Source organism: Dorea sp. D27 (assembly GCF_001185345.1).
GTDB lineage: Bacteria > Bacillota > Clostridia > Lachnospirales > Lachnospiraceae > Extibacter.
Window position 1 is genome coordinate 136,372 of sequence record NZ_KQ236743.1, and the last position, 57,671, is coordinate 194,042.

Below are 57,671 nucleotides of genomic sequence, written 5' to 3' on the forward strand. Positions count from 1 at the left end.
AGTTGAAATCCTTGGCGAAATGGAATTATAATGAGGAAGAGCCGGTATCAGGTACAGGGCTGTTATATGAGATAACATCCCTTGCCTGACTCCGGCTCTTCTTCCAGCAACGGCGTGCACGCCTCGCTGCAAACGTTTAACTGCGATAATATACACCGTACTAATTTGTATGTGTTGTATACACTAAGCTTGCTACCATTTTCCATCTAGCTGACGCAGCCAGCGTTCATCCGCTGGCCAGTAACGTCACACGGCCGCTCACGCCCTTGTTAGTAAAGTAGATAGCGGACGGGGAGCCGGGTGGGAGATGCGCAGGTGTAAGCGGGAGAGGCGGAGAATCCTTTCCGTAGCCCTTATCCTGCGTGATGCAAGCCGCTATCGGCGCGCATTCCGGAGGGTTAGGGATACGTGAAATAGTCGGAGCCTCGTACGCATCGAAGCATCTGCCACCCGGCTCCCCGCCCGCCGCCTAATTTACTTAAACTTACATTTTCTTCCGGTGCACGATGTAGGACTGTACCATCAGATACCCCGGATAGATAAGGCAGAATACCGGAAGCAGGAAGTTTGCCGGAAAACCAAGCTTTTCCAGATAACCGTCTACCAGTATGAAGATGACGATGAGAGGCAGTACATAAGAGATATATCCCCTTGTCCAGCTGGGCAGCTTAAGCCCTTTTCCGCTGTTGACTTCTTCGCTGTATTTCTTCCAGCCCCATCCGTATCGGTAGGTGCAGAACAGGAGGTACAGCAGCGATCCAAGCGGAAGCAGCGTGTTGGAAACGATGAAGTCCTCAAGGTCCTGCACGGTGCTTCCTGCGCCGAATGGCTGGAATCCGCTCAAGAGGTTAAAACCAAGGGCGCATGGAAGGGAGAGCAGTATGACGGCGACCGCATTTACGGCAACCGCCTTTTTTCGGCTCCAGCCAAAATCCATAGCAAATGCCACGATATTTTCAAACACTGCGATAATCGTAGTCAGAGCGGCAAAAGCCATGAATGCAAAGAACAGGGAGCCCCAGACTCTTCCGCCGGCCATTTCGTTAAAGGTGGCGGGAAGGGTGACGAAGATAAGTCCCGGTCCGCTGCCTGCGTCGATGTCATATGTAAAACATGCGGGAAAGATAATCAGCCCTGAAAACAGGGCGACTAAAGTATCCAGAACGACTACGTTCAGACTTTCTGATACGAGGGAATGGTCCTTCCCGATATAACTTCCGAATATAGCCAGCGCACCGATGCCGAGGCTCAGTGTGAAAAATGCCTGGCCAAGTGCGGCGAAGATAATCTCGCCGAGGGAATAGTTCTCAAGAGCTCTTCCAAAATCAGGAATGAGGTAAAAGGCAAGCCCTTCCTTTGCTCCGCTCAGAAGAAAGCTGTGTACGACAAGTACGAGCATGACGGCAAACAATGCACCCATCATATACTTGGATATTTTTTCTACTCCGTTTTTGAGACCCTTGGAACAGATGAAGAACCCGATGACGGTTACGACGAGCATCCATAGAACCTGCTGTGAAGGGCTGGCAAGAAAACCGGAGAAGGCCGAATTGATCTGCTCCGCGTTTTTGCCGCTCAGTGAGCCGGCAGCGGTCTTGAAGAAATAAGCGAGCATCCACCCGCCGACTGTCGTATAGAACATCATCAGCATATAGTTTCCGACCAGGGGGACCAACTTGACGAGATGCCATTTCGTGCCCTCTGGTTCCAGTACCTCAAAAGATCTGGCGGCGGATTTCTGTGCGGCCCGTCCGACGGAATACTCCATCGTCATAATCGGAAGCCCTAGAAGAATCAGAAATACAAGATAAATCAGTACGAAAGCAGCACCCCCGTACTGCCCGGTAATATACGGGAACCGCCACACGTTGCCAAGCCCTACCGCACAGCCGGCGCTGATCAGCAGGAAGCCGAGACGTGATGAAAATTTTTCTCGTGTGTTCATTTTGCTACACTCCTTATAAAATAACATGCTGCCCTCGGGAAAACATACAGACCGAGGGTACTTCCCCTATTTTACTAAATAGAGTGACGACGTGTCAATCATCAAATGCTTGTTGACAAACACAGCAATAGCGGATATGATAATTACACTCGTCAAGTAATTCTATCAGACAACGAATCAGTTCGTCATCATACGGGGACTCCCCGTCCATGGGAGCAATCATCCCATATTTTCCTTCAACCACTAAGAAAAGGAGAATGCTTATGAAACACGTAGCCAGACAATGGAGGCTGTTGGCGTCCGGTTTATTTTTGATGCTAATCTTTCGCGCCCTTCCGGGGCTGGAAGAGGCGGAGGCGCGGGCTGCGTCCGTCTCTCTCGTACAGGGGGAGGCAGTCTATTACCAGGGCTATTCGACACATTACTATTATATAGACGGTGTCCTTGGATACTGCCTCGAGCCGGGCAAGACACCGCCGTCCGATGGAAGCTATGATTCACAGGTCATCGATAACAGCGAGCTTCTGAGCAAAGCGATGTATTACGTCTACGGAGGTCCGGGCTATGAGACCCATATGAAGCCTGCGCTTCCAGAAGCATGGAGGTCCGAAGCGAACGTCTACTGTCTGTCCCACTGTGTCCTGTCATATGTATATGACAACTTAAGCGGGGACAGTGATGCATTTATCGGATTGAATGAAGAGATGAAGAACCAGGTAATACAGTGTGCTGCATGGATCAGAGCATGGCCTGCCATACCGGCTCCCGATATCTCGTTCTCCGGAACGGAGTTCAAAAGCTGGTTTGACAGAGAAGGAAAGCAGCAGAGGACAGATGAGATAACGTGTATCGGTGATGCGGACAACAGTATTACGATTCCGCTTCCGGAGGGGGTGTGGCTTGTCAATGCCACCAAAGGGACTAAGAAGTCCGGAAAGGTCCAGGTGATGGGGGGCGACCGTTTCTATTTGTCTGCCGATGCCGGAACGCTTAACGGAGAACGGTATGAGAGCGGAGCGCTGTATGGCAGCCGCCGGCAGGCGTGGCGGACCTTAGTAATCAGGCCTGGAAGCAATGGACAGAATATCGGCGGCGGAAGCCTGATAACGGTCGAGACAGCACCTGCTTCTCTGGCAGTGACGTGGCTTCCAAGGCCGGAGCTTGACACGGATAAGCAGGCGGATAAGACTGGAAAGTCCTATAAACTGGGGGATATTGTCACCTATACGATAGAAGTGACACAGCGCATTCAGGGTGCGGTTGCCAAAAATGTCGTCATTTCAGACACGATACTGACCGAGGGGGTCAAGCTTCAGAAAAATTCTGTCGTCTTGCTGGACGCTCAACAACGGGCCGTATCGGACGCAATGATTACAGTAGAAGGGAATACTTATACAATCCGTTCGGGCGAGTCGCTGGAATTTCTCCAGAGCGTCGAACGCGGAGAGAAGTTCTTTGTGGAATACCAGATAGCCATTACCGATGCGTCCGTCATTGGGAGGGAGATAGAGAATGAAGTGATTGTGAGGGCGGACAATGCCGACGAGGTGAGGGACCGTGAGATTGTCAAAGTGGAGGAGCCTGAGACGCCGAAGGAACCCGAAGAGCCGGAAGAGGTGCCCAAAGAAGAGGAACCCGAAATAGAGGAACCCGAAGAAGAACCCGCGCCAAAACCGGCAGTAAAAGCAGAGGCGGTCAAGACGGGGGATGAAGAAAATTTGATGGTTCTTATCTTATTGCTCATTCTTTCTTGCACCGCAATCACCGCCTGTGGTAAAATAGCTCGTAAGACTAAGTAGATGAAGGAGGCGTCATAAGATATGGGAATGACGATGACACAGAAGATTCTCGCGGCACATGCGGGGCTTGACCATGTAGAAGCGGGCCAGCTGATTGAAGCGAAGCTCGACGTAGTTATGGCTAACGACATTACAGGGCCGATGGCGGTGCCTGTATTTAACCAGATGGCGGATAAAGTATTTGATAAGGAGAAGGTAGTCCTAGTACCGGATCATTTTACGCCGAACAAGGATATCAAATCCGCGGAAAATTCCAAGTCCATCCGTGAATTTGCAAAGAATCAGGGGCTGACCCATTATTATGAAGTGGGACAGATGGGAATTGAACATGCAATCCTGCCGGAGAAGGGCATAACTGTCGCGGGGGAATGCATCATCGGAGCGGATTCCCACACATGTACATACGGAGCGCTCGGAGCATTTTCCACCGGTGTCGGTACTACAGACATCGCGACGGGGATGGCGACAGGAGAGCTGTGGTTTAAAGTCCCCTCTGCCATTAAGTTCGTGCTGACCGGAACGCCTTCCCGGTATGTGAGCGGTAAGGATATCATCATCCATATTATCGGAAGGATTGGCGTGGACGGCGCCCTGTACAAATCCATGGAATTTACGGGGGACGGCATCCAAAGCCTTACGATGGACGACCGCTTTACGATGGCGAACATGGCTATCGAGGCCGGAGCGAAGAATGGAATCTTTATCGTCGATGAGCGCGCCAAAGCATATATGAAAGAACACTCTGGAAAGAGCTACACGATATATGAAGCGGATGAAGATGCAGCCTATGATGAGGTCGTAGAAGTCGATCTCGCCAAGGTCCGTCCTACGGTGGCATTCCCGCATCTCCCCGGCAATGCGAAGACGATAGATGAGATTGAGGCCATGGAGCCGATCAGGATAGACCAGGTAGTCATCGGTTCCTGTACGAACGGCCGTATGGAAGATATGAGAAGAGCGGCTGCGGTATTAGAGGGGCAGAAAGTACACCCGGATGTGCGTGTGATGATTATACCTGCCACGCAGAAGATATATAAGCAATGTATCAGGGAAGGGCTGGTTGATATCTTCATCGATGCCGGCTGCGCTTTCAATACGCCGAGCTGCGGTCCGTGCATGGGCGGGCACATGGGTGTGCTGGCGGCAGGCGAGAAGTGTGTTTCCACGACAAACCGTAACTTCGTAGGCAGAATGGGGCACGTGGATTCCCTGATCTACCTTGCCTCCCCTGAAGTGGCTGCGGCAAGTGCCATAGCGGGGTATATTGCGAATCCAGAGAAAGCAGGTGACAGATAATGAGAGCATCAGGACATGTATTTAAATATGGAGATAACGTTGATACAGACGTAATTATTCCGGCACGGTATCTGAATTCCTTCGACGGAAAAGAGCTGGCCGCTCATGCCATGGTTGATATCGACCCGGAATTTGCCGGTAAGGTCAGGCCCGGAGATATGATTGTCGCTAAGAAGAATTTCGGCTGCGGATCTTCCAGGGAACACGCGCCGCTCTGTCTGAAAGAGGCAGGGGTAAGCTGCGTGATTGCAGAGACATTTGCACGTATCTTCTACCGGAATGCGATTAACATCGGACTGCCTATCATCGAATGCCCGGAGGCCGCTCAGGGGATAGAGGCAGGTGATGAAGTGGAAGTGGACTTTGACAGTGGAATAATATACGACAAGACAAAAGGATTAAGCTTTCAGGGACAGCCGTTCCCGGAATTCATGCAGAAGCTTATCGCGGCCGGAGGGCTCGTGAATTATACGAACGGTAAGAAGAAATAGTGAGGATTATCTGGTATGGGAAATGAGAGAGGAAATGGGGCGGCGCTGCTGCCGATAGGAGTATTTCTGGTAATATTCCTCGGTGCGGGTATCGTGACGGGAGACTTTTATGCAATGCCTGCCATAGTAGCATTCTTAATAGCGCTTTTTATAGCTTTTATACAGAACAGAGGACTGAGCTTTCAGGAGAAGATCAGGGTAATATCAAAGGGAGTGGGGGATGAGAACATCATTACGATGAGTCTAATCTTCCTGTGCGCCGGCGGGTTTTCCGGCGCTGTGACAGCAGCCGGCGGGGTGGAGAGCACAGTCAACTTCGGCTTATCTATCCTGCCTGCCAAGATTGCAGTCGTGGGCCTGTTTGTCATCGGATGTTTCATCTCAGTTTCTATGGGGACATCGATGGGAACGATAGCGGCACTTGCGCCGATAGCAGTAGGAATCAGCGAGAAGACAGGATTTTCCCTGGCGGTCTGCATCGGAGCGGTCGTGTGCGGCGCCATGTTCGGGGACAACCTGTCCATGATATCGGATACGACCATCGCGGCGGTCAAGACGCAGGGATGTGAGATGAAGGACAAGTTCCGGGAGAACTTCCTCATCGTACTTCCGGCAGCCATCATCACAATTATCATCTTCCTTGTCATTACATGGAACGGTAACGCCAGCGTGGCCGCGGGCAGCTATAACATCCTGCGCGTCATCCCGTATATACTTGTGCTCGTAGGGGCACTGATCGGCATCAACGTATTTGTGGTCCTGATTGGCGGGACTGTCGTGTCACTCGTCGTAGGGGTAGCCACCGGCAGCCTCGCGGCAGGTGAGATGTTCACAGCCGTCGGCAGTGGGGTGACAGGCATGTATGATATCACGGTCATCTCCATCGTCGTGGCCTGCATCGTGTCTCTTGTGAAAGAGTTCGGCGGCATCCAGTTCATTTTAAATCTGATCAAGCGGAGCATCAGAGGACAGCGGGGAGGAGAGGCCGGTATCGCCGGACTGTCCCTTCTTGTCGATATGTGTACGGCGAACAATACGGTAGCCATCGTCATGGCCGGTCCTATCGCAAAAGATATCAGCGAAGAGTTTGACATATCGCCGAGACGGTCCGCGTCTCTGCTGGATATATTTACGTCCGTAGGACAAGGGCTGATTCCTTACGGGGCACAGCTGCTCTCGGCGGCAAGCCTTACAGGGCTGACACCATTTAACATAATGCCATATTTGTTTTATCCGATATTGATGGCAATCAGTGCAATTCTTTTTATTGCATTCAGGAAAGCAGATTGAAAGGATGGAAAAGATGAATCTACATTATAAGAGCACAAGAAATTCCAACTTGAAGGCCACGGCATCAGAGGCCGTGCTGAAAGGTCTTGCACCGGATGGCGGACTGTTCGTGCCGGAGCGCATCCCGAAGCTGGACATCTCGCTGGACAGGCTCAAAAGCATGAGCTATCAGGAGACGGCATACGAGGTGATGAAGCTGTTTCTGACTGATTTCACGGAGGAGGAGCTAAAGACCTGTATCGGCAGGGCATATGACAGCAAGTTTGACACGGAGGAAATTGCTCCGCTTGCGAAAGTGGGTGATACGTATTATCTGGAACTATTCCACGGCTCTACGATAGCATTCAAGGATATGGCCCTGTCCATACTTCCACAACTGATGACTACATCTGCGAAGAAGAATAATGTAGAGAATGAAATCGTTATACTGGCGGCTACGTCTGGTGATACAGGGAAGGCGGCTATGGCTGGTTTTGCGGATGTGGAGGGTACGAGGATCATCGTGTTCTACCCGAAGAACGGCGTGAGCAAGGTGCAGGAGCTTCAGATGGTCACGCAGAAGGGAAATAATGTAGATGTGGTGGCGATACATGGGAATTTTGACAATGCCCAGAGCGGCGTGAAAGCGATGTTTGAAAATGCGGAGCTGGCACATAAGCTGGCAGGTAACGGATACCAGTTTTCCTCCGCCAATTCCATCAACATCGGCCGGCTTGTCCCGCAGGTCGTATATTATGTCTATGCTTATGCGAAGCTGCTCGGGGAAGAGGAGCTGTCCGGGGGAGAGAAGATGAATGTTGTCGTTCCGACCGGCAATTTCGGTAATATATTGGCAGCGTATTATGCGAAACAGATGGGTGTGCCGATTAACAGGCTCATCTGCGCGTCGAATGAGAATAAGGTACTGTTCGACTTCTTCCGCACGGGAACGTACGACAGGAACAGGGCATTCGTGCTCACGACATCCCCGTCTATGGATATTCTGATTTCGAGCAATCTGGAGCGTCTCATCTACCTTGTCACCGGTGAGGATTCCGGCCGGACTTCCAGATTTATGGAAGAACTGAGGGACGGAGGAAGTTATGCGCTTACGGAAGAGATGAGGGAAAGATTGAAAGACTTTGAGGCCGGATACGCGACAGAAGCACAGACGGCAGATCAGATCAGACGCATCTATGAATCCACCGGATATGTACTGGACACGCATACGGCCGTAGCCTCATATGTATGTGACGAGTACAGGAAGAAGTCAGGGGACTGCAGCAAGTGCCTCGTGGTCTCAACGGCCAGCCCTTATAAGTTTGCTAAGAGTGTCATGACCTCCATCGACAGCACGTATGAAGCAGAAGAGGATTTCCTCCTGCTGGACAAGCTGGAAGAAGTGTCAGGGGTGGAGATGCCCCGGGCAATTGCAGACATTCTTCATGCAGACGTGCTGCATAGGACAGAGTGTGATGCGGATAAGATGGAAGATACGGTAAAAGAGATATTAAATATACGATAATTGAGGTGTGACAGATGTTGAATGGAATATTTGGAATATTTGGACTTGGATGTGGATTATACTGTCTGTATGCGTACTTTATGATGAGAACGAAAAAAGAGATCAATACGACGATTCTGCTGCCGAAGGAAGCGAGGTTCAAAAAATGCAAAGATGTGGATGCCTACTGCAGAGAGATGTCCCCTCCGCTGCTGACGCTCGGGATAATCGTAACCGCATACGGCGGGCTGGACTTATACAATACTTACATGGGCGGCATAGGTATTTTGTTCCTCATAATGTTTGCCCTCGTGTGGGTGGCGCTCATCTGGTTTTTTGTGGCTGTCCGAAAGTGCAATAAGAAATATTTTGGTGTGTAGATGCAGAAAATGCAGGATTAAAAACTGAATCCTGCATTTTTTGTAATTATTCATACAATACATACAACAATTATGAAATAAATGAATGATAAAAAACAAAAACTTTCGTGAAAACATTGTTAAAGTCTTGACTTTTCTTCTGAAAAATGAGATAATGAATCAAATTTGGAATTTTAAGGAGGAAAAGAGACATGGCAACAAAAGCATATTATCCGATTAGTGAAATTGGTGCCGGAAAAACTGGTTTTTCCAAAACACGTTCTATCATTGAAGCAGCATTTTATGGAAATAATGTTGTTCCGGTTAACACATTAAAAGAGGCATATAACCTGGCTAAGAACTCACCGGGAACGATTGTTACAGATATGCCTGTATATAGGGGAGAAGAATTTGGTCTTGACAGCGATGCCAGAGTATTGTTATTCAACGACGGTGCAGTGACAGGTCGTTATGCAGGCGCACGCCGCATAAAAGGAGAACCTGGAGTGGATGCGGCCAAGCTTGACAAGGTGACGATGGATGCGGTATATGAATCACGTTGGAAGACAATGTACCATGCAACCGTTTATGTAGGTCTTGATACGGAATTCATGGTGAAAGCACATCTTCTTATTCCAGAGGGAGAAGAAAACATCATGTACAACTGGATGCTGAACTTCCAGTACATGGCTGACGAATATGTAAAGATGTACAAGAATTCCAAACCGGTAGGCGACGGCAAAGAGCCAGATATCTATATTTTCTCCGACCCGCAGTGGTTTCCGCAGGACCGTCCCGATGTTGATTACAGCTGCCTGAGCGATCCTCTTACTCTCTGCTATTTTGACACCGCTGAGAACTGTGCGTGTATTCTTGGTATGAGATACTTCGGTGAGCACAAGAAAGGTACGCTTACGATGGCATGGGCGATTGCCAACAGAAACGGCTATGCTTCCTGCCACGGCGGACAAAAAGAGTATACGCTTCCTGACGGTTCCAAATATGTTGCATCTGTATTCGGTCTTTCCGGATCAGGCAAGTCTACTCTCACACATGCAAAACACGACGGCAAGTATCCGATTACGGTTCTCCATGACGACGCATTCATCATCAATACAGACACATGTGCTTCCGTAGCGTTAGAGCCGACATACTTTGACAAGACGGCGGATTACCCGACCGGCTGCGATGACAACAAGTACTTATTATCTGCGCAGAACTGTTCCGCAACATTGGACGAAGATGGGAAGATCCAGCTCGTGACAGAGGATATCAGAAACGGTAACGGACGCGCCATCAAGTCTAAATTGTGGTCACCAAACCGTGTGGATAAGATTGACGCACCTGTGAATGCTATCTTCTGGATTATGAAAGACCCGACGATTCCGCCGGTAGTTAAGTTAAAAGGCTCCGCGCTTGCCTCTGTCATGGGAGCGACGCTTGCGACCAAGACTTCTACTGCAGAACGTGTTGCCGCAGGAACTGATTTGAATGCGCTCCGTATCGTTCCTTATGCTAACCCATTCAGAACATATCCTCTTGTTAATGATTACGAGAAGTTCAAAAAGCTTGTAGAAGAGAAGGATGTAGACTGCTATATTGTCAATACCGGTGATTTTATGGGCAAGAAGGTACAGCCGAAAGATACACTTGGCATCTTGGAAGCAATCGTGGAGAGAAAAGCTGACTTCAAACAGTGGGGACCATTCGAAGATATTGAAATCATGGAGTGGGAAGGCTTTATTCCTAACCTGGATGACGCGGACTATAAAGCTCAGCTCAAAAATGCAATGATGAACCGTGTCAATGCAGTAGAGAAGTTCGCAACAGCAAAAGACGGATATGATAAGCTGCCGGATGAGGCGCTCGCCGCACTCAACAAACTGGTAGAAGAATTAGCATAATCAGCTTCATATAGTTGTAAAAATGTGCCAGCTGTCATAGCTGGCACATTTTTGTTGAAAAACGAGAGATAATAGAGTATAATGATTTTAGGAAAACCTGGGATGCACGACAACTCCTGTAATTTTGAACCTACAAAACTTTAAACGGGACTCTTATATCTCTGAAATATGCCAGGCCCCCGATTACGCAGGGGAAGGCAGAAAAACAGATGCGGACACCCACCTGGCTGCGGCTAGGAGTCAAAATACAGGAACCGGCATTTTGGGGATCTTACAAAAGATAAAGGGCAGTCGTATATAATACGGCTGTCTTTTTATTGTATCATAGGAAACTTCGTTCCCTATGACACAAAACCCTCCGGGGGATGCGCACTCGCTTTCGCGGAAGAAATCATTCCAAAGGTCGGATGCGCTCGGCGCGGAGAGTCCGCAAGCGGGCTCTTTGTTCCATATATAGAAGATGATTTTTATGGCATTCCGGTCTATTTTATGGATGCTGTCATAAATATAGAAAAAAACGGGTGGACAAGAGGTACATAGTGTGAGACGAAGAAGAAAAGAAAAATATCTGTATTATGGGCTGGCGATTCTCGTCACCCTGTTTATCATAGTCGGCCTTGTGTCGGCATTGAAAGGCACAGGCAAGATAAAAGGCCTGGACAGGACGGGAACAGAAAAGGGGACCGGCGAAGCAGAAAGCAAACCGGAGGAAAAGAACACGGCTATAGACAACCCGGATATCCGTGTCCTCATCATGGACAACGGATACAGCAACATCGTACATCCTAGTGTCACCATATCGTCCGCAAAAGGGCTGACGCTCACATGTGGTGAAGAAAAAGAAGATTGGGACAAATCAGACAGTCTGACGATAGCACCGGACGATGCCAGGTTCGGGAAGGGGAATATCCGTATACAGGCAAAAGAAGGGAATGTCACGCTGTCCAGTATCAAGAGAGGATACGGAACGCCTTCCTACAGCGGAATCATAGAGCTTCGGACTACGGCGGAAGGTATCGTCATCATAAATGAGCTGCCTGTTGAGACATATCTGTGCGGTGTCGTGCCGAGCGAGATGCCGGCCTCATATGAGCTGGAAGCGCTGAAGGTCCAGGCGGTATGCGCAAGGAGCTATGCATACCGTCAGATGGCGGACTATGGATACCCAGAATACGAGGCGCATGTGAATGACAGTACGGACTATCAGGTGTATGGCAATTCTGAGGAACAGGAGTCTACATCCAGGGCCGTCGCAGAGACGGCAGGACAGGTCGTAAGGTATCAGGGCGAAGTCGTGACTACATACTATTATTCTACCTCCTGCGGAAAGACGACGTCCATGGAAGCCTGGGGAACCGCACCAAACGACAGCAACGGATATTTGCAAAGCGTGGACGTGTCGGACGGAGATGCGGATTATGAAAAAGAGCTTCCATGGTACAGATGGGAGGCAGCAGTTCCGGTACAGACGCTGTCCAATCTGGTCGGTCTGAATACCGGTACGGACGTAGGGACGCTTTCCAGCGTGGAAGTGACGAAGAAAGGTCCCGGAGACGTGGCCCTGCAGATCAAAGCGACCGGGAGTAAGGGAAGCGTTACTGTCGACACGGAAAATAAAATCCGCAGAGCCCTTGGAGGAAAAGGGTATCAGATAACGAAGCAGGACGGGACGGTCATAGACAGCAGTGCACTGCTGCCAAGCGCTTTTTTCACCATCGAGAAGACCGCGGACGCATTTGTCATCAAAGGAGGAGGATTTGGCCACGGTATCGGGATGAGCCAGAATGGCGCAAACGAGATGGCAAAGCAAGGCAAGGATTACAAGGAGATCTTGACCTTATTTTTCCACGATGTCACGATAGAATGACAGACGGCTACTCCCGGAAGGTAAGCGACGTGTCTGTCATCGTATCGATGATGGCAAGGGATTCCAGATGGATGCCTTTCTGCCGGATAATCTGTCCGCCCTGCTGGAACCCTTTTTCTATAACGATGCCGGCGCCCTCTAAGGTTGCGCCGGCTTCTTCTATTATGTCAAGAAGTCCCATGAGTGCGCAGCCATTTGCAAGGAAATCATCAATAACGAGAACATGGTCGTCAGCATCCAGGAATTTCCTGGAAAGGATGACATCATATACTTTTTTGTGAGTAAAAGATTCCACCTTCGTGTGGTATACTTCACCGTCTATGTTAATACTTTGTGCTTTTTTGGCAAATACTACTGGTACATGGAAATACTGGGCCGCTATGCAGGCGATGCCGATGCCAGACGCCTCGATGGTCAGAATCTTCGTAATCTTGTCACTTGGAAATCTACGTCGGAATTCCTTCCCTATCTCGTTGATTAGGCCAATATCCATTCTGTGGTTGAGAAAGCCGTCTACCTTTAGTACATTTCCTGGCTTTACCGTTCCGTCTTTCAGGATTCGTTCTTTTAAAAGCTGCATGATTATACCTTCCTTACCGTATTCTATGTATACACCATATACTAACGTATCGCCTTTCGTTTTTCAATAGACAAAGATGGAAAAATCGGGTAAAATAAAAGGAACGCAGTAGGAGAGAGCTATGAAGAGTTATAAAAGATTATATAAAAAGGGAATAGAGATATCGCAGGAAATAACGGATGATCATGTGGGGGCATATGCGGCGCAGTCTGCCTTCTTTTTTATGCTGTGCCTCATACCTATCATACTGCTTTTGATTACCATGGTCCAATATACGCCGGTGACGAAAGCAGATGTGATGACTGCGGTAATACAAGTATTTCCGTCATCGGTGGATTCTCTGATTACATCCATAGTGAACCAGGTGTACAATCAGTCGACGGGAATCATCCCTGTTACGGTAGTTGTGGCTTTATGGTCGGCAGGAAAAGGCGTTCTCGCCATGACGGGCGGTCTGAATTGTGTGTATAACTGCCGTGAGACAAGAAATTATATCTTCCTGCGTATCCGCGCGACCCTATATACGGTAATGTTCATCCTCGTCATCATCTTCCTGCTCGTACTGTCCGTATTCGGCAATACGCTCAACATCTTTATCGCTGAGCATGTCCCGATACTGTCCAGGCTCGCCGACTGGCTCATCCGGATGCGTGTATACATTACGCCGGTCGTCCTGATGGTTTTCTCGCTTCTCATATATAAGTTTCTGCCAAACCGGAAGGACTCGTTAAAGAAGCAGATACCTGGCGCTATCTTTGCCGCTATCGGATGGATGATCGTATCGTGGATATTTTCCGTGTATGTAGACCTGTTCAAAGGATTTTCGGATATGTACGGAAGCCTCACGACGATAGTGCTTATCATGCTCTGGATGTATTTCTGCATGTATAGCATCCTGCTCGGCGGCGAGGTTAACATACTCATGTATGATAAGATACTGACCGGTACATCCCGGAAGAAAGCAAATTCTTAAAGTTTAAGCCTTGACATACGTATTTGTTGTGTTAGAATATATTAGTATAAATTGACAAAAGCTATGACCGTGTCAGTAGAGACCCATCTTCCATTAGAGAGAGGAAACCACCGGGCTGAAAGTTTCCTTTGGTTCAGATGGCAATCGAATTTCCCGCGCGAGCTGCATCTTTGAAGTACCGCATATTTTAGTAGGAGATGCCGTATGTGCACGTTACGCAATTGAGTGCCCGCCCGTACCGGCGGGAATCAGGGTGGTACCGCGAGCTATGACCTCGTCCCTTTTGGGACGGGGATTTTTTTATTTACATAAGAGACGCAGTCGCCTATGTGAATAGAGACCCTCTGGGGGATACGCAATCTATTTGAATAAAAGGAGAGAAGAGATGAAAGAGAAATTACAAAGCATCAAAGAGGAAGCGCTGAAAGCTATTGAATCAGCTGATGTACCTGAAAAGCTGAATGATGTGCGTGTAAGATTCCTTGGCAAGAAAGGAGAGCTTACCGCAGTCCTGAAAGGAATGAAAGATGTCGCGCCGGAGGATAGGCCGAAAGTAGGGCAGCTTGTAAATGAGACGAGAGCGGCTATCGAGGAAGTGATGGAAGACACCCGCAGGAAGATGGAAAGAGCTATCCGTGAAGAGAAGATGAAGCAGGAAGTAATCGACGTCACGCTGCCCTCCAAAAAGAATATGGTCGGGCACCGCCACCCGAATACGATTGCTCTGGAAGAGGTAGAGCAGATATTCGTAGGTATGGGATATGAAGTCGTGGAAGGGCCGGAAGTTGAATATGACCTGTACAATTTTGAAAAGCTGAATATTCCGGCTGACCATCCGGCAAAGGATGAGCAGGATACGTTCTATATTAATAAAGACATCGTACTACGTACCCAGACATCGCCGGTACAGGCCCGTGTCATGGAGCAGGGAAAACTTCCTATCCGTATGATAGCGCCAGGACGGGTATTCCGTTCTGACGAGGTGGATGCGACTCATTCACCTTCCTTCCACCAGGTAGAAGGGCTTGTCATCGATAAGAATATCTCTTTTGCAGACTTGAAGGGGACGCTTGAAGTATTTGCCAAGGAACTGTTCGGTCCGGAGACTAAGACAAAGTTCCGCCCGCATCATTTCCCATTCACGGAGCCAAGTGCGGAAGTAGACGTGTCCTGTTTCAAATGCGGTGGGAAGGGCTGCAGATTCTGTAAAGGCTCCGGCTGGATAGAGATTCTTGGCTGTGGTGCGGTTCACCCTCATGTACTTGAGATGTGTGGTATCGACCCGAAGGAATACAGCGGTTTTGCATTTGGCATGGGCCTGGAGCGTATCGCGCTGCTGAAATATGAGATAGATGACATGAGGCTGCTGTACGAAAATGATATAAGATTTTTGAAACAGTTCTAAGGCTGAAAGGAGATAAAAATGAATACATCATTATCATGGATTAAAGCGTATGTGCCTGGTCTTGAGGCAGAGGCGCAGGAATATACGGATGCGATGACATTATCCGGGACAAAAGTAGAGGGATTTGAAGAACTGGATGCTGACCTGGATAAGATTATCGTAGGCCAGATTGACAAAATTAAAGGACATCCGGATGCCGATAAGCTCATCATCTGTCAGGTGAATATCGGAGACGGGTCTGTACAGATCGTTACCGGTGCGGATAATGTGCATGAGGGAGACAAGATACCTGTCGTGCTTGCAGGCGGGCGCGTAGCAGGCGGCCATGAGCCCGGCACCCGTGTGGCGGGCGGTATTAAGATTAAGAAAGGGAAGCTGCGCGGCGTGGAGAGCGACGGCATGATGTGTTCCATCGAGGAGCTGGGCTCCAGCCGCGATATGTACCCGGAGGCGCCGGAAGAAGGCATCTATATCTTCCCTGACGAAGTGGAAGTGGGAGCAGATGCCGTGGAAGCGCTCGGTCTGCATGACGTCGTATTTGAATATGAGGTGACTTCCAACAGAGTGGACTGCTACAGCGTCATAGGGATAGCGAGAGAGGCGGCGGCTACGTTCGGTAAAGAGTTCGTACCGCCTGCAGTCGGACAGACGGGTAATGAAGAAGATGCCGGTGACTATATCAAAGTAACGGTAGAGAATACGGACCTTTGCCCGAGATACTGCGCAAGGGTAGTCAAAAACATAAAGGTCGGACCCTCTCCGGAATGGATGCAGAGAAGACTTGCATCTGTAGGAATCCGTCCTATCAACAATCTCGTTGATATTACGAACTATGTCATGGAAGAGTACGGGCAGCCGATGCACGCCTATGATCTGGACACGATTGAAGGGAAAGAAATTATCGTGCGCACGGCAGAAGCCGGCGAAAAATTCGTAACCTTAGATGGACAGGAACGCCTGATGGATGAGTCTGTCCTCATGATATGCGACGGGCAGAAATCTATCGGTATCGCCGGAATCATGGGGGGCGAGAATTCTATGATTACCGATGACGTCAAGACGATGCTGTTCGAGGCTGCGTGCTTTGACGGGACGAATATACGTAGATCCAGCAAGAAGGTGGGGCTGCGCACCGACGCGTCAGGCAAGTTTGAAAAGGGGCTTGACCCGAACAACGCACAGGCGGCCATAGACCGGGCATGCCAGCTTGTGGAAGAGCTGGGGGCCGGTGAGGTCGTCGGAGGCATCGTAGACGTATACGGAAAGAAGAAAGAACCGGTAAGGGTTCCGTTCGATGCGGATGCAATCAACAGCCTGCTCGGAACGGACATATCGAAAGAAGAGATGCTTGGGTATCTGGAACGGGTGGGCCTGAACTATGACGAATCCTCAGATGAGATTGTAGCTCCGACCTTCCGCCATGATATATTCTGCTTGGCGGACCTTGCGGAGGAAGTGGCGAGATTCTACGGCTATGACAATATACCGTCGACGCTTCCGAAAGGAGAGGCGACGACCGGAAAGCTGTCCTTTAAGCTGCGTGTGGAGGAAGTGGCGAGAAATATCGCGGAATTCTGCGGCTTCAGCCAGGGGATGACCTATTCATTTGAAAGCCCGAAGGTGTATGATAAGCTGATGATTCCGGCAGAATCTCCGCTCAGGAATGCCGTAGAGATTATGAATCCGCTAGGGGAAGATTACAGTATCATGCGTACGACCCCACTGAACGGCATGCTGGCTTCTCTGGCTACAAACTATAACCGGAGAAATAAAAATGTGAGGCTGTATGAACTCGGCAATATCTACCTGCCAAAATCTCTTCCGCTTACAGAGCTCCCACAGGAACGTATGCAATTTACACTTGGAATGTATGGGGACGGGGACTTCTTCAGCATGAAAGGCGTGGTGGAAGAATTCTTCGAGAAAGCGGGCCTGCACGAAAAAGAAACATATGACCCCGATGCAGGCAAGCCTTATCTTCATCCCGGACGCCAGGCCAATATCATATACGATGGAGCTGTCGTCGGCTATCTTGGAGAGGTTCATCCTGATGTGGCGGATACGTATGGTATCGGTGAGAAGGCATATGTAGCGGTCATCGATATGCCTGAGATAGTTGAGCGCGCTACATTTGACAGGAAGTATACGGGCATAGCCAGATTCCCGGCTGTGACACGCGACATCAGCATGGTCATGCCAAAAGACATCCTGGTCGGGCAGGTGGAAGAGACGATTGAGAAGAAAGGTGGGGCATACCTTGAGAGTTATGCACTTTTCGACCTCTATGAAGGAGCACAGATTAAATCTGGCTATAAGTCTGTCGCATATTCCATCGTATTTCGCGCTAAGGACCGGACGCTTAACGATGCAGATGTGACAGAGGCGATGGAACGTATCTTAAAGGCGCTGGAAGGCATGGGAATCGAGCTGCGTAAATAATTTCAGGAGGACGGAAGATGAATAGAAAGCAGATAGGCGGTCTTATATTAGCCGTCGTCCTGTTTATTGCAACAGGAGTTATCAGTGTTTTGACCAATGTAACAGCACAGAACCGCCTTGCAGATGTGGCAGGGCAGATTCTCACCGGTGGTTATGAGCTTGACGCTCCGGTCAAGGATTATGTAGCGGTCGTTAAAGTGGAAGGAACGATTCAGGAGCAGACCTCCCAGTCTTTGTTTGAGACTGAGGAAGGATATCAGCACACGACGACCATGGAGTATATCGACTACCTGATGAACGATTCTAACAATACCGGGATACTTCTCTATGTGGATTCTCCGGGCGGAACTGTGTATGAAAGTGAGGAGCTGTATCAGAAGCTGAATGAGTACAAAGATGCCACGGGACGTCCTATATGGGGCTACATGGCACATTATGCCGCCTCAGGCGGATACTACGTATCCATGGCAGCGGATAATATCTACGCGAATCCGAATACGGTAACAGGCTCTATCGGCGTAATCATGGCGGGATATGACATGACCGGGCTCTATGAAAAGCTTGGAATCCGGTACGTCAGCATAACGAGCGGTGCGAACAAGGATTCCAGCAAGCTGAACGACGAACAGGTAGCTATCTACCAGACCCAGGTCGATGAATCATATGGCAGGTTCGTGGACATCGTGGCCGACGGAAGAGGGATGTCACCGGATGAAGTGAAACAACTTGCGGACGGAAGGACCTATACCGCCAGGCAGGCAGAGGAAAACGGGCTCATAGATAACATATCCCTTTATGAGGATATGAAGGCAGATATGGGTAATGAACTCGGGACAGATGTATTCTATGAACTGAAGCCAAAGACTTCAACACTTGCGTCTCTCTTTTCAAGCGTAAAAGAGATTGTACCTAAGTCAGAGGCGCAGGTGCTGACAGAGACTGCCGGCGAGAAGGAAAATGGAGGGCTGATGTATTATGCAGAACAGCTACGATAATGGCCAGGCAGCCTGCGCCGGATTCTGGGTCAGGGCCGCAGCCTATGCGCTGGACAGCGTTATCGTCTTCCTCGGCCTTCTCATCGTACGTCTCATAATGAGCGGGGTCATGTCCATGACGGAAGGAACTGTCCTCGGCGGCGGCATCCTCTTCCAGTATACGTTAAAAGATATCGTGCTCTACATCGTGCAGGTGCTGTATTTCATCCTTTGTACTTATTTTACGGGAACCACCCTTGGGAAAAGGGCTATGAACCTGCGTGTAGTCTCAGACCAGGGGAATAAGCTGACGCTTTTTACCGTCGTGTACAGAGAGACAGTCGGAAGGTTCCTGAGCGGCATCATTCTCTATATCGGTTACATCATAGCCGGAATCGACCCGCAGAAACGGGCATTGCATGACATCCTCTGTGATACGAGAGTCATCTATGCGCGCAGGGTGAAGGTATATCCGGTATACCAGAGGCCGGTACCGCCTGTGTCCCCGGCACAATCGGGATTACAGCCGGGACCACAGACAGGCTTTGGAAGGCCGGTATCAGGACCATCCGTACAGGAGCGGCCGCAGCCTCATGAGACAGGAAATGTACCGCCGGCGTCAGAAGAGCGGCCTATGCCAGAGCAAGAGGCTCCTCACAAGACGGGATATCATATGGTAAGGCCGGGGCAGGATAGTCCGGCTGTACATGAGGAAGACAGACAGTAGACGATATATTGTTAATTAGAAGGGATTCATTATGAAACGTCAGGATTTTTATTATGAATTGCCGGAAGAATTAATAGCACAGGATCCGCTTGAGGATCGCTCCAGCTCCAGGCTCCTTGTATTAGACAAGGAGTCTGGTTTGGTCTCTCACCGTGTATTTAAAGACATCACGGATTATCTCCATAGGGGGGACTGCCTAGTTATTAATGACACGAAAGTGATTCCGGCAAGGCTTATCGGTTCCAGGATAGGAACAGATGCAAAAATAGAAGTATTATTACTGAAGCGGAAAGAAGAGAATGTCTGGGAAACGCTCGTTAAGCCGGGAAAGAAAGCCAAGGTTGGAACGAGAATCCGTTTTGGGGACGGGATTCTGATTGGTGAAGTCATAGACGTGGTGGAAGAAGGCAACCGCCTCATACAGTTTACTTACGAGGGTATCTTTGAAGAGATTCTGGACCGCCTCGGTCAGATGCCGCTCCCGCCTTACATCACCCATCATCTTGAGGATAAGAACCGTTACCAAACTGTCTATGCGGCACACAGCGGTTCTGCCGCGGCACCTACGGCGGGGCTTCATTTTACGCCCGAACTGCTGGAGGAGATCCGGCGGAGAGGTATCGATATAGCGAAAGTAACCCTGCATGTAGGTCTGGGCACGTTCCGCCCGGTTAAGGTGGATGATATTATGGAGCATCACATGCATTCGGAGTTCTACCAGATAGACGAGGCGGCTGCGATGAAGATCAACAAGGCGAAAGATTCCGGTGGAAGGGTAATATGCGTCGGAACGACGAGCTGCCGGACAATCGAGTCTGCCGCCGATGCTACCGGGCACATCAAAGCAAGAAGCGGATGGACGGACATCTTTATCTATCCAGGCTACAAGTTCAAGCTCCTTGACTGCCTGATTACGAACTTCCATCTGCCGGAATCGACACTGATTATGCTTGTGTCAGCTCTGGCGGGAAGGGAGAATGTCCTGGCGGCGTATGAGGAAGCGGTGAAGGAGAGGTACCGGTTCTTTTCGTTTGGAGATGCAATGCTGATAATCTGATACTCATTTTGTTACAGGCCATACAACATTCGACTTTATTTGTAGACTATGTTAGAATGAAACAATAGTATATGAACAAGGAGATAAAGATGATGCAGGAATCATACGAAATGCTTCTCTCGAATATAGCTTTCCTTCTGGCAGAAAATCAATTTAATACAGAGGCTGTCAGCAAATCTTTGAAAATGATTTGTGACAGCTTCTCTTTTACATACGGCGCCGTGTATGAGGCGGGTCATTCTGAGCATTTTAATCTGATGGAAAACGTTGCTCTAAACCAGACCGCTCTTCCCCAGAGCATTTCTGCTAGTGAACTGACGACCGGGCAGCGCAGTTATTTGACTCAAAAAGCGGTTTCTCATATCATCCGCAATGAACATAATACGCTTTGCGAAACCAAACTGCTCACTATGTTTGCGGCTTCTTCACTGACAATAGCGCCTATAACAGATGAAAGCTTGTGCATCTATGGTCTGATCGTTTTCTTTAACACGGGCCCGGAAGAAAAACTCACGGAGGATGCCACAGTGTCATTGGCTGTTATAATTCCCATGCTGGTCAGGTATATAAACGTGAGAATGTATCAGTACATGCTCTCCCGCTCACATGCTTCACTAGAAAATATACTTGATAATACAGGGATTGATATTTATGTCAATGATTTTTATACGCATGATATCCTGTATGTGAATAGATCTATGGCTGAACCTTACGGGGGACGGGAACAATTCCACGGCAGGAAATGCTGGGAAGTTCTTTTTCCCGGTCAGAATGGTCCCTGTGAGTTTTGTCCGGAAAGAAATTTGATTGATGACCAGGGAAAACCCACCAAGGTATATACCTGGGATTATCAACGCCCTTTTGACGGATCGTGGTTCCGTGTGTTCAGTGCGGCATTCCGGTGGATAGACGGCCGTCTGGCCCATGTGGTGAGCAGTGCTGATATTACCGATAACAAAGAGAAAGAAGCTCTGATTGAATATATGGCTAACTATGATGCCCTGACAGATCTTCCCAACCGCAGGATGTTGGTAAACGACTGTAAAAAACGCATTGATCTTGCCACCGACAATGAAAAGGGTTATCTGCTGTTTTTCGATATTGACGGCTTTAAAAAAGTAAACGATAATTTTGGACATGATGCCGGTGACGAGCTTTTGGTTATGCTGGGTAAATTTTTCTCTGGTATTCCTTTACTAAAGGACAGCATTTACCGAAATGGTGGAGATGAATTCGTGGCAATTATCGGTGGTGAATCCATCACAAAAGAGAATATCCAGAATCTCGCCCGCTTTGTCCTCACCCGTTTTAAGAAGCCCTGGAAGCTGACGGCAGGAAGTGTCTTCTGCAATACCAGTATCGGTGTTGCATGTTTCCCTGAAGACGGGCGCACAGCAGAGGAACTCCTTCACAAGGCGGATATGTCTATGTACCAGGTGAAAAAATCAGGTGGAGGCGGTGTGTGTTTTGGCTATCAGCTGCTATGATTCACAGCAGCATCGGACATTGTTTGAATTATGTTTTAAGTATACTTAGTGGATGTTTGCCCTGCTTTTCAAGTCAAATTTAAAATCCCTGCATTTCCCCAAATAAAGGGGATGCAGGGATTTCTCTGTATTTTCCTATTCTGTGTTTCGGGGGGAAATCTCATATATCAATATGCGGTCAGTGTGGACTGCTTGCTTATATCTTCTACCGGAGCCATGCACACCCCGTTTTTGCATAGATAGTACATGGCCCCCTTACCAGGTATCGGATAATCCTTTACGTAGGGAAGGGCCTTCTCAAGCGTTGCTGCGTTTTCCTTCGTTTTGAGGATGACGGACAGATTTATAGCATTGTTATCCATCAGGTAATGCCGTAATGTCTCTGGCAATTCGCTGTCAGCCGATACACAGACTAGTTCCCTGGCCGGATAAAGGACCTTTATCAGAGCCAGAAGTCCAAAGCTATGGCCTGCAGGGTATTTTTTTATGCTTCCGGCAAGATATCTGATCTGCCGTTCCCGTGCCTCCTGCCAGAGTACATCGCACGTATACTGGGCTAACTGGACCAGCAAGACTGCCGCGGCTGAGTTGCCCGATGGAATTGCACCGTCGTAAGTCTCTTTTGGGCGTGTAATGAGAACTTCAGCATCTGAAGCAGTGAGAAAATATCCCCTGTTTACCTTATCTTCAAAAAGGTCTGTCATCTGGGCGGCAAAGTGTAAGGCGTCTTCCAGATACTCCGGCTCATATGTCGTGCGGTAAAGCTCTATGAGTGCCAGACCAAAGACGGCGTAATCATCCAGCTGGCCGGGAGTCGCCGCCTCACCCTTTCGCCAGCGCAGATAAAGTCTGCCACGGCTGTCGGTCATATACTGTTTGATAAATTGGCAGGCGCGTACGGCAGCGTTCCGATAGCGGCTGTCCTTTGTTGTCTGAGCGGCTCTTGCCATCGCGATAATCATCCAGCCGTTCCAGGACAGTATGACTTTATCATCTCTGTGCAAAGAGACGCGGTCAAGGCGGTATCCATATAGCTTTTTCAGACGTGCATCATCAGACGGCCAGGGATTTTGGTCCGACTCTATCCGGTTAGGGATACAGTTGCCTTCAAAATTCCCCTCTGAAGTAATGTCATAAATTCGACAGAATTCTTCACCGTCTTTAGAGCCTAATACTTCAAGAACTTCCTCCTTGGTGAAATAATAATATTTGCCTTCTACGCCGTCGCTGTCTGCATCCTGGCCGCAATAGAACTCCCCTTCCGGGCCGGTCAGTTCTCTTAATACGTAATCCAGTGTCCTTGTCGCCGTATCAGCGTATGAGTTCACTTTTGTAATCTGGTATGCCTCGAGATAAGAAATGGCGAGCAGGGCATTGTCATAGAGCATTTTCTCAAAATGTGGGACGAGCCATCTCTCATCAGTAGAATAGCGGGAAAAACCGCCTCCGATCTGATCGTTTATTCCTCCGCGGGCCATAGCGTCCAAGGTGTGAAGAGCCATCTCAAGTGCTTTGTCGTCGCCTTCCAAAATACTATAATCAAGAAGGAACAAGAGATTATGGGGAGACGGGAATTTCGGCGCACTGCCAAAACCGCCCCATTGTCTGTCATATTGCTGTTTATATAAATCTACCGCCTGCTTCAATATAACTCTGTCCGGAGTTTCCCCGGATGTGTGGCCGGAAGTGGATATAAAGTGGGCGATTTGCTGGCCGGTCTCTAAAAGCTTCTCCCTGTCCCGGCTCCAGAGCAGATGGACTTTCTGTAACAGCTCCAGAAGCCCTGTCTGTCCGTATCGTGGATGCTTTGGAATATAGGTTCCCAGAAAAAAAGGCTTCTGGTCTGGCATTAGAATCGCTGTGAGCGGCCATCCTCCGGCGCCGGTTACAGCCTGACAGGCGGCCATGTATACGGAGTCGATATCCGGTCGTTCTTCCCGGTCGACTTTGATACAGACAAAATGGCTGTTCAGGAGCTCCGCTACTTCCTCATCTTCAAAAGATTCATGCGCCATCACATGGCACCAGTGACAGGTTGAGTATCCAATACTTAGAAAGACCGGCAGATCTTCTGTTTTTGCACGTTCAAATGCTTCTGCACCCCATGGGTACCAGTTTACCGGGTTTTCCGCATGTTGTAATAGATATGGGGATTTTTCATTTATCAAATGATTCATATTCTTCCCTCCTCCTTTACTGTTTAATGTTCCCGGCGGCAGCATATCTCATTCGTTCCAGCCGGCTGCATCTTGCGGCATCGGCGTGGCACGGCGGCCAGTCTTGAGATTGCTTCTGATGTGTTGCATTTTGCCTGCGGGTAATATTACACATCTAATAATGAAAAATCATGTTGAATCTGTTCCAGAAATCTTTGGGCCGCTTTCGTAAATCTCTGATTTTTTTTCCATACCATATGCATGCTTGCGGTTTTTCGCGGGGACAGGGGCCGGAAGCAGAGGCTGCTGCCACTTCCGGTATCGACAAGTCCGTCCAGGGTCAGGGCACACGCAAAGCCTTCCTCTACCATAAGAGAAGCATTATAGACAAGGTTGTAGGTGCCGGTGATATTCAGCTGGTTGAAATCCTTTTTAAGCCAGCCCGAGAATTCATTGTTAGATGCGGCCTGTCTGGAAGTCAGGAGGGTAAGATCCCATAAGTCCTCCGGGCGGATCTCGCTGCGTTCTGCGAGAGGATGATCCTTTCGCATGAGCAGCCCCCATACGTCAACTGCAGGAATGCGGATGTAATCGTAATTCTTGATGTCCGAAGCCTCGATGAGTACGGCAAAATCAAAGAGCCCTTTTTCCAGCTTGTCATGGAGATCTTCGGCGTTTCCGCTGGAAAGATGGTATTTGATGCCTGGAAACTGCTTCCGCAGCTTTGTCGCGGTTCTAGCAATGAGACGCATGGCATCGGTCTCTCCGCAGCCGATGTAGATATCCCCCTGAAGATCTGACGAGTCAGGTGCAGCTAATTCGTCCTCTGTCTTTTTGACAAGAGCAATGATTTCGGCAGCTCTCTTACGAAGCAGCAGACCTTCTTCGGTCAGCGTTATCTTCCGGCTTCCTCTAATCAGCAGCTGCTTTCCGATTTCTTCTTCCAGCTCCATGAGGGCTCTGGACAAGGGCGGCTGAGTCATGTGAAGTGTATGGGCAGCTTTGGAGATGCTCTCTTCCCTGGCGACTGTAAGAAAATAATTGAGTACTCGGATATCCATAGATACATTCCTCCATATGTGTTGGTGAGAAAATAGTAGCAGTTTAATGTATACCCGTCAAGTATGAAATGATATTTAATATAGGAATTTGATATATTGTTTATCGTGACATACAATGAAATTGGATGAAGGATACATGGCAGAAAGATGAGCCGAAATAGGAAAAGGAGAATAAACGCGATGGAATTACAGGAATTTCTGAATTATATGAACAGCGGCCAGAAGGTAGTGGCAGGCTCGGAAGAGCATCTATGCATGACTCGCCTTTCCCAAGAGGCCCTGCGGCTGACGGCTGAATTAAACGGGAATTATCACACGCCGGAAGAAATCAGGGAAATCTTTGCAGAACTTATCGGAAAGGAAGTGGATGAAACCTTTCACATGTTTCCCCCATTTTATACGGACTGCGGAAAGAATCTGCGCATAGGAAAACATGTCTTTTTCAACGGAGGATGCAAAGTGCAGGACCAGGGAGGTATCACGATTGGTGACGGGTGCCTGATTGGACACAATGTAGTCCTGGCAACGTTGAACCACAACATGGATCCCGCCCACCGGGCAGACATGATACCGGCGCCGGTGCATATCGGGAAATGTGTCTGGATTGGGGCGAATGCAACGATACTGCCGGGTGTAACGATTGGTGACGGTGCTGTAGTAGCAGCCGGTGCGGTGGTAGCCGGTGACGTGCCAATGAACACGGTCGTAGGCGGCGTGCCGGCCAAGGTCATTAAGATGATAGAGACGTAGGAGGTGTGGGAGTGAAAAAATTGACCTGTTTCTTTCTGGCAGTACTGATGTCAGTTCCATTGTCAGGATGCAGCAGCCCCGCACAGAAGTCGGAGGACAGTGCCGGAAGCTATAATGATGCAGCGTCGGATACCGCTGATCCGGCGGCAAACAAGGACAATGTAAGGCGGATAAGCGTCCGGGGAAGTGACGGCCAGAGCATCGTATTCCGGCTGAATGACAGTTCTGCGGCTGAGAGCCTTTATCATCAGCTCCCCTTAACCGTGCAGGTGGAGAACTACAGTGACAATGAGAAGATATTCTACCCGCCCGAAGAACTCGACACCGGCGGCACGCCACTGGCAGAGGGGCCGGCCGGTCTGCTGGCCTACTATGAGCCATGGAAAGATGTGGTCATGTTCTATGACCGCTGTGATGGAGCCGCTGGTCTCTATAAGCTCGGGGATGTGATATCAGGGGCGGACGAGATAGAGCGTCTGGATGGAGAGATACGGATAGAATCTGAATCAGAGAGGAAGGATAAGGATGAGTAAAAAGATATGTGTAATTACGACGAGCTTACATGGAGGGAGCAACAGCGAAGCGCTGGCGGATGCATTTATCCGGGGCGCCGTGGAGGCGGGAGCCAGTGTGCAGAAGATAGGTCTTGCAGATAAGCGGATAGAGTTCTGCAGAGGCTGCCTTATCTGCCAGAAGACGCAGAAGTGCGTCATCCACGATGATGTATACGATATGATTGCACACATAAAAGCAGCAGATGTGCTTGTTTTTGCTTCACCGGTGTACTTTTACAGCGTAAGCGGCCAGATGAAGACGCTGCTGGACCGTCTGAACCCGATGTTCCCTTCGGAATATGCTTTCAGGGAAGTGTATCTGCTGCTGGCTTCAGCAGAAAAAGATGAGACCGCTGCGGAGGGTTCCATAAAAGACATAGAGGGCTTTGTCTCCTGCTTCGACCAGGTGGAACTGAAAGGAGTGCTGCATGCAGGAGGCGTCTCAGAAGGGAAGGATATCATGGAGCGCCCCGATATACTGGGGAAGGCGTATAGGATGGGAAAAGCGGTGTGACTATGGACGAAAAGGCTCCCGTACGGACAGGAGGATTCATGAAAAAACATATAGCGGAACATAAGATGATAAGGGTGCTATTGATCATTGCCTGTATACTTATAGCCATTTTGCTGACGGAGTGTTCCACAATACAGAACCATTTCAGATTATGGCAGAGGAGACGTCGGATGACGACAACATCATGTCTCAAAAAGGAACGAAACCGGAAGACAGCATTCCGACCGAGCAGCCGGAATTTGACAATGGCGGAACGTCCGGGCGGGTACAGGTCACATGGTTTGGACACTCCTCTTTGCTTCTGCAGACAGACGGGCTGAATATCCTGATAGACCCTGTATTCAGCCAAAGGAGCTCACCGGTTTCTTTTGCAGGAGGCAGACGTTTCAGCCGTCCATCCATCACGGCGGAAGAGCTGCCTGATATTGATGTCATCGTATTATCACACGACCATTATGACCATATGGACTACCGCACGTTAAGAGATATGGACAGTAAAGTGGACCGCTACGTTGTGCCGCTTGGCGTTGAGAACCATCTGGAGAGATGGGGGATTGCCCCGGATAAGATAACGAATATGGCATGGTGGGAAGAGACGCAGGTTCAGGGGCTTACGATTGGATGCACTCCTGCAAGGCATTATTCCGGCAGGAGCATTGATGACCGGAACGCGGCATTGTGGGCATCGTGGGTATTCAAGACGGAATCTGTGCAGATATTTGAGAGCGGGGATACGGGATACGGAGCTCATTTTCAGGCAATACATGAAAAGTACGGGGATTTTGACTTTGTGATGCTGGATTGTGCGCAGTATGACATGAGGTGGCCGGACGTCCATATGTTTCCAGAGGAATCCATACAGGCGGCCGCTATGCTAGGAGCAAAGGCTGCCATGCCGATACACTGGGGCGCATTTACCCTGGCAGAACATCCGTGGAATGACCCGGCGGAGAGATTTGTTAAAGCGGGAGAAGAGAGAGAGCTTGCGGTCGTTACGCCAATGATATGTGAGACGGTGAAGCTGGATAATGCGGACAGTTATGATACAAGATGGTGGCGGGAAGTAGATTAACAGACTCAAACAAGTAAAAAAGGAGAGATTAAGCGATGTTAGGAAATATAGCATATTCGAACCCGACGAAACTTTATTTTGGAGAAGGCTCTCTGGAGCATCTTCGGGAAGAACTGCCGAAATATGGGAGGAATGTTCAGCTCGTGTACGACGGCGGTTCCATCAAGAAGTACGGAATCTATGACAAAGTAGTTACAATTTTAAAAGAGGGAGGCAAGAATATCATGGAGGACGGGGCGTCATGAACACGAAGGAACTTGGCGTGACAGAAGACATGCTGGATGACCTCGTACAGAGCACTTTTGTTATGGAAGGCGGTTATAAGGTTCTGTCAAAGGATGAAATCAGGGATATTCTGAAAGAGAGCCTGGAGTGATTGCATTGGCAATCCAGTATAAAGTAAGCGGTAACTACCTGCCAGAATGGAGCATAAACTTATATTAAATATTCGATACACATATTGCTTTGCACATTTGAGCAGGAAGGATACTATCATGAATATATATAATAACAGTGACTGTAGGAATGAAAAGCTCCATAATAATAGTTGTGATTGCTGCAACTGCGGGTGCTGCCGTGGCCCACAGGGGGAACCTGGTCCACAAGGGGAGCCCGGCCCACAGGGCGTACCCGGTCCACAAGGGGAACCAGGTCCAAAGGGGGGACCCGGCCCGCAAGGGGAATCCGGTCCACAAGGGGAACCAGGTCCACAGGGCATTCCTGGTTTGCAGGGAGAACCAGGTCCGCAAGGAGAACCTGGCCCGCAGGGGGAACCTGGTTCACAAGGAGAACCCGGTCCACAAGGAGAACCAGGTCCACAAGGAGAGCCTGGTTCACAGGGGGAGCAGGGGCCGGAAGGTACCTTTAATCCAGGAGATGTCTTGTTCTATATCAATGGAAACGGTGGTCCAATACCCATAAGGTTTGGAGAAGATTTGAACTTTATATCCCCCAATTTAAATATTTTCTTATACGACAATCCTGCTACAGTGGAAATCAATGGAAAGGTAATGGAAACTGCATTTGGCGGTCTATATTCCGACACTGTCCAATCGTTTGATTTTACTGTCAGCAATCAAGTTGAACAGATACAGTTCAATTATTTTATGCCATCCTTCAATGTTGGGACTAACCAGAATGAATTGCAGATTTATATACCAGGGGAATACGAAATCAACTATATGATTCGAATAGCTTCAGTAGAGATACCAGACCAGACAATCACCGGGGGAGTACGGCAAAACGGCAGTTTCATTGACTCCACATTGCAATATGGCACACTTTCTACAACCGGTAACACTATCATACAAGGTAGTGTCATTGAATTTCTGAGCGGGCAGGTTGATTTGGCGTTTCGTTCCACCGGTGCTGCAGCCTTTGAGCTGGCTTCGCTTACAAATGCCACGCTTTCAATAAAACGAATTACGCCGTTGCTATAAAAAACAGCAACTTTTGTGCTATCCTCAACCCGGATTTTTAGGGACAGATAGCCGGAAAGCCTTTTCTGTCGTGGCGATTAGTTTCTATGTGCAATCATTTCAACCTCAACCCGCGCGCCCATGGGCAAACCTGTTACAGAGAAGCAGGAACGCGCCGGATAGGGAGCGACAAACTGTTCTGCATACAGCTTGTTCATAGCCGGGAAATCCCGCATATCGATTAAAAACACGGTACACTTCACCACATCGTCACGGGTAAGTCCGGCAGCCTTCAGAGCCTCGTCCAGATTGGCAAAGCATTTTTTGAATTGTTCCTCAAATGTTCCGTCAATGAAATGGCTGGTAACTAAATCCATGGAAGGCTGCCCGGATACATAAACCACACCGTCTGCCTCTGTGGCATGAGAAAATGGAAAACCACACTTCTCACAGCCCTCTGCCAAATATGCTTTCTTACTCATACGCTTTCTCCTTTTTGTCCATTCAACTGTTTTTCTATGATTTTACCTGCTATTTCAACGGCCGTTGAGAGTCGTTCAGTATCCAGCCCAAACCCTTGTGCGTAGCAGGCCCTGCCACCGCCTTTTCCTCCAATCTCAGCGATAGCGTCTTTGAACGCAGGCAGCACGTCGATGCGCTTTTCTGCCTTGCTGCATCCAAACATCAGTAACGCGCCGGCGGCGGTCTTTCCACCGAGCAACACGGCAACCCCCTTTTGCTCCGTCAGAAGAACAAAGAGCTGCCTCATTTCCTCCTTTGTAGTGTCTGGCAAGAGGTGTTTTACCAGAGTAATCTCGCCGATATGAGGTGCATTTCGGAGCAGACCGGACACTTCGGACGCAGACAAACGGTTCAAAAGAGCCTGTCTTTCGTCTTTTAATACCAGTACCTCACTCCGTTGTTTCATCACCCGCTCCTTCAGCTCCGTTTCATTACAATTCAATTCCCGCATTAAGTGCATAGCATTCCCGCAGAGGGTGCACACCCAACGCAGCGCCGGCTGCCCACAGAGAAAATGGATGCGCGAACCGCTTTTATGAGTGTCGATGCGCTGTATTTTAATAATGCCGACCTCGCCAGTGTACTTGTTTTGCAGACCACAACAGGGCGTGTAATCTAACTCTGCGATTTTTACGATACGGATTGCCTTATCTGTCTGCGGAACATCCCGCCTTGAATTACGCTGTATTTCCTCCAAGCTTGGAAAAAGAACATCGACTGGGATGTTTTCATAAATAACCTGATTTGCGGCAGTTTCCAAAAGGGCGGCGGTTTCCTCTTTCACATAGCCGTCAAGATCGATGGATAAAGCATCCTGCTCCAAGCGCAGACCGATGGTATTAAGGCCATAGTCCCGGACAAACACAGCGGAGAGAATATGCTGGCCGAGATGCTGCTGCATCAGTTCAAAGCGCCGTTTCCAGTCAATCTTGCCGTGAGCGGTTTCCCTTGTGAGCGGTTTGTCCAACACATGAACAATCTCTCCGTTTCGCTCATAAACATCCTCGACGGGACTGCTGTTCAGCGTTCCAAAATCACAGGGCTGGCCCCCGCCACCCGGATAGAACAGTGTTTTGTCTAGTACCACTTGAACCTTTCCATTTCGTACATCCTGCCGTATAACGGCAGCGTCAAATTCTTGCTGGTAAAGTGCATCATAATATATTTTTTTCGTCATATTCGTTTCCTCCCTTAATCGTGAAAGATATTACGGTTAAATAAGATGTTCTTGCCGATAGAGATTATGATACGGCAGTCTACGCTGTCGCCGGCCCTAATCAATCAAATGCCAGCGATATGGCGCACCACAGTAATACAAGCGCCATAACGATATTGAACGTGCGGTAATATTTCGTCAGAAACTTTTGAAATGCACCGCCAGCCGCAGCCCATGTGATAGTACCTGCCACCCCAATGACCGTTATCATAAATGCGTGAATGAGCAAAACGCTTAAATTCTTGTCATAAGGCATCACATAGCCTGTGTAGACCGTAATCGAGTAAAGGATGATTTTTACATTGGCGAACTCCAGCAGAAAGCCTTTCATAAAGGATATTTGTTTGTCCTCCGTATCTCCCGGCTTGCTCAAAGCTACATAAATGGCGAGGTAAACAATGTAAGCAGCACCTACATATTTGAGTACGCCTGCCATAGATGGCACATATCTTGCCAACTCATAGCAGAACACCGCACAGACTACCATAACACACAAGAAGCCTGCAGCAATTCCTAAAAGGACATTCTTGCCCTTGCGCCAGCCGTTCTGACTGACCGCATAGAGCGCGACGATGTTGTTTGGTCCCGGCGTAAAAGCCGTCACTAGCGTGTAGGGCAGATAAGAAACAATAATTTGAAATAACACTTGCAACCCTCCTGTTCTTCCTTTATAATACAGCCAAAGAATAATTTTGTATAATTGAAATAATCGAAATAATAATTTGATTTTATTGAAGTATTTGGAGGCAGCGATATGGACTTAAAATACCTGAACACTTTTCGCGTCATCGTGGAAGAGGGGGGATTTTCCAAGGCCGCCGACAGGCTGGGCTATACCCAATCTACCATTACCTTTCAAATTGGGCAGTTGGAGCAGGAACTTTCCACCAGCCTCTTTGAAAAAATAGGCAGAAGAATGGTGCTCACCAAGGCTGGCGAGCACTTAATTCCCTATGTAAATGAAGTCCTATCCTCCGTGGACAGGTTGCGCAATTTTGAAGATGATCTCGCTGAGTGCCAAGGTGATCTTCGCGTTGGCGTTGGAGAGACGTTGCTGTGTTTTCATCTGCCCGCAATTCTGAAGGAATTTCATAAGAAAGCACCTAAAGCGCGGCTATTCCTGCGCTCCATGAACTGCTATGACATACGGGATGAACTGGTGGCCGGTTCTCTGGACATCGGCGTATTCTATAACTGTGTGGGCGGCTTCGGTACGAGCCTTACCACCTATTTCTTTGGCACCTATTCGCTGGCGCTGGTAGCATCACAGAAAACAAAAAAACAATATCGCGATTTCATTACAACCAATCAGCAGATACCTGTGCCGTTTATCATCAATGAGCCGAGCTGTGTATTCCGGCAGCTATTTGAACAGTACCTCCGGGAGAAGTCCATCATGCTCGACCACACGATTGAGCTTTGGAGTATTCCAACAATCAAAAATCTTGTAAAAAATGATGTTGGCATCTCTTATCTGCCACGTTTTTCCGTACAGGAAGAATTGAGCGACGGAAGCCTTGTGGAGATACCAACGGAGCTAACTGAAACGACGATCACTGCCGTCTGCGGACACCATAAAAACAAATGGATCAGTCCACTGATGCAGTTGTTTATTGATTTATGTGCTGGCGCCAGCAATTAAATTGAAGAGATGATAAGGACCTGTGGAAGGTCGGAAGCGTAGCGTGGATCGTATTGTAATTAAAATAGCAAAGGAGTATAATTAATTCCCACAGGGCATTTATATCAGATTATTTTACAGAAGGGATTGAACCGAACATGAGAACAGAACGTTTCAAGATGGAAAGAGAAGGACTCGTCGAAGAAGGGCAGGAAGTCGAGGTGAGCGAAAGAAGCGCTGTCACCGGACAGTATACATACCTCGTGGAACCATCCATCGCCATGTCAGGCATCTACAGGACATCCGAGAGAATCAAGTCGCGCCGGGGGATTATCAAGAAAATCGAAAAGACAGAAAAAGGGTTTTATCTGCTCGTTGAAATGGAGGAGTAATTCAGGGCAAATTTTCATTGACAAAAGAGTGTGTCATATGATATAAATATCTAGTGAGCAATATCACTTAGGGGATTGGTCAAGTGGTATGATAGGGGTCTCCAAAACCTTTGGCGGGGGTTCGATTCCCTCATCCCCTGTAACGAAAAAGTCTCGGTTAGCTGTAGAAGCAGACCGGGATTTTTTTATTACGTAGGAAGCTGCGTTTTCTATGTAATAAAGACCCTCCGGAGAAGGCACATCCTTTATTTTATCAGGAACAGGAGATACGATAACATTCACAGACGGCAGCATCTGTGCAGAACAGTGATCCTGCAGCCTGTGCCGCACATATAGAATTCATCAATAATTCCAGACATACGTGTAATTAATCAATAAGACAGACTGGCTTGGATACGATAAGATAAGCATGTAGTACAGATGATATATATTACGCGACAGGAGGAATGAAAGTATGAATTTGAAGAACGAAGTGAGCGTAGCTAAAATTACGAAAGACGCAGAAGACTTGTTCCGGGGAGGATTCTTCTGCTCCGAAGCGGTGGTGAGCTCCATCCGCAGCAACTTTGAAATCGATGTGCCGGAAGTGGTCGTATCTATGGCTTCCGGGTTCCCGGTCGGAATCGGCCGTTCCAAATGTCTGTGCGGAGCAGTGTCCGGCGGAGTTATGGCAATCGGACTCGTGTTCGGAAGAACCGTGCAGAAGGATCCGCAGGTAGAAGAGACGCTCCGGCTGTCCAAAGAACTGCACGACTGGTTCAAGGCGGCAAATGGCAAGAATGCGCTCTGCTGCAGGATTCTGACAAAAGAATTTGATATGGCACAAGGCGAACATAAAGAGCAGTGCATCCGTTTCACTGGTATGGTAGCCGGAAAAGTCGCGGATATGATCATCCGCGAAAAAGGCCTTACGAACATAGATGGATAGGGGGGATGGAGATGATTAGACGAATACCCTTGCCTGTGACCGGCGTGATGCTGGGAATGGCCGCGCTCGGCAATCTCCTTCAGTCTTATTCTGAAGGAGTCCGTCTCGTCTGCGGAGCGGTGGCTGCCGTGACAGGACTGCTTATCCTGCTGAAAGTAATCCTGTATCCGAAACTGTTTGCGGAAGATATGAAGAATCCGGTCATAGCGAGCGTGTCCGGTACATTTACGATGGCGCTCATGCTCCTGGCCGGTTATGCCAAGCCCTATCTGAACGGAGGGGCGGATCTTATATGGTATGCAGCAATTATACTTCATATTGTGCTCATAATCTATTTTACCGTGAGGTTTATCGTGCATCTTGACATGACGAAGGTATATGCCAGCTATTACATCGTATATGTGGGGATAGCAGTTGCCAGTGTCACGGCCCCGGCTTTTGGACAGACGGGTATCGGGACAGTCCTGTTCTGGTTCGGCTTTGCCGCGCTTCTCGTGCTTCTGGCCCTCGTTACATACCGCTATTTGAAATACAGAAAGATGCCGGAACCGGTGCAGCCACTATTCTGTATCTATACTGCCCCGGCCAGCCTGTGCCTGGCGGGATACATACAGTCGGTGCAGCCAAAATCCATTGCTATGGTAGGGTTTCTGGCGGTGCTTTCCAGTTTGATATATGTGGTGGTGCTGGTAAGGCTCCCCCGTTTCCTGAAGATGAACTTTTATCCGAGCTATTCGGCATTCACCTTCCCGTTCGTCATCACGGCAATCGGTATGAAGATGACAATGTCATGCCTCGCGAACATGGGTTCACCGCTGCCGTTTCTGCAGTACGTGGTGCTCATAGAGACCGTAATCGCGGCGGTGCTGACCATCTATGCACTTATACGCTATATCGTGTCGGTCTGCGGACAGCCCGGTGAGCAGAAGACAGCGGGAATTAAGACGGCTACATAGATAAATCCTGCACTCAGATGCCGATTTGGCCTCTTTGTGCAGGATTTGTACTATCTCTTTTATACCGGCAGCTCTCCGCAGTATTTTCTGTAATCTTCTGCAAAATGCTGTATCTGGCTGTCGAGGCATTTCCAGGCGTCCGGAGACAGCCCATCCACAAGGTCAGTCATACCGGCCTTGATCAGCGCCGGATTGTAGGGAACGTCCAGTGCAAAATCGCTGTATGCGCGAAGCTTGTGGAAGTACATCCCTGCCTCTGCCTCTTCGTGTTCCGACCGGCACATTTCATACATGGCCACACAGTCGGTCACCTCTGTATCCGTACATTCTTTACAGATCCACTTTCCGAGATAATAGTATGTTCCGCCGATGCGGTATACAAATCCCGGATACTTTAACAATCGTTCCAACATGATACACATACCTCCTCATCTATTATTACAATAGCAGAGATAAGCCTGCTTTGCAAGGACGCATGCAGCCGTCACGCAACGGGTCATTCCGCTTTCGGCAGCTTGTCAAGGGACTGGAACGTATAGCCCATCTCTTCCCATTTGGTGAGGAGCTCGTCGAGGATTTCCGCGTTTGTGGAAGAGGTGCTGTGGAGGAGGACGATAGCTCCGGGATGGATCCGGTTCAGCAGCTTGTCATAGGCTTCCTCTTTGGTCGGCTGGTCATCCTGGTACCAGTCCACGTAAGCGAGGCTCCAGAAAAAGGTCTTATACCCCATATCTTTCGCCATCTGTAGATTGCCTTCGCTGTATTTTCCTTGAGGAGGCCGGTAATACTTCGTCATCTCTTCCCCTGTAATATCCTTATAGATGGTTTCTACTTTACCCAGTTCTTCTGAAAATGCTTCTTTTGTGGAGATTTTAGACATGTCAGGGTGGGTATATGTATGGTTGCCGACGATGTGGCCTTCGTCATTCATCCGTTTGATCAGCTCGGGATTTTCAGTTATAAAGTTGCCTACGACAAAAAAAGCGGCCGGTACTTTATGCTTTTTCAACGCGTCCAGAATCGGCGCCGTGTTTCCGTTTTCATAACCGCAGTCAAAAGTCAGGTAGATTACTTTGTCCTCCGTACTGCTTTTGTAAAACGCATCAAATTGTTTCAGCTCATCGGCTGTAGCGTTGGCAGCAGGCGGCTGTCCGTCCTCCTGGAAGCTCAGGCCCCAGTTCCCGTCTGCCGCAGTCTGCACCGCTTCCCCGGTAAAGTGCTCCACAGCCTTTGCCCCCATGGTGCCGATAAAAAAGGCGGCGGCAAAGAGAAGGAGTATCTTTCCCCACTTCTTGTATAATGAGAGATGTTTCATAATGGCTCCGTATCGTACGATGATTTGTGTAATTATATTTCTAAACCAGAAACATTATGCCGGTTTCCGCATATCATATTGGAGCAGGTTCAATATTTCACAGGAGTGGAGGGTCAAGATATTGGAAGAATTCAAAAGGGAGATGCCGATGGCACATGCAAAGCTTATGGGCGCGCCGGGATACGGTGATATCAGGGGGAACGTCTATTTTTACAGTACATATGGAGGCACGGTAGTCGTGGCGGAAGTATACGGAATAACAGGGAAGACAGAAAAGGATGCCGGAGGTTTTCTCGGGTTTCATATCCATGAAGGCGGCTCCTGCACAGGAAACGCAGAAGATCCTTTTGCAGATGCAGAGGCGCATTATAATCCGGAGAACCAGGAGCACCCAGGACATGCGGGAGATCTGCCGAGCCTGCTTGTAAAGGATGGGATTGCCTGGATGGCCGTATATAGCGGACGGTTTTATCCGGAAGAGGTGATTGGCAGAACGGTAGTCGTTCACGATATGCCGGATGATTACAGGACACAGCCATCCGGCGGATCCGGGGCGAAGATTGCGTGTGGAGAGATAGTTGTCTGGGAAGGATAGCTGCGGAGGCACACTTGACTTTCGCACGGTTTTTACTTACAATACAGCCATGAAAGAAGAAAAAAATCTTACGATAATCAGTTTTACAGATACAGGCAGCCGGCTTGGCGCTGCACTCTGCAGGCAGCCTGTCCTAACGCAGACAGCCTGCAGAGGCTATGCTCCGGAAAAGTACGCGGCCCGGTACAGCCTGCGCCCTCTGCCTGAGGATATGAAAGCATGGATAGGGACGCTCTGGGGGAAGGATGCGTTCTTGTTCATAGGTGCAGCCGGAATCGCTGTACGTCTCATCGCACCGTGGGTGCATGATAAGTATACAGACTCCCCGGTCATCGTGATGGACGAGAAAGGGCAGTACATTATCCCCCTCCTGTCGGGCCATGTGGGAGGGGCGGTAGAACTTGCCCGCGTGCTCGCCGGGGTCACAGGGGGAGTCCCTGTCATAACGACGGCAACAGATGTGCAGGAAACATTTGCCGTGGATATGTTTGCACTTAAGAACGGGCTCAAGATAGGGAGCAGGGAACTCGCAAAACAAATATCCGCGGCAGTGCTGGATCAGAAGAAAATCGGTCTGTACAGCGAGTCTCCCATTGACGGCTCCTGGCCGGAGGAACTGGAGCCGTGTACGTCGTTGGAAGAACTGCAGAGGTATCCTTATGGAATTGCCATTACAGAGGAAGGAGCTGCTGCCGGCCAGGGGACTGAAAAGACAGTGCTGCGGCTGAAGCACAGAGCTTGTATCGTGGCAGGCATAGGCTGCCGCAAAGGCACGCAGATGGGCCAGCTCGCTGCCGGACTTGGCGAAGTGCTGCAGGCACATAGAATAGAAGCAGGCCAGATAACGGCATTTGCCAGCATAGAGCTCAAGAAAGGCGAACCGGGGCTACGGGCGCTGGCAGAGGAATACGAAGTGCCGTTCCATACATTTACCGCACAGGAGCTGAGTACGGTAGCGGCGGTCAGCTCCCACTCCGAATTTGTAGAACGGGTAACCGGGGTGGATAATGTATGTGAGCGGGCAGCGCTCCGGCTCTGTCCGGACGGGGAGCTGATTCAGCCGAAGATATGTGCACAGGGGGCTACATTTGCGCTTGTCAGGGACAGATGCAGGCTGTGCTTTTAGCGATGGTACGGAGGCGGGCCTCCATGCTTGACGTGCAGAAAAGGCTGGGAAGAGGAGAAAGAAGATGAGCGGAAAGATACTGCTGTTTGCGGGGACGACCGAAGGAAGGGAACTGGCTGAATTTCTAAGAGGACAAGGAATCAGCGCTTATGTGAGCACTGCCACGGAATATGGCAGGGAATGCGTAGGTGAGGGGGGGAGCATCACGGTCTGCGCGGGGAGGATGGACGAAGGAGATATCCGTACGTTTATAGAGACACATGCCATAGCACTGGCAGTCGACGCGACCCATCCATTTGCAACAGTGGCTACGGAGAATATCAGGCGCGCCTGTGAAGCTTGTGGAACAGGATATATCCGGTGTCTGCGTGAACGGCAGCAGATAGAGGCGGCCGATGGGATGGTGTGGGTCGATTCCGTGGAAGATGCTGTAGATTACCTGAAGAGGAAGGATGGCAATATCTTCATATCTACCGGAAGCAAAGAACTTAGGCACTATACAGAGATACCGGGATATGAAGACAGGTGCTATGCCCGCGTCCTGTCTACAAAAGAGGCGGTAGAAGAGAGTATCGGACTCGGCTTCAGGGGCAGGCATCTTATCGCCATGCAGGGCCCTTTTTCGCGAGAGCTGAATGTGGGCATGCTCCAGTATGCACAGGCTGGCTACTTTGTGACAAAAGAGTCGGGGAAGGCCGGCGGATTCGAGGAAAAGGCGGATGCCGCAAAGGAGACCGGAGCCGTACTCGTCGTAATCGGAAGGCCTCCTGAAAGCGGTCTGAACCTGGAAGAGACAAAAGCATATCTGATTGCTTATTCTGCTAAATTATGTTAAACTTCATAGTGAATTAATTCAAATCCAGCAGACAATTTAAGAGAAGGCCGTTTGAAAAAAGACGGCAGGGGAAGCCAGGTGAGAATCCTGCACAATACCCGTTGCTGTATTGGAGGAGTGGTATTCCATGAGGTCACTGTAAGGATACTTATGGGAAGGCGGAATACCGTGATGATGCCTAAGTCAGAACACCCGCTTTTAGATGGATTTGGATGGTTACGGGGATATAGCCAGATGTTTGCTGCGAATCTCTTTTGACTTTGTGGTAAACCTGGAATATTTTCAGAACATCACAAAAGGAGAGAGAAACATGTCAAAAAAAGAAAAGATCTTACTCAAGGCATCGATAGTCTTTGCGCTATTGCTTGCCGTCACACCGGCTGTGAACGCGATGCACATCATGGAGGGATATCTTCCCGCATCCTACTGTGTCGCATGGGGAGCTGTCAGCATTCCATTTCTGGCTGCCGGATTCATTACTTTGAAAAAAAGACTGGAAGAGAACAGGAAATCTATCACACTGATAGCGATGGCCGGTGCGTTTATCTTCGTGATATCGTCCTTTAAGATACCGTCTGTGACGGGGAGCTGTTCGCATATGACCGGAACCGGACTGGGAGCCATATTGTTCGGTCCTTCGGCAGTCAGCATACTCGGCATCATCGTGCTGCTGTTCCAGGCGGTGCTTCTTGCCCACGGAGGCCTGACGACGCTCGGGGCCAATACATTTTCTATGGCAGTTGCCGGCCCCCTGCTTTCTTTTGGTGTCTATAAGCTCTGTTCCAGGCTTAAAGTCAACAGGAAAGTATCCGTATTTCTGGCGGCATGTCTTGGGGATATCTTTACATATTGCGTGACGAGCATGCAGCTTGCATTGGCTTATCCTTCTGAATCCGGCGGGGTGGCGGCTTCCGCGGTGAAATTTCTCGGAGTGTTCGCGCCGACGCAGCTTCCCCTTGCCATCATAGAGGGGATTCTGACGGTCGTGATAGTGATCGGACTGGAATCCTATGCAAGGCCGGAACTGAAAGCGATTGGTTTTTTGAAGGAGGCAAAGTAGGATGACGAAGAATACGAAGACAGTAATAATCTTATTGGCTGTTGCATTGTGCATAGCGGTTATCCCGTTGTTCGCGCAGAGAGGAGCCGAGTTCGGCGGGTCTGACGACGCGGGAAGCGTGATGGTGGAAGAGATTCATGGTGAATATACGCCTTGGTTCACTCCGGTACTCGAGACGCTCCTCGGCGGGGAGCTGCCGGGAGAGGTAGAAAGCCTGATCTTCTGCGTCCAGACAGGGATTGGCGTCGGAATCATAGCCTTTGTCATGGGACGCTTCGTAGAAAGAAGGAAATGGATGAAGCACGACGAGGCGGAGAAGGATTAGATAGGAAGGAAGCGTGTAGATGATTGTTGTAGATAAGCTTTGCTATCGGTCAAAGCTCAGATATGTCAACGCCGGCGAAAAGTTTACATTTTCCATGCTGACACTATTGTTCTGCATTGTCTGCCGTTCATGTATGCTTTCCCTGGCCGTGCTTCTGGTCAACAGCACCGTGACCGTAGGAAAAGGAGGCATCCCGCTGCGCACGTATATAAGACTTATGGCAGTGCCGTTTGCGTTTCTTGTTATGAGCACGCTTGCCATCATCGTGAATATCTCCAAAGTCCCACTGGATGCCTATGCACTACCGGTGGGAGCCTTTTTTATCACAGGCAGCAAAGCATCAGTCTTGTTTGGGGTGCGGCTTATCTTTACGGCGATGGCAGCGGTATCCTGCCTATATTTTCTGTCACTTAACACGACGATGACAGATATTATGTGGGTACTGGACAGGCTTCACTGCCCGAAGATCATCTTAGAGCTGATGCTGCTGGTCTACCGGTATATTTTCGTGCTGATGGAGGCAGCATCGGTCATGCTTGTGTCACAGAAGGCAAGGCTTGGAAATAAGGATTTTAAGACAGCGTTAAGATCCTTTGGGAGCATGGGGGCCGGACTTTTAATGATAGCATTCAAGCGTTCTGGTTATTTATATGATGCCATGGAGTCTAGGTGCTATGATGGCAGGATACGTGTGCTGGAGGAACAGCAACCGGCCAAGCCTTCAGAGATTACGCTCATTCTCTTATATGAGCTCGTATTGTTAGCATATACAGTATGGAGGAGAGTGGCATGATTGCAGAACCAGAACAGGTACTGGAAGATATTATAATAGAAGCGAGAGATGTCCATTATTCTTATGAGGAAGGCGGACAGCAGTCACTGAACGGTGTCAGCCTGAAGATCGGAAGAGGGAAAAAGGTTGCCTTTATGGGAGCCAACGGTTCGGGTAAATCTACGTTTTTATGTGCTGCAACGGCATATACAGGCCGGACAGCGGAACGGTGCTCATTGCCGGAGAACCAATTGACTATTCCAGAAAGGGGCTGATGGCTGTCCGGCGCAGAATCGGCATTGTATTCCAGGATCCGGATAACCAGCTGCTATCGGCAAGCGTCTATCAGGAGATCTCTTTTGGACCGATGAATCTCGGGATACCCGAGGATGAGATAAGGAGAGAGATAGAACGGGTGATGGACCATCTGGAGATAACACCGTTCCGGGAACGCCCGGCACACATTCTGAGCGGAGGACAGAAGAAGCAGGTTACGATTGCAGATGTCCTTGTCATGCATCCGGATGTCATCATCCTGGATGAGCCGGCCTCCGCCCTTGATGCGAAACATACGAAGATAGTGAATCAGATAGTGGATAAGCTTGCCGAAGAGGGCATTACGGTCTTGATGGCGACACATGATATCAATTACGCTCTGGAGTGGGCGGATGAGATTGTGCTCATGCATGAGGGAAAGGTGCTGCTTCAGGCGGATCCATTGACCGTGTGCGGGAGCCGCGAGGCGCTGGCTATGACGAACCAGGAGGAGCCTGCGGTGCTGAAGCTTTTCAGGAGTCTGGTAGAAAAAGGCATTCTGGAGGAAGGTCTCAGGCCGCCTGTGAGCTTTGGTCAGCTGGAACAATATATCGGAGGGCAGATGATGGAAGGAAAGAAGAAAAAGGCAATACTCGTTGTGAGCTTCGGAACAAGCCATATGGATGCATTGGAAAAAAGCATAGAGCGGATTGAACTGCACATAGAAGAGGCATTTCCTGAATGCAGGATTTACCGTGCGTTCACAAGTGGAATGGTTTTAAGGAAGCTGAGCCGGACGAAAGGGCTGCAATTTCATAGCGTAAAAGAAGCCATGGAGCAGATGGCCACGGACGGGATGGAACAAATTATCGTCCAGCCGACACATATCATAAATGGCATTGAAAATGACAAGATGATGAATGACCTGATAGAATACACGGACCGGTTTAAGAAGATCAGAGTCGGGAAACCGCTGCTGACGAGCGTGGACGATTATAAAAAGGCAATACACGCAGTGATGGCAGAGGTAAGGCTTGAGCCGGGCGAGGCCTTGGTGCTGATGGGACACGGAACAGCCCATCATGCAAATGCGGCCTATCCGACGCTTGAATATACGTTCCACTCCCTTGGATACAGCCAGGTGCTTGTAGGCACGGTGGAAGGCTTTCCGGATTTGAGGAACGTGATGGCGAAGCTGGAGATTGCAGGGGCGGAAAGGGTAACGCTTATGCCGTTCATGCTCGTGGCAGGAGACCATGCCAAACATGATATGGCAGGAGAAGAAGACTCGTGGAAAGCAGAGCTTGAAGCTGCAGGGTATGAGGTGAAGCCGCTTATAAAGGGCCTTGGAGAGATGAAAGGTATCCGCAATATCTTTGTAGAACATATCGAGATGGTGATGTAGCTGCCTGTTATGGAGAAAGGAGCATACAGATGGAAGGAGACAGCCGGGACGGCAGGAACAGACAGATAGTATGGAAGAACCAGAAGAGGATGCGTACCGGCTATACGACCGGAAGCTGTGCGGCAGCAGCGGCCAAGGCGGCTGTCTGCATGCTGCTGTCCAAAGAACCGGTACCTCACGTATCCCTGCTGACCCCAAAGGGTGTCAGGCTCTATCTGGACGTGGAATGTATCGAGACCGGCAGGGGTTATGCCAGTTGTGCCGTGCGCAAGGACAGCGGGGATGATCCGGATGTGACGGACGGCGTACTTGTCTATGCCAGAGTGTCAAGATGCAAAGGGGATGCAGTCAGCCTGGAGGGCGGGACGGGGATCGGCAGGATTACGAAGAACGGGCTGGAGCAGCCCATAGGCGCCGCGGCTATCAACAAGGTGCCGCGCCGCATGATCATAGAGGCAGTGGAAGAGCAGAGAAGAAAATTCGGCTGTAAAGACGGCATCGCTGTCGTTATCTCTGTCCCGGACGGGGAGGAACTGGCTGAAAAGACATTCAATCCCCGTCTCGGAATCAAGGGAGGAATCTCCGTACTCGGGACGAGCGGCATCGTGGAACCGATGAGTGAGAAAGCGCTTACCGATACGATATATCTGGAGATGAAGGTGCTGAAAGAAAACGGGCATGCGTGGTGCTGTGCCGTCCCGGGCAACTATGGCAGCGATTTCCTGACAGGGACGCTCGGGTATGACGGCAGCCTAGCGGTGAAGTGCAGCAATTATATCGGGGAGACGATTGACGATGCGGTTCGTATCGGTATGAAAGGGCTGCTGTTCGTCGGACACATCGGAAAGCTTGTCAAGCTGGCGGCAGGGGTGATGAATACCCATTCAAGACAGGCAGACTGCCGGATGGAAGTATTTGCCGCCCATGCGGCTCTCGCCGGTGCAGACCGGGATACGGTGCAGAAGCTGATGGAATGCGTGACGACAGCCGAGGCAGTGGATATCCTGAAGTGCGGCGGATTACTGGGACCCGTCATGCAGACGGTCATGGACCGGATCGACTATCATATCCGGCAGCGTGCAGGAAAGATGCTGGCAGTCGGTGCGGTCGTGTTTTCTATGGAAGTAGGAATTCTTGGAAGCACACCGTCTGCTTCCAAGATACTGGATCAGATACGGAAAGGGACGATGTAGATGGAAGGAACATTTTATGGAGTTGGAGCAGGGCCGGGAGACCCGGAGCTTCTGACGTTACAGGCAGTCAGGATCATACGGGAATGTGACGTAGTGGCCCTGGCGGTATCGGACAAGGCATTCCGGAAACCGGTGTATGACAGAGGAGGGAAGGCAGAAGAGCTCAGCAGGTATCTGCAACGATGTGCGGCGTATCAGATTGTGCTTCCAGTCATACCGGAACTGGAAAAGAAAAAGAAGCTTTTCCTTCCCATGCCTATGATCAAGGAGAAAGAAAAGCTCAGACAGATTCACGATGAATGTGCCGATGCAGCAGAGCAGATTATACGAAAGGGAATAAATGTCGCATTCATAACGCTTGGGGATCCAACCATATACTCTACATGCATGTATGTGCACAAGAGGCTGGCAGAAAAAGGGATAAGGACATGTCTCGTTCCGGGCATACCTTCCTTTTGCGCGGCCGCGGCCAGGATGAACATGAGTCTCGCAGAGAACAGGGAAGAGATTCATATCATACCGGCCTCTTATGGCGTTGAAGATAGCCTTGGCCTTAAGGGGACGAAGGTGATTATGAAAGCGGGTGCGAAGATGCCCGATGTGAAGCAGGCTGTGATGGCAAGGAAGATGGAGATACACATGGTGGAGAACTGCGGCATGCCAGACGAGCGGGTATACGAAAGAGCCGAGGATATACCGGATGATGCCGGATACTATTCATTGATGATTATTAAGGAGTGAGGCTGATGGTTGTATTTGTTGGAGCAGGACCGGGAGCAGAGGACCTCATAACGGTCCGAGGGCAAAAATTTCTTAAGGAAGCTGACATTATCGTATATGCAGGTTCTCTCGTGAACCCTGCGCTTCTGGATGTAAGAAAGGATTCATGTGAAGTATACAACAGTGCATGCATGACTTTAGAGGAGGTGCTCGGGGTGCTCATACAGGGTGTGCGTGCAGGAAAGAATGTGGTGCGTCTTCACACGGGAGATCCGTGCCTGTACGGAGCAGTGAAAGAACAGATGGACGCCCTGGCGGAAGAAGGGATACCGTACGAAGTGTGTCCGGGTGTAAGTTCATTTTGTGGCGCTGCTTCAGCCCTTGAGGCAGAATATACGCTTCCCGGCGTCTCCCAGTCTGTCGTCATCACAAGGATGGCAGGCAGGACGCCGGTGCCGGAACAGGAATCGATACGCAGCTTTGCGGCCCACAAAGCTACGATGGTCATCTTTTTGAGCACCGGTATGCTTCCCCGGCTTCAGGAGGAGCTGCTGGCGGGCGGATATGAGAAGGATACCCCCGCCGCCATCGTCTATAAGGCTTCCTGGCCTGACGAGAAGGTGTGCCGCTGTACGGTGGAGACGCTGGCCGAGACAGCCGAAAAGGAAGGAATCAAGAAGACTGCGCTTATCGTCGCGGGCAGTGTGCTGGACGGGAGATACGAGCGGTCCGAATTATATAACCCATCCTTTTCCACCGGATTCCGCAGGGCTTCAGATGGAGGGCAGGGCCATGAATAGCGTATATGTAGTAGGAATAGGCCCGGGGGACAGAGGCCAGATGACACGCGAGGCGGAAGCGGCGCTTGAGCAGTGCAGCGTTATCGCGGGCTATACGGTCTATATTGATCTGATAAAAGACCGATATGCGGACAAGACATTTCTTACCACTCCTATGACGCAGGAAGCACAGCGGTGCAGGATGGCATTTGAAGAAGCTCAGAAGGGCCGGGACGTGTGCCTTGTGTGCAGCGGCGATGCAGGCGTGTACGGGATGGCCGGCCTCATGTATGAGATAAAGGAGGCATATCCGGATGTGAGAATCAAAGTGGTGCCCGGCATCACGGCTGCCACAGGAGGGGCGGCAGTACTTGGCGCACCGCTCATGCATGACTTTGCGGTCATCAGCTTAAGTGACCTGCTTACCCCGTGGGAGAAGATAGAGGCAAGGCTTCGGGCGGCAGCTGCGGCAGACTTTGTCATCTGCCTGTACAACCCGTCCAGCAGAAAGCGCAAAGACTATCTGCACAAGGCATGCGTACTGCTGCTGGAATATAAAAGAAAGGACACTGTCTGCGGAATTGTGCGCAATATAGGACGGGAGGGAGAGTCCAGCCAGGTGCTGTCCCTGGAAGCGCTGAAACAGACGGAAGTCGATATGTTCACGACCGTATTCATCGGCAATGAGCAGACAAAACAGATAGATGGCAGCATGGTGACACCGAGAGGGTATCGTAATGTATGAGGAAAAGAGACAGAGAATCAGCCTGACGGGCATCGGGATGGGAACCGGGGCGACCCTGACCGCAGAGGCCCGCGAGGCGCTTGAAAGCTGCGACTGTATCATCGGGGCGGCCCGTATGACGGAAAGCCTTTCCCACTTTGGAAAGCCGGCGTATGATGCTTATAAAGCAGAAGAAATCAAAGAGATTATCAGAGAACACGGTGGATATGGACATATCGTGGTAGCGCTGTCGGGAGATTGTGGATTTTACAGTGGGGCAAAAGCGCTGGCAGGAGAGCTGGAGGAATACAAGGTAGAACTCATACCGGGGATATCATCGGTTGCCTTTCTTGCCTCCAGGCTGCGAGTAAGCTGGGAGGATGCAGCGCTTATGAGCGTTCATGGCCGGCGGCAGAACTACATATATGCGATAGCTCACAACGAAAAGATCTTCCTGCTTCTGGGTGGGGAGGCACGTGCGCGGGAGCTGTGTGAAAAGATAAGATACTTTGGACTCGCAGATGTGGAATTCCATATCGGACGACGGCTTTCCTATGAAGATGAAACCATCATATGCCGGCGCGGAAGTGAACTCATGCCGGAGGACTGCGCAGGGCTTGATGTGGCATTTGTCCGTAATCCTTCGCCCGATAAAAGGGTGGCCGCGCACATAGAAGACGAGGAGTTCATCCGAGGCGGCGTGCCGATGACGAAAGCTGAAATCCGTGCAGTGAGCCTGGCGAAGCTCGGCCTTACACAGGACGCGGTGCTGTATGACATCGGGGCCGGGACGGGTTCTGTATCTGTAGAGGCGGCGCTCCGGTCGGGAGAGATTAAGGTGTATGCGGTTGAAAAGAATCCGGAAGCCATACGTATTCTGAAAGAGAATAAAAGGCAGTTCGGCTGTGATAATATCGAGGTGGTGGAAGGTACTGCCCCTGGCGGTTTACAGAATCTGGAACCTCCCACGCACGTGTTTGTCGGGGGAAGCTCGGGGAACCTGTCAGAGATTCTTAAAGCGGTGAAGGATAGGAATCCGGACGTACGTATTGTAATCAATGCGGCTTCTCTGGAGACGATTGGCGAAGTGATAGGAGCGGAGCGGTCGGGCCTCCTGTCCGCTCCTGAGATTGTACAGATTGCGGCATCCAGGTCCAGACAGCTTGGTGCATACCATATGATGACCGCGCTGAATCCTGTATATGTCGTATCGGACGGAAAGGGGCAGAAGTGATGGTAAGTCCAAGATTTATGATAGCTTCCCTGTCAAGCGGAAGCGGGAAGACGGTCATATCGTCCGGGCTTATGTCCGCACTCTCAGGGAGGGGGCTGAAGGTGGCCGCATGCAAGTGCGGGCCGGATTATATCGATACGATGTTCCACCGGGAAGTGACCGGAGAAGAGTCTGAGAATCTGGATCTGTTCTTCCTGGACAGGGATATACTGAAAAAGCTGTTCCTGCGCCATGCCGGGAAGGCGGATGTGACAGTGATTGAAGGCGTTATGGGATACTATGACGGCATGGCCCTTGACAGCGACACGGCCAGTTCCTATGATGTGGCCCGTACCCTTGACGTTCCGGTCATTCTGACGGTACCGTGCAAAGGGATGGCCCTGTCCGTCAGCTCTGTGTTACTAGGAGCGCTTACATTCCGAAAGGAGAGCAATATCCGCGGCATACTGTTGAACCGCATATCAGAGATGCTGTATCCAAGGATGAAGCAGATGATAGAAAGCGAGCTTTCGAAAAGAGGGTTTTTGATACCTGTCGTCGGATACGTGCCGGAAGACGACGTGTTCCGGCTGAAGAGCCGGCATCTCGGCCTCGTCCTGCCCGAGGAGGCTGGACTTATCCGCAGGCAGTTCAAGGAGGCGGGAAAGATACTGGAAGAGACGGTGGATTTGGATCTGCTGCTGGAAATCAGTAAGGACATGGAAAGGACCGGCTGCATGGCGGAGGCAGGATGTACAGGTGGACAGCCGGATAAAGAAAGGCGGCAGGGCGCAGGGAGGCAGGCTGTAAGAATCGCGCTGGCAAGAGATGAGGCCTTCTGCTTTTACTATAAAGATAACCTGGAGCTGCTGGAAGATTCGGGCTGTGAGCTCGTACCGTTCAGTCCCCTGCATGATGCGAAGCTGCCGGAAGGAATCTCAGGACTCATATTGGGAGGAGGCTATCCGGAACTTTACGCAGGTGAACTCTCGCAGAATGAGACCATGTGCCGGGATATCCGGCACATGGTGGAAGCCGGGCTTCCGTGCCTGGCAGAGTGCGGCGGCTTTATGTATCTTCACAAGGAGATGGAAGGCGCAGACGGCACTGCGTACCCGATGGCTGGCGTGGTTCATGGGAAGGTGTATTGGACACCCCGGCTCGTACGGTTCGGCTACATAGAGCTGTCCGTCCTGGGAGAGGGAAAGTTACTCAAAGCAGGAGAAACGATTCGGGGACATGAATTTCACTACTTTGACAGTACGGACAACGGAACCGGCTGCATGGCGGTGAAGCCCGGCAGGCAGCGCGCTTGGGAATGCATGCACACAAAAGGGAACCTGTTCGCGGGGTTTCCTCACATACATTACTGCTCTAACCCGTCATTTGCACACCGGTTTATACATTGCTGCACAGAGTGGGTACGAAAGGAACGATGATATGGAACAGACGATACGGATGCCGGAAGAGATGACGCCGGATCTGCTCCGGGAGATGATCTTGCCGGCGGACCGGGAAAGCATGGAGATAGCCAGGAGGCGGTGGCAGACGGTGGCGAAGCCGCTGCTCAGCCTTGGAAAGCTGGAAGATGCCATAATAAAGATTGCCGGTATGAAGCGTGATGCCGGATTCACGCTGCAGAAAAAGGGGCTGATAATCATGTGTGCCGACAACGGAGTGGTAGAAGAGGGCGTGACACAGACCGGACAGGAAGTGACGGCGGTGGTGGCGGATAACTTTACGAAGAAGGCCGCCAGTGTGGCGATTATGAGCGAAGTGGCGGGGGCGGACCTGTTCCCGGTCGATATCGGCATGGCGGCTGACGTGCCTTCCGTAACGAAGCCAGAAGATAAGGTGGCATACGGGACGAAAAATATGCGGAAGGAACCGGCCATGACACGGGAACAGGCATGGCAGGCCATATTGACCGGGATACGTATCGTATCCCGGCTGAAAGCGGAAGGATATGATATTGCCGCTACCGGGGAGATGGGCATCGGCAATACGACGACGAGCAGCGCCGTGGCATCCGTGCTTCTGGAGAAACCGGTGGAAGAAGTGACCGGGAAAGGAGCCGGGTTAAGCAGCGAAGGGCTGGAGCAAAAGATTACGGTAATCAGACAGGCGGTTCGCCTGCACCGCCCGGATAAGGAGGATGTTCTGGACGTGCTGTCGAAAGTAGGCGGGCTGGATATCGCAGGTCTGGCTGGCGTGTACCTCGGCGGCGCGCTGATGCATATGCCGGTCGTGGTGGACGGATTCATTTCTGCCGTCGCGGCACTCTGCGCGGTTCGCCTCATTCCTGACGCGAAGGATTATATGCTTCCCTCGCACGTGTCGAAAGAACCGGCGGGACAGATGCTTTTGGATGCTCTTGGCATGTCACCGTTCCTGACGTGTGACATGAACCTTGGCGAAGGAAGCGGAGCAGTGGCGGTGCTTCCTCTGCTTGAGATGGGGCTGCAGGTATACCGCAGGATGAGCACCTTTGAAGAAATCAATGTAGAACAATACGAGATGTTGAGATAAAGGAACCGATATGTATGTATTTGAATCACTCCTCATTGCATTATCTATGTATTCTAAGATTCCCGTGCCGCGGGTAGAGTGGAATGAGAAAAATATGAAGTATGCGATGTGTTTTTTCCCGGTAATAGGGGTTGTAACCGGAATTCTCGAGATAGCCATAGGACGAGTTCTGCTGCGGGCGGGAGCAGGTTCTCTTCTGTTTGCAGCCGCAATGACGCTGCTTCCTGTCCTCGTGACGGGCGGTATCCACATAGACGGCCTTATGGACACGCTGGATGCGCTGGGCTCCTATGGCGGCAGGGAAAAGAAGCTGGAGATACTGAAGGATCCACACACCGGCGCGTTTGCCGTCCTTGGCCTGTGCTGCTATCTTTTGTGGAGCGTGGCGGTCTGGAGCGAAGCGGCCGCAGACATGCTTCCAGTCATCGGCTGCGGCTATGTGACGAGCAGAGCGCTCAGCGGATTGTCTGTCGTTACGTTCAAAGCCGCCAGAGATTCCGGGCTTGCCAGGACGTTTCAGGACGGGGCCGGCAGAAAGACCGTCGGTATCGTGATGATAATCGTGCTCCTAATGTCTATCGCCCTTTCTCTTCGGCTGGACGTCAGGATGGGAGCTGCGTCTGCAGCGGCGGGCCTATTGAGCTTTTGCTACTACAAAGCGGTATGCTACAGGCAGTTTGGGGGCATTACAGGAGATCTGGCCGGCTATTTCCTTCAGATCTGTGAGCTCGCTATTCTTACATGTACCGTATTGGCAGGGAGGCTGTTATGAAGATACTATTGATCCGCCACTTTGAGACGCCGGGCAACAGGGAGAGGCGTTATATAGGGCGTACAGACGAAGCGCTCGCTGAAGCAGGTCTGGAAACACGTGTATGTGAGGTGCGCCGCTGCCTGGAAACAAGAGGCGCTGTGGAATGTGTAGCCGCGAGCCCTATGAAGCGTTGCGTACAGACGGCGGCGCTGCTCTTTCCTGACAAGGAGCCGCTGTGGTTTGATGAACTGAAGGAATGCGATTTCGGACTGTTTGAAGGCCGCAATTATGAAGAGCTGAAAGATCTGCCCGCATACCGTAACTGGCTTGGCTCTCAGGGAACGCTTCCCTTTCCTGGCGGTGAGGGGCATACGGCATTCAAATCCCGCTGCATCTGCGGATTTGATAAGGCGACAGACATCTTCATCAGGGAAAAGTGCGGCTGCGCCGCCATAGTTGCCCACGGCGGCACGGTCATGTCTGTCCTGTCCCGTTATGCCCCCGGACAGAGTCGTTTTTATGACTGGCAGCCCGGTAATGGCGGCGGCTATGTCGTGACGCTGGATGCAGAGGAATGGAAAAATGGCAGGAAAGGATTCACGGAGACAGAGGTGTTATGATTACATGGATGGCCTGCATGACAGGATTTATACTTGACTTGATATTCGGAGACCCGGTATGGCTGTACCATCCGGTAAGACTCATCGGCCGCCTCATTTCCTGCCTGGAGCAGCTTTCCAGAAGGGTGTGCAGGGACAGGGACCGCTGGCTCCTGGCCGCCGGCGTACTGATGTGGGCAGTAGTGGGCGCGATATCGACAGCGGTTCCGTGGGTGCTGCTGTACGGGGCGCAAAGCGTCCATCCCGCAGTACGTTATGTGCTGGAGAGCTTCTGGTGCTACCAGCTTCTTGCCGCCAGGTCGCTGAGCCGGGAGAGCGGGAACGTATACAGGGAGCTGGCGGCAGGAAGCCTGCCCGGTGCCAGGAAGGCTGTCTCGATGATAGTTGGCAGGGACACGGCTGGACTCGACGAGGCCGGAGTCATAAAGGCCGCGGTGGAGACCGTGGCCGAAAACACGTCGGATGGGGTGACGGCCCCGCTGTTCTATATGATGATTGGAGGTGCTCCCCTTGGCTTTTTCTATAAGGCGGTCAACACGATGGACTCCATGGTCGGATATAAAGATGAGAGATATCTCTGCCTGGGCAGATGTGCCGCTAAGATGGATGATGTGCTGAACTATATCCCGGCCCGGCTGTCGGCCCTGTTGATGACGGCGGCGGCATTCCTGCTTGGGATGGACGGTCCCGGGGCATGGAAGATATACCGCCGGGACAGAAGAAAGCATGCGAGCCCGAACGCGGCACAGACAGAAGCGGTGTGCGCGGGGGCGTTAGATATACGTCTTGCGGGGGACGCGTGGTACTTTGGCAGACGGTATACGAAGGAATACATCGGTGATGACATAAGGCCCGTCGAGGCAGAGGATATTGTAAGGGCCGGCAGGCTCATGTATGGTACGGCTTTGCTTGCGTTTCTGCTGTTCGGGGCAGTGAAAGCCATGGTCATACTGATGCTGTGACGATACAGACGGCAAAGAGGAGGAAACGATGGATTATTTACACGGCGGTGACATCTACACTTATGAGGGCATGATTGACTTTTCTGTTAATGTGAACCCTTTCGGACCGGATGATAAAGTGCTGGAAGCAGTGCGGAAGGCATCCGCGCATATCGGAGAATACCCGGACAGCAGGTGCAGGAAGCTGAGGAGCGCACTGGCTGGAAAACATGGCATTCCGGAAGACATGCTCATATTCGGGAACGGTGCGGCAGAACTTATATTCTCTGTCGTCTTTGCCGAACGGCCACAGAAGGCGCTCCTCACTGCCCCGTCCTTCGCGGAATATGCCCAGGCACTGAAAGCAGCCGGCTGCGAGACGGCGTACCATTATCTGAGAGAGGAAGACAGCTTCCGGCTGACAGAAGGATATGTAGATCAACTGACAGAGGACGTGGACATGATATTCCTCTGTACGCCGGACAATCCTACCGGACAGGTAGCTGATATGCCGCTGCTCCACCGCATCGTGGACAGATGTGGTGAACTTGGCATCCGGGTTGTGATAGACGAGTGCTTTTATGAATTTCTGGAACATCCGGAAGATATATTGTCAGTAGAGGCTATACTTGATAAGCCCTGGGTCCTGCTGCTCCGGGCATTTACGAAGATGCACGCAGTGCCGGGGCTGCGGCTCGGATACGGCATCAGTGCCGACAGAGAGCTTCTTGAGAGGATGGAAGGTGTCACGCAGCCGTGGAACGTGTCCGTGGCGGCGCAGGCGGCAGGGCTGGCCGCCCTCTCCTCCGCCGGGAGAGTCCGTATGACGAGAGAATATGTGGCTTTGGAGCGCAGACGCGTGGAGCAGGAGCTGGAGCAGATTGGAATCACGTATTACCCTTCTGCAGTGAACTATATACTGATGTACTGTGGTTACGATCTGTTCCCGCTTCTGAAGGAGAAGAACATATTGATCCGGGACTGCTCCAATTACGAGGGGCTGCAGAACGGATATTACCGCGCCGCGGTAAAGACCCACGATGAAAATACCATACTGCTGCAGGCGCTGCGGGATATCTGCGGGCAGGCTTCACAAGGCGGGATAAGGAGGAGATAAAGCATGGCAAGATGCATTATGATACAAGGCACGATGTCCAATGCAGGGAAGAGCATACTGGCAGGCGGACTGTGCAGGATATTCGCTCAGGACGGCCGGAAGACAGCGCCATTTAAATCCCAGAACATGGCACTCAATTCTTATATCACAAGAGACGGGCTTGAGATGGGAAGGGCGCAGGCGATGCAGGCCGAGGCCGCCGGCGTGGAACCGTCCGCCCTTATGAATCCTGTCCTGCTGAAGCCGACGAGCGATAAGGGGTCCCAGGTTATCGTTAACGGAGAGGTGGCAGGTGTGATGACGGCGGCAGAATATTACCGCCGGAAGAAAGCGCTCATACCACGTATACTAGATGCATATAACAAGCTGGCGGCCGCATATGATGTCATCGTCATAGAGGGGGCCGGGAGCCCTGCAGAAATCAACCTGAAAAGCGGGGATATCGTGAACATGGGACTGGCCGCGCTTGTAGACGCGCCTGTACTTCTTGTGGGGGATATTGACAGGGGAGGCGTGTTTGCACAGCTTGTCGGTACGATGGAACTTCTGGAAGAGAAGGAAAAGCGGCGGATAAAAGGGATGATTATCAATAAGTTCCGGGGAGACAAGGACATTCTTCTGCCGGGCCTTCGGATGCTGGAGGAAAAGACCGGAGTTCCGGTGCGGGGCGTGGTGCCGTATATCCAACTGGACATTGATGAGGAGGACAGCCTGACAGAACGTTTTCAGAAGAAGGGGTCAGATGGGCTTATAGATATTGCCGTCATCCGCTTTCCCCGTATCTCAAATTATACTGATTTTATGGCGCTGGAGTGTGTGGAGGAGGTTTCGGTGCGCTATGTCGCTTCCCCGGCAGAGTTCGGTACTCCGGACGCGGTTCTTCTTCCGGGAAGCAAGAATACGATAGAGGATCTGCTCTGGATGAGGCAGAGCGGGCTGGAGGCGAAGGTCATACGCCATGGAGCCGCAGGAAAGACCGTATTTGGAATCTGCGGCGGCTACCAGATGCTCGGGCAGGAAATCTGCGACCCGGCAGGCGTAGAACGAAAAGGCACGGTAAAGGGAATGGGGCTTCTGCCGGTACGTACGGTATTTGAGCAGGGCAAGACGAGGACGAGGGTACAAGGACAGGTCTGCAAGACAGGCGGCAGTCTGAGCCGCATGAGCGGGATGCCGGCAGAAGGTTATGAGATTCATATGGGTACTACATCTGCAATCGAAGAGGTACAGCCTCTCCTGAATCTCACAGATGAGAAGACAGGCACGCAGAAGGCGGACGGCGCCGTATGTGGGAATGTATATGGCTGCTATGTACACGGCGTGTTCGACCGGCAGGAGATGGCCTCCGCGTTCCTTTCTTCTCTGCTAGAGGAAAAAGGGATTGATATGGATGCAGCGAAGGCGCAAGATTTTGCGGCTTACAAGGATAAGCAGTATGATAAGCTGGCGGAGATTATGAGGGAAAGCCTCGATATGGACGCCGTCTATGACATTCTCGAGAAAGGAAATGAGGCATCATGCGTTCTATAATAAGGATAGGGAGCCGGGAGAGCCGGCTGGCCGTGAGGCAGGCAGAGATTGTGAAGCAGGCGGTGGAAAGAAACACTCCGGGAGCCGAGGCCAAGATCGTGACGATGAAGACGAAGGGCGACAAGATTCTGGACCAGAGCCTGGAACTGATAGGGGGCAAGGGGCTGTTTGTCAAGGAACTGGAGAAAGCGCTTCTGGAAGGAAGCATCGATATCTGCGTACACAGCCTGAAAGATATGCCCATGGAAGTGCCGGAGGACCTTCCCATCGTCGCCTACGGTGAAAGGGAGGATCCAAGGGATGTGCTCATCTACAAGCCGGGGCATACCTCAGTACGGGAAGGGGGCGTCATCGGAACATCCAGCAGACGGAGGTCGCTTCAGCTAAAAAGTCTGTATCCTTCCTGCATGTTCAGGGGAATCCGGGGCAATGTGCAGACGAGGCTGCGCAGGCTTGAAGAGGAAGAGTTTGACGGGATTGTGCTTGCGGCCGCCGGGCTCCGGCGGCTTCATCTGGAATCGGCAATCGGGAGAGTATTCGGCGTGGAGGAAGTGGTTCCTGCCGCCGGGCAGGGCATACTGGCGGTTCAGGGCAGGAAAGGCGGGGACTACTCCTGGCTGGCCTCTTTTGAATGTGAAAAGAGCCGTGCCGAGGCTGCGGCGGAACGTGAATTTACGGCTGCGCTCGGCGGCGGATGTACGTCCCCCATAGCGGCACATGCGCAGATGGCGGGAACAGAGCTTAAGCTCACCGGCCTGTATTACGCCGGAGATGATACGTACTGGACGCAGACAAAGACAGGAGAAGCCAGGAAGGCGAGACAGATTGGTCTGGAGCTGGCAGAAGAGATGAGACGGAGGTGACAGGATGGACGGAACAGGAAAGGTATGGCTTGCGGGGGCAGGACCAGGCGATGCGGGTCTGCTTACCGTCAGGACGAGGGAACTGATAGAAGCTGCTGATATTATCGTCTATGATGCATTGATCAGCGCGGAGATACTGAGCCTTATACCGCCGGGAAAAGAAGTGGTCAATGTTGGCAAACGTTCAGGCCATCATCTCGTGCCACAGCATGAGATCAATGAGATTCTCCTTAAGGAAGCTCAGAAAGGCAGAAAGGTGCTCCGCCTCAAAGGAGGGGACCCCTTTGTATTCGGGCGCGGAGGAGAAGAGCTGGAGCTTCTCGCGGAGCACAGGATTCCGTTTGAGATAGTACCCGGGATAACATCGGCGACCGCAGTTCCAGCCTATGCGGGCATTCCGGTCACCCACCGGACCTATGCGTCATCTCTCCATATTATAACCGGACATCCGAGGCAGGGAGGTACAGACACGATTGACTATGCCTCCCTCGTGAAGATGAAGGGTACGCTCGTCTTTCTCATGGGTATCACCTCCATGGAGGTAATCTTGAACGGCCTGATGGATGCAGGGCTTGACCGGGACACACCGGCGGCGGTGATTGAAAATGGAACGCTCTTTGGACAGCGCCGTGTCATATCTGTCGTGGACCGCCTGGCAGAGGATGCCGGCAAGGCGGGTATCAGGCCGCCCGCGGTTATTATCGTGGGGGACGTGTGTGCATTGTCGGATCGTTTCCACTGGGCCGAAGACCGCCCGCTTGGAGGGAGGCAGATACTTGTTACCCGGCCCCGGCAGAGCAGTTCTGTTCTTGCCGGAAAGCTGAGGACGCTCGGTGCACAGGTTATAGAGCTCCCTTCTATAGCTACAAGAGCAATATCCCCGAATACCGCGCTGCAGCGTGCGATAAAGCAGTTTGGCAACCGGGCTGCCCAGGAGTGGCTGCTTTTTACAAGTCCGGCCGGCGTCCGTATCTTTTTTGAACAGCTGGCAGAGTTCAAGATGGACATCAGGCATATACTCTGCGGTTCTGCGCAGGTGAAGGTCGGTGCCATCGGTTCTGCTACAGAGAGGGAGCTTAAGGGTTACGGCTTATTGGCGGATGTCGTGCCGGATGTGTATTGCGCGGCACGTCTCGGAGAAGCCGTCGCCGCGCAAGCAAAGCCTGGGAGCAAAGTGACAGTCGCACGTGCGCTGTACGGGTCGGAGGAGCTTCTCCCGCCTCTGCTCCAGGCAGGGCTTGATGTGGATGACATCCCGCTTTATGAGACCGTATATGAGACGCATGAACAGGTAAAGGATAAGATTGTAACGCTGTTTGAACAAGGCGGAATTGATGCGGTTACATTTACGAGCGCATCCACGGTCAAAGGTTTTGTACATACGATGGAACGGCTTGATTACCATAAGATACGCGCAATCTGTATCGGAGAACAGACGGCAGCAGAAGCCGAAAAGTACAGGATGGATATCAGCGTGGCCAAAGAAGCATCGATTGAGAGCATGACAGAATGCATACTGGACAATCTGGGAATCCGCGGAAGATAAGCAGAAGCACAACATACGGGAGGAGGAAACCAAATGGGAAGATACATGTTCAAGAGAATGCTGGTCGGTTTTCTCGCCCTTTTCGTACTCGTTACAGTATCCTTCTTTCTTACAAGGATAATGCCGGGGAGCCCGTTCCAGAGCGGCAATGTATCGGAGCAGGTCCTTTCATCGCTGGAAAAAGAATATGGTCTTGATAAGCCCGCGGCCGGGCAGTA

56 protein-coding genes, 1 tRNA gene, 1 other RNA gene, 2 pseudogenes, 1 riboswitch and 1 other annotated feature (1 of these 62 running past the window's edge) are annotated in these 57,671 nt (G+C 50.7%); of the genes and pseudogenes, 51 read left to right on the forward strand and 9 right to left on the reverse strand.

Annotation, left to right across the window (positions count from 1 at the left end):
* Positions 1-484 precede the first annotated feature (484 nt).
* Positions 485-1,945: a sodium-dependent transporter gene (locus tag HMPREF0980_RS00655; RefSeq protein ID WP_049727244.1), complete on the reverse strand. Its 1,461-nt coding sequence runs from the start codon at positions 1,943-1,945 to the stop codon at positions 485-487.
* Positions 1,946-2,208: 263 nt separating this feature from the next.
* On the opposite strand from HMPREF0980_RS00655, the gene HMPREF0980_RS00660 reads away from it, so the two are divergent.
* The 9 genes from HMPREF0980_RS00660 (at position 2,209) to HMPREF0980_RS00695 (ending at position 12,434) form a co-directional block, all read left to right on the forward strand.
* Complete coding sequence (locus tag HMPREF0980_RS00660; protein ID WP_049727245.1) at positions 2,209-3,744, forward strand: isopeptide-forming domain-containing fimbrial protein; 1,536 nt, start codon at positions 2,209-2,211, stop codon at positions 3,742-3,744.
* Between the two features lie 21 nt (positions 3,745-3,765).
* Positions 3,766-5,040 carry a 3-isopropylmalate dehydratase large subunit gene (leuC, locus tag HMPREF0980_RS00665; RefSeq protein ID WP_049727246.1) on the forward strand — a complete coding sequence of 425 codons (1,275 nt, stop codon included), beginning with the start codon at positions 3,766-3,768 and terminating at the stop codon, positions 5,038-5,040.
* Positions 5,040-5,531 (forward strand): 3-isopropylmalate dehydratase small subunit, encoded by a 492-nt coding sequence (locus HMPREF0980_RS00670; protein WP_049727247.1) that lies wholly within the window; start codon positions 5,040-5,042, stop codon positions 5,529-5,531. Before leuC ends, HMPREF0980_RS00670 begins: the two co-directional genes overlap by 1 nt.
* Positions 5,532-5,546: 15 nt before the next feature.
* Complete coding sequence (locus HMPREF0980_RS00675; protein WP_049727248.1) at positions 5,547-6,821, forward strand: Na+/H+ antiporter NhaC family protein; 1,275 nt, start codon at positions 5,547-5,549, stop codon at positions 6,819-6,821.
* Positions 6,822-6,834: 13 nt separating this feature from the next.
* Positions 6,835-8,325, forward strand: coding sequence for a threonine synthase (gene thrC / locus HMPREF0980_RS00680; RefSeq protein WP_049728271.1), 1,491 nt, complete (start codon positions 6,835-6,837; stop codon positions 8,323-8,325).
* A gap of 14 nt (positions 8,326-8,339) precedes the next feature.
* Complete coding sequence (locus tag HMPREF0980_RS00685; protein WP_049727249.1) at positions 8,340-8,684, forward strand: hypothetical protein; 345 nt, start codon at positions 8,340-8,342, stop codon at positions 8,682-8,684.
* A 191-nt stretch (positions 8,685-8,875) separates the two neighbouring features.
* Positions 8,876-10,567 carry a phosphoenolpyruvate carboxykinase (ATP) gene (locus HMPREF0980_RS00690; protein ID WP_049727250.1) on the forward strand — a complete coding sequence of 564 codons (1,692 nt, stop codon included), beginning with the start codon at positions 8,876-8,878 and terminating at the stop codon, positions 10,565-10,567.
* A 91-nt stretch (positions 10,568-10,658) separates the two neighbouring features.
* A non-coding RNA gene (ssrS, locus tag HMPREF0980_RS18425) (6S RNA) lies at positions 10,659-10,840 on the forward strand.
* 268 nt (positions 10,841-11,108) lie between these two features.
* A complete protein-coding gene (locus HMPREF0980_RS00695) occupies positions 11,109-12,434 on the forward strand; it encodes a SpoIID/LytB domain-containing protein (protein ID WP_049727251.1) in 1,326 nt (441 codons plus the stop codon).
* A 7-nt stretch (positions 12,435-12,441) separates the two neighbouring features.
* On the opposite strand, the gene HMPREF0980_RS00700 is transcribed toward HMPREF0980_RS00695, so the two are convergent.
* The gene (locus tag HMPREF0980_RS00700; protein ID WP_049727252.1) at positions 12,442-13,014 is read right to left on the reverse strand and encodes a xanthine phosphoribosyltransferase; all 573 of its coding nucleotides are present in this window, start codon (positions 13,012-13,014) and stop codon (positions 12,442-12,444) included.
* A 121-nt stretch (positions 13,015-13,135) separates the two neighbouring features.
* Between HMPREF0980_RS00700 and HMPREF0980_RS00705 the strand changes: the two genes are divergently transcribed.
* The 7 genes from HMPREF0980_RS00705 (at position 13,136) to HMPREF0980_RS00735 (ending at position 22,076) form a co-directional block, all read left to right on the forward strand.
* Complete coding sequence (locus HMPREF0980_RS00705; RefSeq protein ID WP_049727253.1) at positions 13,136-13,987, forward strand: YihY/virulence factor BrkB family protein; 852 nt, start codon at positions 13,136-13,138, stop codon at positions 13,985-13,987.
* A 54-nt stretch (positions 13,988-14,041) separates the two neighbouring features.
* Positions 14,042-14,272 (forward strand) — a binding site (T-box leader).
* A gap of 100 nt (positions 14,273-14,372) precedes the next feature.
* Positions 14,373-15,392: a phenylalanine--tRNA ligase subunit alpha gene (gene pheS / locus HMPREF0980_RS00710; protein ID WP_049727254.1), complete on the forward strand. Its 1,020-nt coding sequence runs from the start codon at positions 14,373-14,375 to the stop codon at positions 15,390-15,392.
* A gap of 18 nt (positions 15,393-15,410) precedes the next feature.
* Entirely contained in the window at positions 15,411-17,831 is a 2,421-nt protein-coding gene (gene pheT / locus HMPREF0980_RS00715) for a phenylalanine--tRNA ligase subunit beta (protein ID WP_049727255.1), read from the forward strand.
* A 17-nt stretch (positions 17,832-17,848) separates the two neighbouring features.
* Positions 17,849-18,826: a signal peptide peptidase SppA gene (gene sppA / locus HMPREF0980_RS00720; RefSeq protein ID WP_049727256.1), complete on the forward strand. Its 978-nt coding sequence runs from the start codon at positions 17,849-17,851 to the stop codon at positions 18,824-18,826.
* Complete coding sequence (locus tag HMPREF0980_RS00725) at positions 18,807-19,532, forward strand: RDD family protein (RefSeq protein ID WP_049727257.1); 726 nt, start codon at positions 18,807-18,809, stop codon at positions 19,530-19,532. The genes sppA and HMPREF0980_RS00725 overlap by 20 nt, the downstream gene beginning before the upstream one ends.
* A 31-nt stretch (positions 19,533-19,563) precedes the next feature.
* A complete protein-coding gene (gene queA, locus HMPREF0980_RS00730; protein WP_049727258.1) occupies positions 19,564-20,589 on the forward strand; it encodes a tRNA preQ1(34) S-adenosylmethionine ribosyltransferase-isomerase QueA in 1,026 nt (341 codons plus the stop codon).
* An 89-nt stretch (positions 20,590-20,678) separates the two neighbouring features.
* Complete coding sequence (locus HMPREF0980_RS00735) at positions 20,679-22,076, forward strand: sensor domain-containing diguanylate cyclase (RefSeq protein WP_049727259.1); 1,398 nt, start codon at positions 20,679-20,681, stop codon at positions 22,074-22,076.
* A 167-nt stretch (positions 22,077-22,243) separates the two neighbouring features.
* Here HMPREF0980_RS00735 and HMPREF0980_RS00740 read toward each other — a convergent pair whose 3' ends face one another.
* Positions 22,244-24,253, reverse strand: coding sequence for a thioredoxin domain-containing protein (locus tag HMPREF0980_RS00740; RefSeq protein WP_049727260.1), 2,010 nt, complete (start codon positions 24,251-24,253; stop codon positions 22,244-22,246).
* Positions 24,254-24,399: 146 nt separating this feature from the next.
* Positions 24,400-25,293, reverse strand: coding sequence for a LysR family transcriptional regulator (locus tag HMPREF0980_RS00745; RefSeq protein WP_049727261.1), 894 nt, complete (start codon positions 25,291-25,293; stop codon positions 24,400-24,402).
* A 180-nt stretch (positions 25,294-25,473) separates the two neighbouring features.
* Here HMPREF0980_RS00745 and HMPREF0980_RS00750 point away from each other — a divergent pair, with 180 nt between their 5' ends.
* The 7 genes and pseudogenes from HMPREF0980_RS00750 (at position 25,474) to HMPREF0980_RS00775 (ending at position 29,622) form a co-directional block, all read left to right on the forward strand.
* Positions 25,474-26,043, forward strand: a complete 570-nt coding sequence (locus HMPREF0980_RS00750; protein ID WP_049727262.1) for a DapH/DapD/GlmU-related protein — start codon at positions 25,474-25,476, stop codon at positions 26,041-26,043.
* A gap of 11 nt (positions 26,044-26,054) precedes the next feature.
* Positions 26,055-26,576: a cyclophilin-like fold protein gene (locus tag HMPREF0980_RS00755; RefSeq protein ID WP_242847311.1), complete on the forward strand. Its 522-nt coding sequence runs from the start codon at positions 26,055-26,057 to the stop codon at positions 26,574-26,576.
* Positions 26,569-27,111 (forward strand): flavodoxin family protein, encoded by a 543-nt coding sequence (locus HMPREF0980_RS00760; protein WP_049727263.1) that lies wholly within the window; start codon positions 26,569-26,571, stop codon positions 27,109-27,111. Before HMPREF0980_RS00755 ends, HMPREF0980_RS00760 begins: the two co-directional genes overlap by 8 nt.
* A 151-nt stretch (positions 27,112-27,262) precedes the next feature.
* A complete protein-coding gene (locus HMPREF0980_RS00765) occupies positions 27,263-28,183 on the forward strand; it encodes an MBL fold metallo-hydrolase (RefSeq protein WP_049727264.1) in 921 nt (306 codons plus the stop codon).
* A gap of 35 nt (positions 28,184-28,218) precedes the next feature.
* Positions 28,219-28,416: pseudogene (locus tag HMPREF0980_RS00770) on the forward strand (iron-containing alcohol dehydrogenase); the annotation flags it as partial.
* Between the two features lie 8 nt (positions 28,417-28,424).
* Positions 28,425-28,559, forward strand: a complete 135-nt coding sequence (locus HMPREF0980_RS19565; protein WP_147629764.1) for an iron-containing alcohol dehydrogenase — start codon at positions 28,425-28,427, stop codon at positions 28,557-28,559.
* Between the two features lie 349 nt (positions 28,560-28,908).
* Positions 28,909-29,622 carry a collagen-like protein gene (locus HMPREF0980_RS00775; RefSeq protein WP_242847312.1) on the forward strand — a complete coding sequence of 238 codons (714 nt, stop codon included), beginning with the start codon at positions 28,909-28,911 and terminating at the stop codon, positions 29,620-29,622.
* Between the two features lie 77 nt (positions 29,623-29,699).
* Here the strand turns inward: HMPREF0980_RS00775 and HMPREF0980_RS00780 are convergent, their stop codons facing one another.
* The 3 genes from HMPREF0980_RS00780 to HMPREF0980_RS00790 form a co-directional block, all read right to left on the reverse strand.
* Positions 29,700-30,083 carry a RidA family protein gene (locus HMPREF0980_RS00780; RefSeq protein ID WP_049727266.1) on the reverse strand — a complete coding sequence of 128 codons (384 nt, stop codon included), beginning with the start codon at positions 30,081-30,083 and terminating at the stop codon, positions 29,700-29,702.
* Positions 30,080-31,300 (reverse strand): alanyl-tRNA editing protein, encoded by a 1,221-nt coding sequence (locus HMPREF0980_RS00785; protein ID WP_049727267.1) that lies wholly within the window; start codon positions 31,298-31,300, stop codon positions 30,080-30,082. Before HMPREF0980_RS00785 ends, HMPREF0980_RS00780 begins: the two co-directional genes overlap by 4 nt.
* A gap of 100 nt (positions 31,301-31,400) precedes the next feature.
* Entirely contained in the window at positions 31,401-31,985 is a 585-nt protein-coding gene (locus HMPREF0980_RS00790) for a LysE family transporter (RefSeq protein ID WP_049727268.1), read from the reverse strand.
* A 108-nt stretch (positions 31,986-32,093) separates the two neighbouring features.
* On the opposite strand from HMPREF0980_RS00790, the gene HMPREF0980_RS00795 reads away from it, so the two are divergent.
* The 5 genes from HMPREF0980_RS00795 (at position 32,094) to HMPREF0980_RS00815 (ending at position 35,236) form a co-directional block, all read left to right on the forward strand.
* Positions 32,094-32,981, forward strand: a complete 888-nt coding sequence (locus HMPREF0980_RS00795; RefSeq protein ID WP_049727269.1) for a LysR family transcriptional regulator — start codon at positions 32,094-32,096, stop codon at positions 32,979-32,981.
* 137 nt (positions 32,982-33,118) lie between these two features.
* Positions 33,119-33,352, forward strand: a complete 234-nt coding sequence (locus HMPREF0980_RS00800) for a hypothetical protein (protein ID WP_049727270.1) — start codon at positions 33,119-33,121, stop codon at positions 33,350-33,352.
* Positions 33,353-33,421: 69 nt separating this feature from the next.
* A tRNA-Trp gene (locus HMPREF0980_RS00805) sits at positions 33,422-33,492 on the forward strand.
* A gap of 314 nt (positions 33,493-33,806) precedes the next feature.
* Positions 33,807-34,280: a C-GCAxxG-C-C family protein gene (locus HMPREF0980_RS00810; RefSeq protein WP_049727271.1), complete on the forward strand. Its 474-nt coding sequence runs from the start codon at positions 33,807-33,809 to the stop codon at positions 34,278-34,280.
* Between the two features lie 11 nt (positions 34,281-34,291).
* Positions 34,292-35,236, forward strand: a complete 945-nt coding sequence (locus HMPREF0980_RS00815) for a TDT family transporter (RefSeq protein WP_049727272.1) — start codon at positions 34,292-34,294, stop codon at positions 35,234-35,236.
* A 59-nt stretch (positions 35,237-35,295) separates the two neighbouring features.
* Here HMPREF0980_RS00815 and HMPREF0980_RS00820 read toward each other — a convergent pair whose 3' ends face one another.
* On the reverse strand, positions 35,296-35,649 hold the full coding sequence (locus HMPREF0980_RS00820; protein WP_242847313.1) for a hypothetical protein: 354 nt from the start codon (positions 35,647-35,649) through the stop codon (positions 35,296-35,298).
* Positions 35,650-35,732: 83 nt separating this feature from the next.
* The gene (pdaA, locus tag HMPREF0980_RS00825; protein WP_049727273.1) at positions 35,733-36,551 is read right to left on the reverse strand and encodes a delta-lactam-biosynthetic de-N-acetylase; all 819 of its coding nucleotides are present in this window, start codon (positions 36,549-36,551) and stop codon (positions 35,733-35,735) included.
* A 142-nt stretch (positions 36,552-36,693) separates the two neighbouring features.
* Between pdaA and HMPREF0980_RS00830 the strand changes: the two genes are divergently transcribed.
* From HMPREF0980_RS00830 to HMPREF0980_RS00945, 23 genes and pseudogenes are all read left to right on the forward strand, one after another.
* The gene (locus HMPREF0980_RS00830) at positions 36,694-37,146 is read left to right on the forward strand and encodes a superoxide dismutase family protein (RefSeq protein WP_084002664.1); all 453 of its coding nucleotides are present in this window, start codon (positions 36,694-36,696) and stop codon (positions 37,144-37,146) included.
* Positions 37,130-38,272 (forward strand): cobalt-precorrin 5A hydrolase, encoded by a 1,143-nt coding sequence (locus tag HMPREF0980_RS00835; protein WP_049727274.1) that lies wholly within the window; start codon positions 37,130-37,132, stop codon positions 38,270-38,272. Before HMPREF0980_RS00830 ends, HMPREF0980_RS00835 begins: the two co-directional genes overlap by 17 nt.
* Before the next feature lie 64 nt (positions 38,273-38,336).
* The gene (cobK, locus tag HMPREF0980_RS00840) at positions 38,337-39,107 is read left to right on the forward strand and encodes a precorrin-6A reductase (protein WP_049727275.1); all 771 of its coding nucleotides are present in this window, start codon (positions 38,337-38,339) and stop codon (positions 39,105-39,107) included.
* 23 nt (positions 39,108-39,130) lie between these two features.
* A riboswitch (cobalamin riboswitch) is annotated at positions 39,131-39,321 on the forward strand.
* Positions 39,322-39,417: 96 nt separating this feature from the next.
* The gene (locus HMPREF0980_RS00850) at positions 39,418-40,167 is read left to right on the forward strand and encodes an energy-coupling factor ABC transporter permease (protein WP_049727277.1); all 750 of its coding nucleotides are present in this window, start codon (positions 39,418-39,420) and stop codon (positions 40,165-40,167) included.
* A gap of 1 nt (position 40,168) precedes the next feature.
* The gene (locus HMPREF0980_RS00855; RefSeq protein WP_049727278.1) at positions 40,169-40,492 is read left to right on the forward strand and encodes an energy-coupling factor ABC transporter substrate-binding protein; all 324 of its coding nucleotides are present in this window, start codon (positions 40,169-40,171) and stop codon (positions 40,490-40,492) included.
* 19 nt (positions 40,493-40,511) lie between these two features.
* Positions 40,512-41,285, forward strand: coding sequence for a cobalt ECF transporter T component CbiQ (gene cbiQ, locus HMPREF0980_RS00860; protein WP_049727279.1), 774 nt, complete (start codon positions 40,512-40,514; stop codon positions 41,283-41,285).
* 134 nt (positions 41,286-41,419) lie between these two features.
* A pseudogene (locus HMPREF0980_RS19330) lies at positions 41,420-41,754 on the forward strand (ATP-binding cassette domain-containing protein); the annotation flags it as partial.
* Between the two features lie 444 nt (positions 41,755-42,198).
* The gene (locus HMPREF0980_RS00870; RefSeq protein WP_334291724.1) at positions 42,199-42,924 is read left to right on the forward strand and encodes a sirohydrochlorin cobaltochelatase; all 726 of its coding nucleotides are present in this window, start codon (positions 42,199-42,201) and stop codon (positions 42,922-42,924) included.
* Between the two features lie 29 nt (positions 42,925-42,953).
* Positions 42,954-44,117, forward strand: a complete 1,164-nt coding sequence (gene cbiD / locus HMPREF0980_RS00875) for a cobalt-precorrin-5B (C(1))-methyltransferase CbiD (protein WP_049727280.1) — start codon at positions 42,954-42,956, stop codon at positions 44,115-44,117.
* Positions 44,118-44,858: a precorrin-2 C(20)-methyltransferase gene (cobI, locus tag HMPREF0980_RS00880; protein WP_049727281.1), complete on the forward strand. Its 741-nt coding sequence runs from the start codon at positions 44,118-44,120 to the stop codon at positions 44,856-44,858.
* A gap of 5 nt (positions 44,859-44,863) precedes the next feature.
* Positions 44,864-45,637, forward strand: coding sequence for a precorrin-4 C(11)-methyltransferase (gene cobM, locus HMPREF0980_RS00885; protein WP_049727282.1), 774 nt, complete (start codon positions 44,864-44,866; stop codon positions 45,635-45,637).
* Positions 45,630-46,361 carry a precorrin-3B C(17)-methyltransferase gene (cobJ, locus tag HMPREF0980_RS00890; RefSeq protein WP_049727283.1) on the forward strand — a complete coding sequence of 244 codons (732 nt, stop codon included), beginning with the start codon at positions 45,630-45,632 and terminating at the stop codon, positions 46,359-46,361. The genes cobM and cobJ overlap by 8 nt, the downstream gene beginning before the upstream one ends.
* Positions 46,354-47,574: a bifunctional cobalt-precorrin-7 (C(5))-methyltransferase/cobalt-precorrin-6B (C(15))-methyltransferase gene (locus HMPREF0980_RS00895; protein WP_049727284.1), complete on the forward strand. Its 1,221-nt coding sequence runs from the start codon at positions 46,354-46,356 to the stop codon at positions 47,572-47,574. The genes cobJ and HMPREF0980_RS00895 overlap by 8 nt, the downstream gene beginning before the upstream one ends.
* Entirely contained in the window at positions 47,574-48,992 is a 1,419-nt protein-coding gene (locus tag HMPREF0980_RS00900; RefSeq protein ID WP_049727285.1) for a cobyrinic acid a,c-diamide synthase CobB, read from the forward strand. The genes HMPREF0980_RS00895 and HMPREF0980_RS00900 overlap by 1 nt, the downstream gene beginning before the upstream one ends.
* A gap of 1 nt (position 48,993) precedes the next feature.
* A complete protein-coding gene (gene cobT / locus HMPREF0980_RS00905) occupies positions 48,994-50,082 on the forward strand; it encodes a nicotinate-nucleotide--dimethylbenzimidazole phosphoribosyltransferase (RefSeq protein ID WP_242847314.1) in 1,089 nt (362 codons plus the stop codon).
* 10 nt (positions 50,083-50,092) lie between these two features.
* Entirely contained in the window at positions 50,093-50,854 is a 762-nt protein-coding gene (locus HMPREF0980_RS00910; protein WP_049727286.1) for an adenosylcobinamide-GDP ribazoletransferase, read from the forward strand.
* Positions 50,851-51,456 (forward strand): histidine phosphatase family protein, encoded by a 606-nt coding sequence (locus HMPREF0980_RS00915; protein ID WP_049727287.1) that lies wholly within the window; start codon positions 50,851-50,853, stop codon positions 51,454-51,456. The genes HMPREF0980_RS00910 and HMPREF0980_RS00915 overlap by 4 nt, the downstream gene beginning before the upstream one ends.
* Complete coding sequence (gene cbiB, locus HMPREF0980_RS00920; RefSeq protein ID WP_049727288.1) at positions 51,453-52,418, forward strand: adenosylcobinamide-phosphate synthase CbiB; 966 nt, start codon at positions 51,453-51,455, stop codon at positions 52,416-52,418. The genes HMPREF0980_RS00915 and cbiB overlap by 4 nt, the downstream gene beginning before the upstream one ends.
* A 28-nt stretch (positions 52,419-52,446) precedes the next feature.
* A complete protein-coding gene (locus HMPREF0980_RS00925) occupies positions 52,447-53,514 on the forward strand; it encodes a pyridoxal phosphate-dependent aminotransferase (protein WP_049727289.1) in 1,068 nt (355 codons plus the stop codon).
* 3 nt (positions 53,515-53,517) lie between these two features.
* Entirely contained in the window at positions 53,518-55,044 is a 1,527-nt protein-coding gene (locus HMPREF0980_RS00930) for a cobyric acid synthase (protein WP_049727290.1), read from the forward strand.
* Positions 55,032-55,907, forward strand: a complete 876-nt coding sequence (hemC, locus tag HMPREF0980_RS00935; protein WP_049727291.1) for a hydroxymethylbilane synthase — start codon at positions 55,032-55,034, stop codon at positions 55,905-55,907. The genes HMPREF0980_RS00930 and hemC overlap by 13 nt, the downstream gene beginning before the upstream one ends.
* Before the next feature lie 4 nt (positions 55,908-55,911).
* Entirely contained in the window at positions 55,912-57,453 is a 1,542-nt protein-coding gene (cobA, locus tag HMPREF0980_RS00940) for a uroporphyrinogen-III C-methyltransferase (protein ID WP_049727292.1), read from the forward strand.
* Positions 57,454-57,486: 33 nt separating this feature from the next.
* Positions 57,487-57,671, forward strand: partial view of an ABC transporter permease gene (locus HMPREF0980_RS00945; RefSeq protein WP_049727293.1) — the beginning only. 736 nt of this gene lie beyond the right edge of the window; 185 of the gene's 921 nt are visible here — the first part of the coding sequence; the start codon lies at positions 57,487-57,489; its stop codon lies off the right edge, out of view.

Coding starts and splice junctions, on each gene's coding strand:
- HMPREF0980_RS00655 (WP_049727244.1), bottom strand. CDS start 1,945: ATGAACACACGAGAAAAATTTTCATCACGTCTCGGCTTCCTGCTGATC.
- HMPREF0980_RS00660 (WP_049727245.1), top strand. CDS start 2,209: ATGAAACACGTAGCCAGACAATGGAGGCTGTTGGCGTCCGGTTTATTT.
- leuC (WP_049727246.1), top strand. CDS start 3,766: ATGGGAATGACGATGACACAGAAGATTCTCGCGGCACATGCGGGGCTT.
- HMPREF0980_RS00670 (WP_049727247.1), top strand. CDS start 5,040: ATGAGAGCATCAGGACATGTATTTAAATATGGAGATAACGTTGATACA.
- HMPREF0980_RS00675 (WP_049727248.1), top strand. CDS start 5,547: ATGGGAAATGAGAGAGGAAATGGGGCGGCGCTGCTGCCGATAGGAGTA.
- thrC (WP_049728271.1), top strand. CDS start 6,835: ATGAATCTACATTATAAGAGCACAAGAAATTCCAACTTGAAGGCCACG.
- HMPREF0980_RS00685 (WP_049727249.1), top strand. CDS start 8,340: ATGTTGAATGGAATATTTGGAATATTTGGACTTGGATGTGGATTATAC.
- HMPREF0980_RS00690 (WP_049727250.1), top strand. CDS start 8,876: ATGGCAACAAAAGCATATTATCCGATTAGTGAAATTGGTGCCGGAAAA.
- HMPREF0980_RS00700 (WP_049727252.1), bottom strand. CDS start 13,014: ATGCAGCTTTTAAAAGAACGAATCCTGAAAGACGGAACGGTAAAGCCA.
- HMPREF0980_RS00705 (WP_049727253.1), top strand. CDS start 13,136: ATGAAGAGTTATAAAAGATTATATAAAAAGGGAATAGAGATATCGCAG.
- pheS (WP_049727254.1), top strand. CDS start 14,373: ATGAAAGAGAAATTACAAAGCATCAAAGAGGAAGCGCTGAAAGCTATT.
- pheT (WP_049727255.1), top strand. CDS start 15,411: ATGAATACATCATTATCATGGATTAAAGCGTATGTGCCTGGTCTTGAG.
- sppA (WP_049727256.1), top strand. CDS start 17,849: ATGAATAGAAAGCAGATAGGCGGTCTTATATTAGCCGTCGTCCTGTTT.
- HMPREF0980_RS00725 (WP_049727257.1), top strand. CDS start 18,807: ATGCAGAACAGCTACGATAATGGCCAGGCAGCCTGCGCCGGATTCTGG.
- queA (WP_049727258.1), top strand. CDS start 19,564: ATGAAACGTCAGGATTTTTATTATGAATTGCCGGAAGAATTAATAGCA.
- HMPREF0980_RS00735 (WP_049727259.1), top strand. CDS start 20,679: ATGATGCAGGAATCATACGAAATGCTTCTCTCGAATATAGCTTTCCTT.
- HMPREF0980_RS00740 (WP_049727260.1), bottom strand. CDS start 24,253: ATGAATCATTTGATAAATGAAAAATCCCCATATCTATTACAACATGCG.
- HMPREF0980_RS00745 (WP_049727261.1), bottom strand. CDS start 25,293: ATGGATATCCGAGTACTCAATTATTTTCTTACAGTCGCCAGGGAAGAG.
- HMPREF0980_RS00750 (WP_049727262.1), top strand. CDS start 25,474: ATGGAATTACAGGAATTTCTGAATTATATGAACAGCGGCCAGAAGGTA.
- HMPREF0980_RS00760 (WP_049727263.1), top strand. CDS start 26,569: ATGAGTAAAAAGATATGTGTAATTACGACGAGCTTACATGGAGGGAGC.
- HMPREF0980_RS00765 (WP_049727264.1), top strand. CDS start 27,263: ATGGCAGAGGAGACGTCGGATGACGACAACATCATGTCTCAAAAAGGA.
- HMPREF0980_RS19565 (WP_147629764.1), top strand. CDS start 28,425: ATGAACACGAAGGAACTTGGCGTGACAGAAGACATGCTGGATGACCTC.
- HMPREF0980_RS00780 (WP_049727266.1), bottom strand. CDS start 30,083: ATGAGTAAGAAAGCATATTTGGCAGAGGGCTGTGAGAAGTGTGGTTTT.
- HMPREF0980_RS00785 (WP_049727267.1), bottom strand. CDS start 31,300: ATGACGAAAAAAATATATTATGATGCACTTTACCAGCAAGAATTTGAC.
- HMPREF0980_RS00795 (WP_049727269.1), top strand. CDS start 32,094: ATGGACTTAAAATACCTGAACACTTTTCGCGTCATCGTGGAAGAGGGG.
- HMPREF0980_RS00800 (WP_049727270.1), top strand. CDS start 33,119: ATGAGAACAGAACGTTTCAAGATGGAAAGAGAAGGACTCGTCGAAGAA.
- HMPREF0980_RS00810 (WP_049727271.1), top strand. CDS start 33,807: ATGAATTTGAAGAACGAAGTGAGCGTAGCTAAAATTACGAAAGACGCA.
- HMPREF0980_RS00815 (WP_049727272.1), top strand. CDS start 34,292: ATGATTAGACGAATACCCTTGCCTGTGACCGGCGTGATGCTGGGAATG.
- HMPREF0980_RS00820 (WP_242847313.1), bottom strand. CDS start 35,649: ATGTTGGAACGATTGTTAAAGTATCCGGGATTTGTATACCGCATCGGC.
- pdaA (WP_049727273.1), bottom strand. CDS start 36,551: ATGAAACATCTCTCATTATACAAGAAGTGGGGAAAGATACTCCTTCTC.
- HMPREF0980_RS00830 (WP_084002664.1), top strand. CDS start 36,694: ATGCCGATGGCACATGCAAAGCTTATGGGCGCGCCGGGATACGGTGAT.
- cobK (WP_049727275.1), top strand. CDS start 38,337: ATGAGCGGAAAGATACTGCTGTTTGCGGGGACGACCGAAGGAAGGGAA.
- HMPREF0980_RS00850 (WP_049727277.1), top strand. CDS start 39,418: ATGTCAAAAAAAGAAAAGATCTTACTCAAGGCATCGATAGTCTTTGCG.
- HMPREF0980_RS00855 (WP_049727278.1), top strand. CDS start 40,169: ATGACGAAGAATACGAAGACAGTAATAATCTTATTGGCTGTTGCATTG.
- cbiQ (WP_049727279.1), top strand. CDS start 40,512: ATGATTGTTGTAGATAAGCTTTGCTATCGGTCAAAGCTCAGATATGTC.
- HMPREF0980_RS00870 (WP_334291724.1), top strand. CDS start 42,199: ATGGATGCATTGGAAAAAAGCATAGAGCGGATTGAACTGCACATAGAA.
- cbiD (WP_049727280.1), top strand. CDS start 42,954: ATGGAAGGAGACAGCCGGGACGGCAGGAACAGACAGATAGTATGGAAG.
- cobI (WP_049727281.1), top strand. CDS start 44,118: ATGGAAGGAACATTTTATGGAGTTGGAGCAGGGCCGGGAGACCCGGAG.
- cobM (WP_049727282.1), top strand. CDS start 44,864: ATGGTTGTATTTGTTGGAGCAGGACCGGGAGCAGAGGACCTCATAACG.
- cobJ (WP_049727283.1), top strand. CDS start 45,630: ATGAATAGCGTATATGTAGTAGGAATAGGCCCGGGGGACAGAGGCCAG.
- HMPREF0980_RS00895 (WP_049727284.1), top strand. CDS start 46,354: ATGTATGAGGAAAAGAGACAGAGAATCAGCCTGACGGGCATCGGGATG.
- HMPREF0980_RS00900 (WP_049727285.1), top strand. CDS start 47,574: ATGGTAAGTCCAAGATTTATGATAGCTTCCCTGTCAAGCGGAAGCGGG.
- cobT (WP_242847314.1), top strand. CDS start 48,994: ATGGAACAGACGATACGGATGCCGGAAGAGATGACGCCGGATCTGCTC.
- HMPREF0980_RS00910 (WP_049727286.1), top strand. CDS start 50,093: ATGTATGTATTTGAATCACTCCTCATTGCATTATCTATGTATTCTAAG.
- HMPREF0980_RS00915 (WP_049727287.1), top strand. CDS start 50,851: ATGAAGATACTATTGATCCGCCACTTTGAGACGCCGGGCAACAGGGAG.
- cbiB (WP_049727288.1), top strand. CDS start 51,453: ATGATTACATGGATGGCCTGCATGACAGGATTTATACTTGACTTGATA.
- HMPREF0980_RS00925 (WP_049727289.1), top strand. CDS start 52,447: ATGGATTATTTACACGGCGGTGACATCTACACTTATGAGGGCATGATT.
- HMPREF0980_RS00930 (WP_049727290.1), top strand. CDS start 53,518: ATGGCAAGATGCATTATGATACAAGGCACGATGTCCAATGCAGGGAAG.
- hemC (WP_049727291.1), top strand. CDS start 55,032: ATGCGTTCTATAATAAGGATAGGGAGCCGGGAGAGCCGGCTGGCCGTG.
- cobA (WP_049727292.1), top strand. CDS start 55,912: ATGGACGGAACAGGAAAGGTATGGCTTGCGGGGGCAGGACCAGGCGAT.